This window comes from Nanhaiella sioensis (genome assembly GCF_046557775.1).
GTDB lineage: Bacteria > Bacillota > Bacilli > Bacillales > SM2101 > Nanhaiella > Nanhaiella sioensis.
Window position 1 is genome coordinate 57,672 of record NZ_JBKAEG010000002.1, and the last position, 57,671, is coordinate 115,342.

Sequence of the window (57,671 nt, forward strand, 5' to 3'; positions counted from 1 at the left end):
AATTAGAACAGGCAGAGATTCTAGTGGTAATCTTTACAAGAATAGCTTGCAATTAGATGCTATGGACGACTCGGCTAGCCCTAAAATTTTTATGAGTAACGACGATGACATTAATTTTATGAAAGACGTGTTAACGGTAGTTGTAGTTACCACTTTAGGTATGCTAGGCGGAGAGATATTCGAGTATGCTATTCAAGAGTCCGTAGAAGACTCTGCAATTGAGACAGTAGAAGCAGAAATACAAAAAGTAAAAACCGAAAAAACTGTTGTCCTTGACTCAAGTATAACAGTTAATGAGATATTGCCTGAAGGCTCAAAAGATATTGCGAGTAAACAATACGAATATACAAGATTGATAGTAAAAAATACTCTTGGAAAAGAAAAAAACTTGATAACTTATGGTATAAATAGTGAAGGTAGATTAATTACAAATAATTCTGAAGAAATATGGTTACTTGATAAAAACACCGGCAGTATTATTAATCAGAGCACTATATTGACTAACCAATCTGGATTAGAGATTTATTCATTAGTAGGTGAGCAAACTGCTCTTGAAGAATTACCCCGTATTTTTTCAAGTGAAGAAATAAGTATTGAAGGCTTTAACAATGATTTACGTGTTCAATATAAAGATAGCTATATCCCTGTGAAATATATCAACTCAAATGGTGACGTGTATGGAGCTACTGACTATCCTACCTATAAGGAAATTAAATCTATAGGAAATATAGATAAATATGGTAATTTTATAGGTAGAGATGATTTTCTCAATTACAGCTTAAATTCCTTTTCTGATGATGGTTTGCGTGAACAAGTAACAGTTTTAAGAATTTCAACAAATAAAATAGAAGCTGGTGAAAGACCACCTATTTTGGGTGTTATAAAAGAAAAGACAGGAATCATAACAAAAGTAATTTCAACAGATGATGAAGGGATTTATGAATTAGACCCAAAAGCTTTTTCTAGAGAAAAATTATCATCTCTGCCTACGATAAAAAGACCTGATCAAGAAATTTCCCTAAAACATAAATTTTACAACGAAAGTTCAAAGGTCTATGGAATTGCTTCCGATGGCTCTGTAATAGATACGTTAGGTAGAATTGCAGGTATGCTTGATGAAGATTTAAATTTTGTAACTAGTCCATTTCGTGATTTCGAATCAAGTAGTTTCAAAATGACAGAAAGTTATAAAAAAGAATTAGAGTCCATTTTCTATAAAAATACACATATTTCTGTAGAAGAATTACTAGAAAATGCGGAGATAGAAGCTAAGACGGTCAAACCTTTAGCCAAGATACAACAACCAGAAAATCTTACACAGTCCTCGACACAAAAATTCAAGGCTGCTAAATTAAGGATATACGGAAAATCGATTAGTGTTGCTATAGGCGGATTGATAGGGAAAGATATCGTAATGCCATATATTCAAGATGTTCTTGCTAACGGTGAATACAGTAAAGTTCCTTCTTTAGATGAATTTGGTCAAAACTGTTTAAGCTCAGTAACATGGCCAAACTCTGGAGGGTTTGAATTACAAACTGCTTCATTACATTCTTGTCTTCTTTTAGGTGGAGACCTCCTTCCAAACGATGAGGGTGACACGCTCTAATTTGGAAAGAGAAGTTTGAAAATAGTCCCGGTTTGTCATTTCAAGTTCTAGGACTAAAACTAATTTCCAATCTGGGCAGTAAAAACAATGTTGACTGAGTAATTAATGTTGCTAGTACACCCTTAAGCAAAAGTATTTTTTAATTTCCTATTCATAGATAAATGTAAATTAAAAAGCCGCTAGTTTTAAGGAGGGCTTAGATTAATTTTAAAAAATGTACTCTCTACCCACAGAGGGAGGGTAGAGAGTTGATAGATGATATAGTAAGGAGGTTACACCGTTTTAAGTTATGTAAAAACAGCTTTTTTTCCATTTTAAAAAGAATAATTTATTTTGTTCAATAAAGAAATGGGCTGGAAAAAAGTTGTGCTTTTGATTTTGTCTCTATCAGAATAGAGATTTTTGGCTATTTTAATAAAATCGTGTATTAAAAATCTTTTTCAGGGGATTATAAATTTAAGGGTTATATTAATACTAAAATGAGAGATGATTTATATGAGGGATCACAATCCCTTGATCCACCGCGTCCTAAAGTGATCCTTCATTTAAGTCATGATTCTTCCTCAAACCCTGTTCTTGATTGAACAGGGTACACAATTAATAATATTTATCATGTAACACCAGGGGTCTTTATTTTGTAACTAAAATTGCTATGTATTGAAAAACAATCTCCTCATGGTTGGGTTTTAGACCCTTGGTGTAAGAAATTGATATAAAACGCTTTATATGAGGGATCGTACCCCTCCAATCTGTCCAACTACGATCCCTCATTTAAGGCGTTGGTAATTCCTTCTTATCCAAAACCCTGTTCTTGATTGAACAGGGTAATCAAGCTATAACAAATAATTTTTAAATAAGGTACCTTCGTTTGCCATATAATTCTTCATCAGATTATGTTGACGTAAACGCAATGGATTCAACCAACGTACTCCTCGGTCCCTTTTTTTAGAAATTAAATTATACATAACGTTTAAGTGAGGGGGTGTAGCCTCCACCTCATCCGATTACGCCCCCTCATATAGAGCGGTATGATTCCTCTTAGTCTAACCCTGTTCTTGATTGAAAAGGGTTAATTTTGTCAAAATAGAATATAATAAAGCAAAACGTAAGCCAGACATTTTCATTAGCCTATAGATTCTCTTATAATTCAATTTCCCATTAATCTTATTATTCATGTAATACCTCAATTCTTGAAGGCGATAATATAGGTAGCACATTCATAATATAAACTACCAATGAGTTTATTGGGTAACTTATTTATGCAAGGTTTTAATAGCTCCATGAAGTACATTACACTAAACAGGTGCTTTTTTCTAACAAACCAACTTTTGTTATTTTTTCATATATAATATTAAGTTTAAAAATCACTAAGTTTGTCAACCGCATTTTTAAGTTTATCGTCAAGAACATGAGTGTATAATCGGGTTGTTTCAATTGCAGAATGACCTAATTGTTGTTGCACTAATGCCAAATCATTGGTTTCGTCTAATAAGAACGTAGCAAAGGAGTGACGTAGCTTATGTGCAGTCATATCCCTTGTAAATGCTTTAGCAAAGCGTTTAATCATCTTTTGTACTGTACGTTTATCAATCGGTTTTGGTTGCCCTTTGGGTGCAGTTAGAAATACATATTTTATCTCTTTATTTGTATCATTATAACGTTTATCTCTAATTTCTAGATAATTATTCAAATCAGCCAATGCTTGAGAAGAGAAGTAGAAGGAGTTTGGTGTGTCACCTTTTCGTTTCATGTTAATCAGCTTTTGATCCATAGTAATATTCTCAAATTTAAGATTAACAACCTCGGAAACACGCATTCCGCTACCAAGCATAAGGCTAATAATTGCAATATCACGTTCTTTATTCTTTTTATAATGTCCTTTTTGTTGGTAGGAAAGATTAATATCTTCCTCATATTCGTGTGTCACAAATTGCAAAAAGTCTAGCATTTCTTCTTTAGATACAAGAATTTTTCCTTTTAATACTTCAGCTCTAGCAGAAGGGTTAGAGCGTTCTTTCTTAATTTCGACTTTTTCCATTACATTACGTTCAAGGTATGTACCTCCTTTATCATCATCAGAAGTTATTGCAAGATATTTAAATAAAGACTTTAGAGCAGATAATTTACGTAATCTAGTTGCTTTTTCTTGATTTAACCGATGTTCTAAGTGGGATTCAAAACGTTTAATATCTCTAGCTTTTAATGATTCAAGCGCAGAGAGGGGGAGGTTTTTCATTTCGTTACAATCAGTTAATCCTTCACTGATTAACCACTCAAAAAATAAACGTATATCACGTAAATAACCAACTTTACTGCCAGTAGAAACCGAAGTTTCATCAAGGTAATCATTAACATAGAAAGGGAAGAGGGATCTAATTTTTTCTAAAGTTCTTGATAGTTGTTCTTGTTCAGGAGTTTTTTCCATGCTGTAACACAACCTTTCGTCAATTAATTACATTTTATCTAACTATTCACAAAATGAAATTTATGTGAATAGTTACCATAATCAGATTATGCTAAACTAGTGTATGATTCTTGTACCACGATAACGGTTTTTAGTGGTAGTCATAGAAATATATCCACATTAATCACAAGCTTAGTAGAAGTGAGCTTTTCAAATTTCTAAGTACATCCAAAATAAAAGAACTGAGAAATTTCATTTTTTTTTAGCTATTTATGAAAATTTCATTCAAATAATCATTAATACAACAACATTCGTAAAATTAAACTGTTCTGGGATCGAACCATTCACCATTAATATTCAGAAACTTACTAATAAGAACTATGATATATATTTTTGCTAAATTCATCTTGTAAATCAATGTTAAAATGATGGACAAACTTAAGATTTACTACTATTCTAATTGATGGATGATCTTCAGTTTTAAGAGCAAAAGTTCTGCAAATAGAAATTATCTTATCACTATGGGAAGTTGTCTGAAGTGTTGTACAATACACTAAAATGTAATACTACCAAATATATATTATACAAAAATTTATTCAACTTTACAACTTTTCACTAAATTTGTATTTTGTGAAAAGTTGTGAAGTGTTACATTTATCAAATATGATCTCCCCCAGTCCGTTGAAGCAAATCCATTTATATAACATATGTATCAAACAAAAACCTTCACAGGAATGAATAAGATTAAAGGTGTAGGATAAGACAAATAAATAACCCACTACCTAATGTTTCATCAGGAGCGGGTTTCAGTTTTAATGAACTTTGACTTTAGAAGAGTTATTAATTTAAATGGAAATTCTTTATGTTTTTTCTTTACGATCTTGATGTTGAACTCTAGAGACCGACCTTCTTGTAACTCTAACTTCTTTAACTTCTTACTGTATCCACACCAGGCTAAACCGATTTATATTGGCTTCTTTTTAATAATTTTAACTTTATCTAATAGTAAAATATCATCATCATTATCACTAAATGGATAGGCTTGTAGCAAGACTCCTTACCGTTGCCTTAAAGGGAACTTTGTCTGTTTTAGGTACTTTTTTTGCTGGGACTTGTGGTCCTTCTATTTCTTTTCCAAATGTCGATTTTTAAATTTCTTTTAAATAAGCAGGATGAATACAAGAGGTATTTCCCGTCTTGGAGTTTAATAATTAACGTATGGAAAACACCTGTTACACCATACTCTATATATCCAATCACTTTGGCAGATCGTTTAATTCCCTTTTCTTTGCACGAGAGCTCTTTCTTAGAGTCTCTCCGAATAATCCCCATTCTCTTCCCATTTCCTCATATTGCTCGTCACTCTTGAAAGTGTGTATTCTTCTTTCGGGTGGGGTGCAATGCAGTATACTTGCTTCTATTCGAGAGATTTCCTGACATATTTAAAACCTCACTCATTATTTAATCCAATGCCATTATATTGGATATTTGTTTTTTAGTAGATAAAGTTCAAAAATCTGATACAGAATTTTAATTGTTGAATTACGTTTTAACTCTTCTATTACTGATACATTGTACATCATCCATAGAGTGAAGAAAGAAAATAAACTAGTACTTTAAAATGGATTTTGTATAACTAGTGAAATCATCAAGATGTTCTTCAATTATTTTCTGTAATATATCTAAGTTTAGTGATTGATAGTTATGTACTGCAACATTTCTAAACCCAACCATAGCCTTCATTCTAGAAGCCATATCCCCATCAATAATATTGTTTTCTTGTAATAGTTCAAACGCATCACGACTATTCTGAGGTAAACCTAGTCGCTTTTCAGCTACAATATGCATACCTAAATCAATACTTGCCTCACTAGCTCTTTGTATATTTAATATGATAGAATCCTGCAATGTAAAGTCTTTTAAATTATTTGGATTGTCATCATAAACCTCGTTGATGCGCTTAATACAGCGTTCAATGATATTTATCTTGTTTAAAATAACATCATTTTTCATAAATAGACCCCCTCTCTTCTGCTTTATCAAGAATATGCTTTCGATATTCGTTTAGTTTTGCATACATACTTAATGAAGTCATTTCAATATTTCTTCTTAATGTTTCATCTGTGCTGTACAAAATTTTACCGGTTGAAAATATCTGTGCTTTGAATACGGTTGAAGCATAATTTATATCCACTAAATCTACCTCCATTTTTATTAAATCAGTTAATTTTTGAGATAGAATAAACTTGTCATAATTATTGATAGTTTTTTTACTGTAAAAGGCAATATCTAGGTCGCTCTCAGGGTGGTTAGTTTCTTTAACAATAGATCCAAAGGCTATAATGAAAACTGGATCTAACTGTTCAATTAAAAAATCTCTTGCAATATCGAGAATTTTGTTCATATAACTCACTCCAGTAGCAAAGTTTATTTTATGGTATTGAGAAATCACTCAAAGCTATCTTCTACAGAACCAGAGGATAATTCTGTGAACGGTTTTTTACAAATTATTTGTAATACCTGGATCCTTTAGGGGTTTGCTATATTTTAACTTATTATAAGGATCAGGTCTAATTATTTAGGAGTATACCCATCATTTAGCGGGATAAAATTAGTTAATAGTCGAGATACTCGCCTATTACGATCCTAAAATGAACAAATATATAATGAAGTTGTGATGAAAGTACTATGAGGTCAGGTACATTTTTAGTCAAGTTATACCCTTTTAATAATCCTTTTGATTTCTATTTCAAAAAATGAGGAAGGACGTGCCTACTATTGATAAATTCTACTTTTTTATAGATGATTACCTGCATTTACATTTTCTATATTCTTTAAGATTATATGGTGAAACTCTGATTAGCATATAGTTTGGTGGCATAATTTTATATAGAATCTGTAACCTTAAAATTATTATGTATTTCAAAGGTTTCACGTAGCAATTTATCTCCAATGGATAAGGCTTTTTCAATTTACCATTTTACTTTCTAGTAATTTAAGTGAATTTTTTTGCTCATGTGGTAATAAGGGTCAAATTCTGCTTAATACACATTCAAATGATTCAACTCGTGTTTTACTAACTACAGTATTTATTTAACTAATTATAACAGACCTACAATCACAGTAAAATTCTGCATGGAATTTGTATTTCACGTGTAGATGGAAGTTTCATATAAGACTGTTCTCTTTTGTAAGAAGCGTTAGAAGTATATGAGTATACAGTGAGTGAAAAGGTGTATGAGAATAAGCTACCCCAACTAGGAGCGGCTTTCTATTGTTACCTGGGGCCTTGTTCTTACTAATTTATGTTTTCTATATTATTTTTTTAAAAAAACCTTCTGTGCATTAACTGTAATTGATTCAATTATTAAAGCTCTTACCTTTTAAATTTTAGGCAAAGATTCTTAATCGATAGTTTTTTTGTATAGTTATTAGTCAACCACTTCTCCCACCAATATTTTAAAATATCAACTTGATTATTTTACCTTATTGACTTTACGCTAAATCAAAATATTTAATTAAATAATGGGACTTGATCAATATTTTGGACACAAAAAGATTAAGTTTTATGTAGAGTCTTTGAATAGTTCTTCTATTGTTTGAGGATTTTTATAAACGATGCTGCTATGCTTTTTTTTCTTTCTTATACCATGCTTCGATAATTTCAAAGATGATGATATAAGCAGCTTTATAGCCTAGATGCTGAACATGATTTACTTCTTCTTTCTTCAATGTTTCTAGGAGTTATTTCAAAAGCGGTTTGATATGTTTTATGTTTCACTTTGATAGGTGTAAAACTATTTTTGCATAAAGTTTTTCCTGAGATACAAATTGTCGTTATATGTTTACAGTAGTTTTATTGAATTTCTGACAAGCAGAAACAAGCATTTGGTAGACCCTGAATTAGCCAACCAAGTACAATAATAACTATTTTCTTGTTTACCAGTATTATTGGATAAAAGACCAGTTTCAAGGTTGGATATCCCAACGCCTTTTTTGGTGTTTAATATGTTTATTAATAATAAAAAGATTTTTTTGTAAGCATTCACTATTGTTAAACTTTATAAAAATGTTGTGTAAAAAGTGATTTTTGTTAATAAAGCCATTCTTATGAAGTCAGCCATCGGGTTGACCTATTTTGAATAGGTATTATCCTTAAAATGTTGAGATAGATATTACTAAATTCTTGACGGTGGAGTAAGATTTTTGGGTTGAACATTAGTAAAAACTACTAGACTTATTAATCCTTATGGTTACAAAAAAAGCTATTCTTCCCAAGATGTAGTACAACTTCAAGAAAAATAGCTTTAAATTAGATGTCTTTATTACCTGTATCTTTTTAGCTAATAAATCTAGATCTATTAATTACTTTGCATCGATACTAGTAAATATGCCATTATCCAAGCTTTGATTGATTTCAATATTTCTAGTTCTTAATGATTCTGTTACACTACCACTTTTATCGTAAACTTCCATTTGTAACATAATTCCTGTATTGGGATCAATATTTAATTTGAAAGTTTTTGAGTTATATCTCTTTGAATAATTTGAGTTTAGTTTACCTTTAATAACTATAGTATCTTTTCCTGCGATAATTTCTTGACCTTCAATATCCCATTGACTATTGTCTTCTAAGAATCCCATAGCTAAATCTTCTGGGAATAAAGAGGTTTTAGCTAATGCCATATAAGATGGATCTATTCTACGGATATAAGCTTTCTCACCTTCAACGTCAACAATACGCTTATCAATTTTTGCACCTTTTAGCTCTTTTCTTTCCTCTTTGCTTACTTTTTTTACTTTGACTTTAACTTTTTTAGGCTTTTTATCTTTAGTCACGCTATTTTTTTCAAAATCTTCAGATCCACTATTGTAGTTATATAGATACTCTCCATCATACGCTTTTTCAACATAACCATTTTCTAATGAATCATCGGGATTAATTGTTTGTACTTTTTCATAAGACTTTGAGTTGTCCGAAAGGTCAGTTTGATAGGTTACTAATAAATTAAAATTACCTGACGTACTAGAATATTCAAACTCTCCATTGGCTGTTTGGAAATAATCAATAGAATTTAACATTAAAGTTTGAATTTCTTCTTTATTCATAATTGCAATATTTTCATCTGAATTTTTTTGATTCGTTTCATTGGCATATACTGTTTGCTTACTTAATTTACATTACTAAAAGAATAGGCCCCTGTGGCAATAACAGTTGTAGCTATTCCTGCAATTAACAATTTATTTTTCTTCAATTTCAAAACCTCCTAAATTTAGTATACAATTTTAGTTGCGTCTGCTCCAACTTTTCCTGATTCTGCAGTTAAATGGCTATTTATATTAAGCATCGGATGGTTCTCCCAAGAACCTGTTTTTAAATAATTCCATCCACCTGGTGCTGTATGCTGATTTATATAAACATATCCTGACCACTCGCCTATTTGATAAGCAATACTTGGGTTAGTGAAATCTATGTGATTTATATATGCATAAAAAGCAACGTTACTTACTTCTTTTTTATCGAAAATCCAGCTATAATAAGCAGTTGCTACCCCAGTCCATTCACTAGTAGTTGCTGAAGCTATGCATTTGTGTATTGCTCTTTACGATTTATTTTTTTAATCAGAACAAAAAAGGACTGGGTTCAGCCCCCATAGTAACCACAATAATGATTGTGGTAAATTGTAGAAACTATATGTAAATAACCACAGTTAAAGTGGTTAGGGTTTATTATCAACTGTGGAGGATCAAAATTTTAAGGAGTCCCGATAAAAGCTATTTCACATAAAGAAACCATTGCCCTTACGCCACCAGATGTACCCACTAATGCTGTGCCTCTTAATTGTTCAATTGTGAAATTTGGAACGGGAGTTGCATTAGTTTTAAGAATTAAATTTACCGTTGTACCAACTGGATAGATAATTAACAAATTTGATTGTAAGTCTCGAATACAACAATCACATGTTGTAATTTCTTTTATTTCTTGCTTCACTATTGACTTACAACCACAGGGTGACGTTAATTTATAACTTGTCATGTTTCCACCTCCCCATTCAAAAACTTACTTCATGTTATGTTTAACAACATCTTTTCGTATGGGAGGAGTTACTAATTTAAATAATATAGTTTACTGTTGTCAATTTCAAATGGAAACATATTTTCTATTAAGTTTTATAGATGTTCTTATTCTATGATTAGGTATTGTACTTATTGAAACTAAAAATTGAGTCATTCACTAATTTAGCAAATGACACTAAAATTTTCATGCTATTTTTTCTCAGAAAGCCACTGTGCAACAACTTCAGCTTCTTCACCCTGTAGTAATTCACCAGGCATATCACCTTTTTTATTTTTTGCGCCTTTCAAGATAATATCTAATATTTCTTCATAAGACATTTTTGATCCAACTTTACTTATGTCACGCCTTGGCCCATCATTAAGATTTACTCCATGACAACTAGAACATTTGCCAATATACAGCTCCTCAGCATCCAACTGATCAATAGAGGCATCTGAATCCTGAGCTCGGTCTGTTCCACCACATGCTGTTAAAAATAAAGACAAACTTAATAATAGTCCAGTTAACAGTTTTTTCACAATACACACCTCCAAAAATTCATCCAGATTTTGAATACAATAGTAATTTTACCAATATGATAGGTATTATTACTATCTTGATCAAAGTTAATACGATATAATATCACAATTGTTTTCTAGTAAATAGAATCAAAAATAATGTTGACTATAATCCTTTTGTGCATTTCTAACTGTTAGATAATCGTTATATTTTTGTTCTAAACAAGACGTACCATATAATATATCCAGTAAATTCTCAATTACAACATAATCTACATTAGTCTTACCATATATTCCATTTGTTCTTAAGGTCCATTCTGTTCCCAAATATCTTTTGTCTTTATCTGTATTTAGAAATTTATCTTTACTGTCTGCTCCTAATTCTTTATCACGGTGGCTATCTGTATATTTACTGTTAAAAGGAGGATCATAATTCAAAATTAAGTCTATTTCTAAAATATTTTTTGCATGTTTTTCTGACTTGTCTAGTATATATAAACGAATAAATATATATACATATATCATTTAAATTGTTTAGTTACGTCATCTTTTCCATTTAAGTTTTGCTTTACCCCTTTTCCCAAGTTATCTGCTTGTCCAATATATAATACGTTATCACCCTTATCCTCTAATATGTCACCTGCCTGTGAATATTTTCTATTTCCTCCTCCTCACCAGCAAAAATTTTCTTTACTTCCCTATACTTAACACTAAGTATCCTTTCTAGCATAGTTACTCATCCCAAATTTATATTTTTATTTTATTTACTACATAAATTTACCACATTAATTACATTACTATCTCTAGAAATGTTGAAATCTATGTAACATAAGTAAAGTACCTCTTTTTCTTTAGGTAATTACTTTTTTCACAATTTTCAAGTTTATGTGGAACATTGTTGCGCATTATAAAGTCTACTAGATAAAATAAGAATTCCACCACAATCCGACCCTTTGTAGTTTAGCTTTTATTTTTATTTACTATATAACCTCAATGTTAATCATAGACAAAGGGGTAAAACGATGCATTTTTTTATAATAAGTACAACTTTATTTCAAATCTATATCCCTTGATTTATCTGTTTTTAATGATAGTATGAAATCATCCTTAATATTTAGGGGATGATTTTACATCTTCCTAAAGTGTGTAATAAAAAGCGAGCCTTCCTAAGTCCGATTTTGGATCGGCTACACTTAGTTAGACAGAAATTTTAAGGTCAAGTAGAATGAACTTACTATATGAATGATGAGGAGAATCTACATGACAAAAAGATCACGCCGTACGTTTACCGAAGAATTCAAGCAACAAATAGTACAGCTTTATGAAAATGGAAAGCCACGGAAAGAAATTATCCGAGAATACGACTTAACACCTTCCTCTCTTGATAAATGGATTAATCAATTTAAAAATTCCGGGTCATTCAAAGAGAAGGACAACCTAACTCCTGAACAAAAGGAACTGCAAGAATTACGTAAGCGAAACAAGCAATTAGAAATGGAAAATGATATTTTAAAGCAAGCCGCGCTGATACTAGGACAAAAGTAAATGTGATTAAGCAAAACAAACACAAATACTCGATATCAGCAATGTGCCAAGTCCTACAACTCCCAAGAAGCACTTTTTATTATGAAGCAAAACAGCGAACTCATGAGGATGATATCACGTCACATATTGTTCGAATCTTTCATGAGAGTCGACAGAATTACGGGACACGCAAAATTAAACATGAACTTATAAAGCTTGGGAAAGCTGTTTCTAGAAGGCGCATTGGTAGAGTCATGAAAGAACAAGGACTGGTTTCTAAATATACTGTCGCACAGTTTAAACCCCATTCAGAAAAGCCAAATGAGGACCACTATTCCAATGAACTAAACCGTAAATTCACGCGGAACGAAGCGTTATCCGTTGTCGTAAGCGATTTAACATATGTAAGGGTTGATAAAAAATGGCATTACATATGTGTATTTGTTGATCTCTTTAACCGAGAAATTATTGGATATAGTACGGGATCCAATAAGGATGCGTTGCTTGTTTATCGTGCCTTCGCTTCAATAAAGGAAGACCTTCATCATATCCAATTGTTTCATACTGATAGAGGAAACGAATTCAAAAATAAGTTAATTGATGAAGCTTTAAAAACGTTCTCTATTAAACGCTCCTTAAGCATGAAGGGATGCCCCTATGATAATGCCGTTGCAGAAGCTACATTTAAAATTATTAAGACAGAATTTGTCAAAGGGAGGCAGTATGAAAGTTTAGAAGAATTAACACGAGAATTCCATGACTACGTACATTGGTTTAACCATATTCGTATTCATAGCACACTGGGTTATGCAAGTCCTATTGAGTACAAAAATAAACACCTTAAGAAAATTGTCTAGTTAGGTGTTGACAGTCCATTTTTTCCTATTCAGTCTGTTCGTTTATACTTTCAACCACCTCTACTAGACTATTGCTAATAAAGTATATCTTTTCCGAAATATTGTGCTGTGTGCCTATTAATTCAAAATCTAACTTCACAGTAGCTTTATTACCATCATTATTTATAAATTCGACGTCTATATTTTGATTATTCCTAGAGAAAGCCTTGTTATCTTCGACCATTCCTGTTGTCCACTTTAAATTTATAAGCTTACCGTCTCTATTAATATCTGGTACTATAGCAAGTGCTACGTTGTCACTGGAAGGGTCAACGCTGTTATGTAAATAGTGCTTCTGATACCTTCTCTGGAAGAAAAAGCGAAGTAAAATATGTTACATTCTCTTCAACGAGAGTAACAGCTAAAAAATTCATATTATTTTCTATCGATTGAAAAGTACTAATCAGCTCAGGGTTGTACCCATAACCCGATTCATTCCCTTCCTCACCTTGATTCATCGACTTTTTAATATTGTTGTCTAATTCCTGTATTAATTGTTTTCCTGCATTAAAATCTACTTCAGTTTTAGTAAAATAGATTTGATATACGACAATACCTATTACCATAATAGCAATGTACCCTATAAAAAAATAAATAAACTTTTTAATGGTTATCACTCTCTATTCCCATTTCAATAAACCATAACCAATAGGGTCTACCGCGTTTGTTTTGTTATAATACCACTCGCCTTGATGAATCTCGAAGTGTAAATGAACACCGAATGATTTTCCAGTTGTTCCTTTTATACCGATTACCTGCCCTTTAGCAACTTCTTCTCCTTCAAACAACCTCCTGCTACTCGAAACCATATGGGCATATACTGTTGTATAAACTTGGCCATCAATATTATGTTTTATAAACACTGTTTCTCCGTATGATGTAGATTTATATGACCTACTCACTATACCATCAGCTGACGCAACTATTGGGTCTACACTGCTATTTGAGCCTATATTAATTCCACTATGTATTGTACCCCACCTTGCACCAAAACCACTTGTTAATGAGCCTAAAGTTGGTCTCATAAACTTCCCTTTTGTAACTTATGGAATTGCTCCCGTAGTAGTTGCAAACAGTTCAGCGTAGTGGATGACTTCATCTACATTAGAATCATCATGGTTGTAAGGGTATAAAGCTTGTCTAATATTTGAGGAAAACCCACTACTATTCAAGTAATTTCCAGCTGTGTATATAGCATCATATAAATTAAAGTGGTCTGATTTTCCGTTGTCATCCCCATCTGTACCATAGCCACCATATTGTTCAATTTTTGTTGGATTAGTTTTTATATCATTTGGTATATCGCTCTTTCCAACACCTTCACAAGTAGGATGTGACCATCCTGTCCACGTACAAGGCATGAAGTAGAGTAAGAACCCGGCGCCTTTCCATATCTCTATGGCAGGTTTCCAAGAACTCCTCTTCGAACCGTACGTACACCTCTCGACGTATACGGTTCTCCATTTATCAATCTAGCTTCCCGTTATGCAAGTTGAGATGGCATTCCTTACAAAGTTGCCATGGTTTTGCGATTTCGTTCAATCATTCGCTTTTCCCATCTCTTCTTGCCTTTCAGGTCTTTTAGCTTTTTTATGTGGTGTATTTGAAGTGGAAGGTTCGTTTTTCCACACCATTCACATTGTCCTGGCTAAAAGCCTTTCGATTAAACTCGTACGATTATAAATAATGTTTCTTTCTTTAGTGATAGCGTCCATAGTTGCGTCCTTTGTTAAGTGGGTCTGTTTCTTAAACCCATCATTATCAAAGTACGATACCTTCTTTCCATTGGCAGTTTCATATCTAACGCCAAAATGACCATTTGTGCTGAATTTACTGATTATCTTCTTAAAGCTGGATTTGTATTTATTAGCGAAAGTTTTGTACATGCTATATTCCATGATGCATTTGAAACCGTCTAGTTTGTAATCATCGTTTGCTAGTTTATAGTAATTGTACAATCCTCTTATTTCAGTGTTATAGATAGATAATATATCTAAATCGTCATGCTGAAGAAGGTGTGCTCGGTGAGCTGATTTCCATTTTTGAGTATGTGAATCGATTTTTACCGCTTTATATTCAATGAGTTTGTTTCGCCAAACTTCATGAGGGAGTAAGAGTTCACAACACATTGTTCTAGTACGCTGTTTATGTCCGCTTGCTGTAGTTTTAGTGGTAAGATTATCATGACTTATTTTAACATCGTATCCTAGAAACCTTGCTCTATTCTTCGAATGTGTAATTAATGTTTTTTCTTGGGATAGTTCAATTTTTAATGCATTCTCAAGAAATAGAGTGATATGGTGTTTAATATTTTTACAATCTTCTTTACTCCCGATGACTCCAATTAAGAAATCATCTGCGTATCTAACGTACTGAATCCTTTTATAGTTATCATCCATTCGTTCTTTGTATGGAAGCTCCATCATATGTTCTTTGAGATATTTGTTGTGTGTTATTGCTTCTTCTTTTTCTTGAATGCTCATTTCGTTCCATTTCTCTTTATATCTTGCTCTCGCTCTTCTAAGTCTAGCTTCACGAGTTCGGTATTCCCTTACCCTTTTTCGATCTTTACCCTTATCAAAGTTTATTTTGCAAGCCTTGATAAAGTTATCTAGTTCATTCAGGTAGATGTTAGAGAGAATTGGACTTATGATTCCTCCTTGAGGTGTGCCACTATAAGTTCTATGAAATTGCTATTCTTCAAGGTAACCTGCCTTTTAGGAATTTCCAAATTAGGCTGATAAAATGTTCATCATCAATTTTTCTTCTGAGTATCCATACCAGTTTGTGATGGTCAATGTTATCAAAAAATCCCTTGATATCTCCTTCGATAAACCATTTAGCTCCTGTAAATCTATCTTTTACTTGAGCTAATGCAGTATGACAGCTTCTTTCTGGGAGAAATCCATGAGACGCTTCAGAAAAATTATTCTCGTAGATACCTTCCAAGATCATTCGCACAACTTCTTGTATTAATTTATCCTAAAATGATGGTATGCCTAAAGGTCTTTTGTCTCCATTTTTTTAGGAATGTAGACACGTTTAGACGGTTTAGGTTGATAACTAAAATCTTTTAATTTTTCAATAAGTTTTTCAATACGTTCAAGACTCATTCCATCAATGGTTTGTCCATCTACACCTTCTGTCATGTTGCCTTCTTTGGAGTAAATCTTCGCATATGCCATCAGATAAAACTCCATGTTGTAAAGGTTTCTATAGAGCCTTTTAAATTTGTAATCTTTACGAGTTGTCTGATTCGCTAAATTGTCTAACACTACTTTTGGACTTCTCATAGAGCCTCTCGCTCCTTTCCAATTTAAGTTAGACTAGATAAACTGTTCCCCTTCGCCTTGTGACAAGCTTTCCTTATCTCGGACTACTACGGGAACTCCGTTACTATTGGATATTCAGACACATATGTCATAGCTTTAAAGATAAGCATTCCAACGTAGGTAATCACCATTTAGTACGTGTAAGAACTAGCACATTGTTATATCGGATGCGACGTTCGTCCTTTGTTCCCTTATTGGGATTGGTCAGCCTAGAACCACTTCACTACTGACACACAATTAGTCAGAGTGCAAATTATGAAAACGAGCTTCCAATTAACTCATTTCCTTGGCTGTATAGCGTTTTATAGTTACTTTCCGCTATAGGTGGACATTAACCCCCTCGGACTATCGTTAAGGCAGTATAGCTTTCAACCTTATTTACCACTTTTCATCTTGCCATTCAGTCGTATCATAGTAACTTGATAACTTATGGCTTTCCTAACATGCTACACTCCCCGATTTTGGTTTCCCTCACGGATAAGTTATAGTTGATGACAGGCATTGTGGTTTAGGCTGCTTCTTGTAAAAGAAGATTTCTTACACGACCTTATGGTCGCACTTGTAGGTGTCTCTCAGCCCCAACCGGTGATATCATTGGATCTATTGTTGAAAATGTAGTTTCAACAAAATGTATAGCAGTAAGGTAATTCCAATCAACTGTATATTTTTTTTCCTCCTCTTGATAGATTTTAAGGAATTCTGGAGGTACCATCATCCCCATTCCATTTTCTAAAAAAACATTGAAATACAAGCCCATATAACCATCCTTATGAATATCATTTTCAATAAGGACGCTACTAAGAGTTGGAGGTCTTGTTCAGTAAAATCAAATGATTTGATAACATAATCAAATTTTTTTATAATTAGGTACACTATTAATTCTAGCAAATTGCCATTTTTTAACTTTTTTCCTATACATAGTAGTCTTATTGTTTCCACTAGTATTTTCACTAACTTTGGTATACTCTTCATCTAACTCTATTTCTTTATAATAATAAGAATCTATTGTATTCCATTTATGCCACAGTTACCATACCGGCGAAGTTTGCTGTGAAAGTACATCTAGACGTTCATGGCACCTTTTCTCCTTTAATCAGAACAAAAAAGACTGAAGTTCTTCAGCCTTAGTAACCTCAATAAATCTTGAGCATTGGGGGATTGAGCATTGGTCGATTAATATAGATACTTCCCGTTCTCTCAGTATGGTGTCCTGCTGGGTAGATTGTTGCCCTAACCCACCTTGCTGGTTTGTCAAACGTTTGAGTAACGTGAAGAGGAATCCACCTGACAGTTCCGCCCAGGGGGTCCACATTTTTTTCAAAAGCATCATTATTTATACTAAATGTTTTAATAATATCATTATCTCCATTACCACAATTTGAATGACCTTGACTCCGCAAGCGTATAGTGACTATCTGTGATGGTGAATCATCTGCTATTAAAACTGCTAAATCAAAAGAAATCTCGTACTTATACTCTTCACCGCTATCATATTTCCTGTATGGGTGGAGCGCAAATGTTGTGTTGACGTAAGCATTTGGCTTTTGAGCTGTCACTTTAAAAATAGGGTGACTGAACCATTCGGTATCATCATAATTAATTCCTTCAATAGTGGAGTTTTCATTTGAGTGAAAATTACATGGGATATAAAAATCACTAGGTGAAATGTAGTCTAAATTTGCATTAGCCACTAAAACACTACCTGTATCTCCTGTTTTAAAACCTGCTGGATAAATTGTGGCTCTAATCCATTCCGCTGGCTTATCAAAGGTTTGAACCACTGAATAAAGAGCCCAATAGTTTGTTATCGTAAACGTTTGAATGGTATCATTATCTCCATTTCCGCCGTTGAGATTACCTTGGTTACGTAAGCGTAAAGAAACAGTTTGTGATGGTGAATCATCTGCTGTTTTCATAGCTATAAAAAATCGAAATGTACCATTATTAATGTCTTCACGACTAAGACTATAAATATCATCACCATCAAAAGTTTTATTTACGTAACCATTCTCTCCTGTTGCAGTAATTTTAAAAACATCACGCACCTCCCTCCCAAGATTCGTACTCCCAATGTTTTCAATCAACGCTTTGGGAGAACAGTTAAATTTATCTAATCCAATATCTTCATAAATTTTTATGCCAAACTCTCCTTCCGTTATAGTATTAGTATTTATAGTATTAGTGTATATAGTATTAGTATAATCCTACTTAGATATTCCTCCTCTAGCTCTTATGGGGTGGCTTCTTTATTTGAAATATGTAACACTCTACCTATGGACAAATCTTAATTAATTTAATACTCATTGTGTTTCATAAAGTTAACTTATTCCATACCACTTCTTTTCGTATTTTCTCCAAAAAAAAGATAAAATCGTCATAACCTACCTAAGTATGTATTTATTAATAAATCTTTGATTACAATTCAACACAATTTCTAATATATTTCACCAAACTATCGTAATGCTATTTTCTTAGATGAATTTGGTCAACTACAGCATTTTTATAAATTTCAACAAGTTTTTCTGCTATAACCCCTTCCATCCTTAGATATTTCCAAAAGTGTTTGAATGTCACCCAAAAAATAATAATTGGTAAGGTCTCGTTCTTATACAGAAAGTTTTTCTTTCCCATAATCAAGAACTTCCGTGAACATTTTCTCATGCTTTTCTACTGAAAAATCACTCCTATTCAACTAAGTATCACTTGACGTTATAAGTAAAATATGCTCATCCGCTCTTAAACCTTTGGAATGTGGATTTAAGAGAACAGAGATATCTGTCACCAGTCTAAAATCAAGTCTAACAATTAAGATTTTATCTGTACCGTCCTAAAGTCAAATTCACTAGTTGAGATACTACCCTTTCCATTTTGAAATCCATTTGGATAAATTTTAGCTATAACGTTACCTGAACCTGTAGATTCATTAAGGGTCTGAGTAACCGAGTAATATCCCCATTCATTAGGTGTAATGTCAGTGTTTGTGGTAATACCATCATTATCTCCATTCCCACCATTATCAATATTTTCGTTTTGTAGACATATAGAAACAGTTTGTGATGAAGGTCTTAGCCAAACACCAAAGGAATAAGTATTTCCATTAGGATTAGTATTTGAAAGATCTCGGTATATATAATCCTCGTCAGTATAGATAAATTCAGATACTCTAGTTGTATTACCTGTTTAATAATAAATAATCGCCAAATAATTACTTTATTATTTAGATAATTCATTAAAGAAATATTAGTAAGGTTAAATAATAAACATGAAAATTTAGCTTAACTGTGGAACTTCTTAAACGTCATTTTTTCTAGATTTATTTTTAGGCCATACAGATTTTGGTCTAGTTTTGGATATTGATAAGGGGCCTCGAATAATTGTATCCTTCCATCCACTTGGATTTGTCGGTGAAATAGGCCAAAAATAAGGCGATTTTAAGTTGGTTAGTCCTGTAAGATGGATAAATAACCAGGCAAGACCTAATACTATACCTAAGTTACCTAGTACTCCAGCTAATAAGATAAACCCAAACGTATAATTCTCACAGAGTTGCTCATTTATAACTTGGGACAACAAAAGATGAAATAGCAGATATAGAGACAGCTATAATTAATATATTACTTGTAATACCTGCATTTACTGATACTGAACCAATTACAATACTTCCGACAATACCCATCGTTTGACCAATTTTTGTCGGTAACCGAGCACCGGCTTCTCTCAATAATTCAATTGTAAATTCCATAAGTAGTGCTTTCATTATTGGAGAAAACGGGACATGGCTTCGTGATTGAATTAGACTTTTTAGAAGAAGATTAGGTACCATTTCAAAATGATAGGTAGTTATTGAAACGTATAGTGAAGTAAAAGTTAGTGTTACTATTAATACCATGAAACGAAGGATTCTTGATGCTGACCCAACTAGCCAACGTTAGTTATAGTCAATATGATAATAGGTGGGTAGAGTGGTATTTTGAGTTACTTCTACCTCATTAGCATAATTGTTATTTTGACCTTTTCTCAACCATTTTTTAAGTATCTTAAACATCATACACCCTCATTTTGTTCAAATCATTGAGTACCTTCGACCTAAATACCATGGACTCTTACGCTAAACCCTATGAAGGGTATAAGAAACAAATTAATTTTATTAGTACAATAATCCATTATGGTCAAAATCAAATTTCCTATTCGATGATTGTAATTATAATATTTTTGTATTACATATCTGTTTTTCTGACTTACAATATGATTAGGCTAATCTATGGTTTAAGACACATTATTTAAAAGTGTACAATGTTGTAGTATTAACGTTGTATCATACGAAATTATCGTTTCTTTTGTATCTATGTTGGGTAAAATGAATAACAAAAAACCTCACTCCTATATGGTGAGGTTTTTTGATTGAAATGACTTTATATACTCATCATGTGTTGAATATAAAATATGTATTGTCTATCCATTTTGTGTAGATTTTTTATATCATTTTCAAATTCATTATAATGCGCCACCCCAGCACTTTCAACAAAAAATCTTGTCAGGACAGCGGTTGCAATAAAAACAATAAAAAGTACATTAAGATATAAGGTATGTCTTGTTTCGCCATTTCAACTATAACTTGATCAAATGTTTATTTTTCTTTCTTGATAAATTAGGCCTTTGATAGCTCTTTGTTATTATCAATTGTTTATAAGAAGTGGTAGTTGAAAAAGTAATATCCTTTAATGAAATATATAAATTTTGAAATATACAACTGCGCTCAAACTCTACAATTTGAGCGCTATTGTAGGTTATACACAATTTATTACTTAGTCACATATTTTTCTTTTATTCTTCCCAGGTAAGTTCTGCACCATACGCATAAACTGTTGTTTCACCTTTAGGATTTGAGTCTTTTCCATTTGGATAAATTGTAGTTCTGATGAAACTACTTTCAGCATCAAAAAACTGCGAAACTTCATATTTTGCCCAATCAGAAGTTACTAGAACATCTACATCCTCCAATTCATCCTTTTCAGCGTTCCTAATACGTAATGTTACGAGCTGCTCTTCATCAGCTCTAAGCCAGACACTGAAAGTATATTCCTTTCCTTGTGGATTAATATTTACATCATTTCTTAAGTAGCTTAGTCCAGAATTACCAGGTACAGATAGTTTAAGAACTCTTTCTCCATTTACCGATAATACATCATCTTTATCAACGGTTAACCCTATAGATTCCCAGTTTGTAAAATCAAATGTGTTCTCAACAACCCCTACATTATAGTATCTATTTGTTGAATATTCATATGAACTATCTCCCGAACCCCAGATATTGAAACCTCTAGATGTTATTATTTTCGTTCCATCATAATTAGTAGCTATATTACTAATTATTGATGAGTTAGGAAATTGTGGATCATCATGTGTAATACCCTCTGTGTCTGCAGCACTCCAATAAATCTTGCCATCTCTAATATGTCCTTTGTTGACAAACACATCATATTTGCCATATGAAACCATATCCTCATCTGTTTCAACGTGAGTTTCGAAGACATCTCCTTTGTCAGTTATAGAAATTTTGGGCATGTCCCCATTAAATGCATACACAGTTCCTCTTGATCTACCGTTATCTCTTGTTTCTGACCAAGTTATAACTCCATTTTGTTGTAATTCCCCAACCGCATAATACATCTTGTCAGGGTTGTTGTTTACCCCTCTATGTGCTACGACTATTGTGCCATTAGAATTAATGTCTACAGTAGGGTTTTGTCCGGTAGCATACTCTGTTCCAATTGCTCTTCCGTCACCATCTTCATTATTCCATTCAATGCGATCTTGATTAATGTACCCTGTATTGTATACAAGTACGCCGTCTTTCTCATGAACTGCAATAACGGTTCCATCATCATTAATAGCAATTGATGGATTCAAACCATTTGCATAAACTACTTCATTAGAAATATTATATAGAGTACTGAAAGGTTCACCGTAAATATTATGTTTTATTTCTTTAATGACATAAGTTAAGTCTGATTCATCTTCTGATTCCTGAGCAACTGAAATTACACGTGAACTATTATCAAGTGCGATATCGGCATTGTGTCCTCCAAAGTATGACCAATTACTTTCCCAGTTAATTTCACTGCCATTTATTTGTCCAACTCTATAATCAACTGTACCTCTCATATCATTATCCATATAAACATGATCATCTCTGTAAATGAATTCAACTACATCACCGTTATCATTCATTTCTATAGAACTATTTTTCATCCAATTACTATAAGCCTCACTAATATCACCAATATACTCAGTTTCTTCCTGCCAGTTAATGTTATCATTCACTACAGTCCCATCACTTCTAGTAAGAGAAGGACTATAAGCATATAGAGGATCTTTACTATCGCCACTGATAGCGTTCTCTTTCGAAATCATAACTTCAATAGTATCACTATCGTTTTCAAATGTTCCTGTTACTTCATATTTTTCTAGACTAGTTCCTACGTTAATATCTTGGGAGAAGGTTTCCTCATCACTCATTACCCATAGTGTTACAGTTTGTTCACGGTCAGATTGTAAGTAGACAGAAAAAGTATATGTTCCCCCTTCAGGGTTTTCAATAAATTCCTTAGTAACATTACCTAATTCCCCGTCTATCTTTGTTAAATACTGATTGTCCAAAACTACTTTGTCTTGATTGTTTTCAAAATCGCTTAAATTAAGTGGCATCATATACGTAGGTTGATTTTGCAGCACTTCTACATTAGAGGACACAACCTTTGTCTCTCCATTACTATCTGCAAATACGACGTTCACCGTCACTGTGCTATCCATATCTACATCTGATAATGGACTTTCTAATTCATAGACCCCTGTATTTAAGTTATACACCATGTCATACTCTTTACCGTTTATAACAGCGCTTATATTATTGATCACTTTCCCATTCGCGGCAATGAATGCTTGGATATTGTTGTCTAGATAGTACGCAAAGGATATGACCGGCTCATCATTAGGATCAATCTTCCTTAAATCAATCTGCATGCCAGGTCTTAATGGAATATCCGAAAGGTTTCGAATCTCATCAACATATTGCTGAATTGTTTCATTCGTATCTGCATCGCCAATTAACGTCCAGTTTTCGTCTAAATGATGTCCATCGATGATAAGGTTTCCACTACCATCAAGCTCTGCATTAAAAGCAGATATTAAAGCATCGCCAAGCGTTACCTCCGGTTGGTAAGTCTGTCCCCTATTTGCAAAAACTTTTCTTTCCTCATACTCCTTTGTATTCGGATTTTGCACGCGAATCGTCGCGGATGTATTTTCAATTTGTGACAAATAATGGTTCCAATCCTCTGATTCCCCGTCTACTGAGATAGTGCCTTGAGAAATTTGCAAATCATTAATAATAATAGGGTATCCTAAGTTTAGTTTTTGCAATTGGTCAATCGTTAAAGAGATCTTTGAACCATCTGCCTTTGAGTTCATTACAACCGATCCAGTATACGGAAACTGATCATCAGCCTTTAACAATTTAGCTGCTATTTGAGGGTCAAATGTTTCAATATCTTCCCCCCCTAATTGAACTCCGATGGTAGGAACGAAATCATAAATAGGGGCAGTACCTCTGTTTGTATAATGAACCTTTAGGTCAAGAAAAGCAGCTTCATCAGGTGTTGTAGTCGTGGCTGTACTCCAGTTTGTTGCCTCAGTTGCATCTCCAGCTTCCCATGAAACGGTACCTGATTGTCTCGTATCACTATAATCATAACCTGAAGAAAACGTAATATGTGATTCTGCACCACTGTTGAATGGGTTCAAAGACGCTTTTACTGCCATTCCGTATTCCACACTTGAGTTAAAGCCATTCGTGATCGTCGTTAAATCATAAGTCTGCGTATTAAAGCTTTGTGTGTTTGATATTGAACTACCATCTGTTAACGTGATCGTTTCATTAGGCGTATAGTCAAAGCCATCCAATGTTACTTCAATATCCGGATATGCCGGAACGAGAGGATGGTCTCCAGGTGACAGAACAGCCCGATCCATATTTACTTTCGTAGCTTCCATATAATCGGTATACGGATCTTGGTCTGTACTTTTTTGGCTTGGGTCCGTATTATACATCGTCCATTGATCGAGGTATTCATCATCCCATTCAACTAGTCCCACTCCAAAAATATATGTGAAACCTTCCATTTCCCAATCGTCAGGAATACAATCTGCATCGCCATCGTATCCTTCTGTACAAGGTGTAGGAGCAGAAGAGACAGTACTTTTCGTTTTTGGTTGCTGATCTACTGATTCTTCCCCTTGTACTGGTGGGAATAATCGTTCTTTTGGAATCGTCTCTTCTTCCTGCTGAGAACTACTCCATTTGATATCAAGCTCAGAAAGTGCAGCTTCCGCATTACTATATAATATTGCGATAGAGTACTGTTGATTGGCCTTTAGAAGAATTGACTGTGGTTCCAATTCTTGCCCATTAATAAGTAACTCTCCATTCACCCATAGTTTAATATGATCATTATCTGAGGTAGTAAAAGTATATTCTTCAGAGTACTCAGGTTGAACAAAGCCATCCCATTTAATAGAATGTACATTTTCTATCTTTTCTTGCAGTGAAGATGGGGCATAAATTGAATTTATATTAAAACTTGCATCTGAATCTTCTGAACGAATTAATAGATAGTTAGTGAATTCATCATCAGAATAATAAGTTCCTTTTAAGCCATTTGTGATGATAATAGGCTCCTCTTTTTCTTTTTGTACCTTAAGTTGTGTAATTTGAGATTCAATATCTGTTGCATAAGTCGTTATTTGTGCAAACGAAGCCAATTGTATCGTAAGTGCCAATATTGTAAGAATTGAAATAAAACGATTTTTTGCTTTATGCTGATTCATTGATAAGCTCCTTTCAATGCATGTATTGAATTGTAACTCTGCTTACTTATAAAAATGTAAAAATTAATTCAGCCTATAATTTCCTTCCAACTTATTAACCTAGAAAATAGTTGATAAGTTGGAAGATTCGTAAATTCGCCCTACTCTGTCCAGCTCAATTCGGCACCGTACGCGTAAATTGTTCCTGTCGGATTGGACACATTCCCGCCTGGATATATTGTCGTCCTTATGAAATCACTACTGACATTGAAATACTGAGAAACCTCATACTGTTGCCAATCAGTAGTTACATGGATATCTACATCCTCCAATTCATCCTTTTCTGCGTTTCTTATACGTAATGTTACAAGTTGCTCTTCATCAGCTCGAAGCCAGACACTAAATGTATACTCTTTTCCTTGTGGATTTGTATTTATGTCATTTCTTAAGTATGCTCTTCCTACGTTGTTAGGTACAGTTAGCTCAAGAACTCTTTCCCCATTTATTGTTAATACCTCATCAGGTTCAATTGTTAAGCCTACTAATTCCCAATTATCAAAATTAAATCGTCTATCTAAGCTCCCATCTATCGTAAGAGTAGGACTATATGCATATAGAGGATCTTTACTTAAGAAAGAGAAAGCGTTCCCTTTATAGATCGTAACTTTAGTAGTAGCACTACCGTTTTCAAATTTCCCTGTTACTTCGTATTTCTCTAAACTAGGTCCTACCTTAACGTCTTCCCAGTAGTTATCTTCTTCATTACTTATCCATAGTCTTACAGTTTGTTCACGGTCTGATTGTAAGTAGACAGAAAAAGTATATGTTCCTTTAGAGTTTCCATTAAACTCCTTATAAATATTACCTAATTCCCCGTCTATCTTTGTTAAATACTGATTGTCAATGTCCACTCTTCCCTGGTAGTTTTCAAAATCTCTTAAATCAAGTGGCATCGTATATGTTGGTTGATTTTGGAGCATTTCTACATCAGAAGACACAACCTTTGCCTCACCATTATTATTATCTGCAAATACGACGTTCACAGTAATCGTGCTTTCCACCTCTATATCCGATAAAGGTTCTTCTAATTCATAGACCCCTGTATCTAAGTTATAGACCATGGCATACTCGTCACCGTTTATAACAGCGCTTATATTATTGATCACTTTCCCATTTGCGGCAATGAATGCTTGGATATTGTTGTCTAGATAGTACGCAAAGGATATAACCGGTTCATCATTAGGATCAATCTTTCTTAAGTCAATCTGCATGCCAGGCCTTAGTGGAATATCAGCTAAGTTTTTAATTTCATCAACGTATTGCTGAATCGTTTCATTCGTATCTGTATCACCAATTAACGTCCAGTTTTCGTCTAAATGATGTCCATCAATGATAGGGTTTCCACTTCCATCAAGCTCAGCATTAAAAGCATATATTAAAGCATCGCCAAGCGTTACTTCAGGTTGGTATGAAAACCCCTCATTTGCAAAAACTTTTCTTTCTTCATACTCCTTTGTATTCGGGTTTTGCACGCGAATCGTCGCAGATGCATTTTCGATTTGGGATAAATACTGATTCCAGTCCTTGGTTTCCCCGTCTACTTGAATAGTACCTTCAGAAATTTGCAAATCATTAATAATGATCGGGTATCCTAAGTTTAGTTTTTGTAATTGGTCAATCGTTAAAGCGATCTTTGAGCCATCTGACTTTGAACTCATTACAACCGATCCAGTACTTGGAAACTTGTCACTAGCCCTTAACAATGAAGCTGCTATTTGAGGGTCAAATGTTTCAATATCTTCTCCTCCTAATTGAACTCCAATTGTCGGAACGAAGTTATAGATAGGAGCTGTACCTCTGTTCGTATAATGAACCTTTAGGTCAAGAAAAGCAGCTTCATCAGGTGTTGTAGTCGTGGCTGTACTCCAATTTGTTGCCTCAGTTGCATCTCCACCTTCCCATGAAACAGTACCTGATTGTCTCGTATCACTATAATCATAACCTGCAGAAACCGTAATATGTGATTCAGCACCACTGTTGAAAGGATTCAAAGAAGCCTCTATTTTTGTTCCATACTCAACACTAGAGTTAAAACCATTCGTGATCGTCGTTAAATCATAGGTCTGGGTCTTCCAACTTTGTGTGTTTGATATTGAACTACCATCTGTTAACGTGATTGTTTCATTAGGCGTATAGTCAAAGCCATCCAATGTTACTTCCATATCCGGATATGCCGGAACGAGAGGGTGGTCTCCAGGTGACTGAACAGCCAGGTCCATATTTACTTTTGTAGCTTCCATATAATCACTATACGGATCTTGATCTGTGCTTGTTTGAGCGGGATCCGTCGTATACTTTAGTAGATTATCACTGAGGTATTCGTCATCCCATTCAACTAACCCCACTCCTTGAATATACGTAAAACCTTCCATTTCCCAATCGTCAGGAATACAATCTGCATCACCATCGTATCCTTCTGTACAAGGTGTAGGACCAGAAGAGACAATACTTTTCGTTTTTGGTTGCTCCTCTATCTTTTCTTCCCCTTGAACTGGTGGAAATAATCGTTCTTTTGGAATCGTCTCTTCTTCCTGATGAGAACTACTCCATTTGATATTAAGCTCAGAGAGTACAACTTCCGCATTACTATATAATACTGCGATAGAGTACTGTTGATTGGCCTTTAGAAGAATTGACTGTGGTTCTAATTCTTGCCCATTAATAAGTAACTCTCCATTCACCCATAGTTTAATATGATCATTATCTGTGGTAGTAAAAGTATATTCTTCAGAGTACTCAGGTTGAACAAAGCCATCCCATTTAATAGAATGTACATTTTCTATCTTTTCCTGGAGTGAAGCTGGGGCATCAATTGAATTTATATTAAAACTTGCATCTGAATCTTCTGAACGAATTAATAGATAATTAGTGAATTCATCGTCAGAGTAATAAGTTTCTTTTAAGCCATTTGTGATGATAATAGGCTCCTCTTTTTCTTTTTGTGCATTAAGTTGTATGATTTGAGATTCAATATCTGTTGCATAAGTCTTTGTTTGTGAAAAGGAACCGAATTGTATTGTAAGTGCCAATATTGTAAGTATAGAAATAAAACGATTTTTTCGTTTAGAATGTCTCATGAAAATGCTCCTTTCGTAGCATGTTTGATTGTATTGTTTTGTTGTAACTGCTATTAACTTAATCCCATTCTCATATAACAATCCTTCACCAAAACTAGTTGATTAAAGAATAAGAAGTTATGAAAAAAAATGTTCCTTTTGTTTGCAGCTTCATAATAGAAATATATTCAAAATGATAAATTATTATAGATGTTTATACTATTCACACTTCTATTATGTAATACATTGTGATTAGCAATAGCTACTTCGATACTACTAAAACAAATATATTAATTTCCTCTGCAACCCTCCTTCTATTCTTGAAATAGTGGAAAAGATTATAATAGAATACCTTTTATTAGCGTTAGTACTAACTAACATTATTGTAAGCAATTTTACTAGATTAAGCAATATGAAGAAATATATTGAATTGATGACCCACCTTGAGTAAGACTACTTCAATTTACCGAAATCACCCATTCCCTCTTCGCTAGCTAAAGCGCCTGTTGTCCAAACAAACCTAATGTTATTACTCCAACACAAGATAGGATCCCTAGCTTTTTATCATTTGTGACCCCTCCTTATGGTTTCTAGAATTTATCTCTTACACGATTAATATATAACACATTTATGTGTCAGCTATATGTCAAGATGCAAAACTTACTATACAGTGAAAATTCAGATTGAACAGACATAGAAATTTCAGATTTAAGTGTTAATCGTAGCAGTAGGATCAATGATTATTTTAAGGCCTAGGCTCGCAAATAACCCCCAGACCATAACAATACGTACACTGCTTCTATACTTGGGAGAAAACAGGTCAGCTGCTTATACTTTCAATAATGGATAATGGAACAAGCGGTACAGTAGTAGCTGAAAGTACTTGCCGATGTATTAACGTCACCAAATTTTCAAAAAGGTGAGTAGAATCTATGTAGAAACCATAGCAAACATCAAAAACCCCTACTCATTGAGTAAGGGATTTTCTTATTATGCATTTTGCAAGGTCACTATTATTTCTACACTACGTCAGCGTCTTTTTTTCTATTGTTGTAAACAAATAACCGGTTACCCTAGTGTTCATTATATTAACCCTTTAATGTAACTAACTCTTGTACGGACACCACTCGTTCAGGAGCAAAAGCGAGAGTGATAAAGAGAGAACACTTATTCATTGTCATTCTTTTTAGACACGAGCTTAGCGAAGATAGATCTAGGAACTTCTATTCAAAAATTTATCTCGTTATATAGTTTTGGTTTCAGTTTATCTATATTCGATTCATTTAGTGGAAAACTTTCAAATACAGTCCACTCTACTAGAGGGTATTCCTCCATTAAGTCAATCAGTAGATTATGATTGATATACTGTAGCTTGTATTGATATTTGTAATTCTTGTGCAAGAACCAAAGCACTATTCCATTCTTTTTGAATTTTATCTAACTGTGCATTCCCAAAGATCGAAAGATATTCTGTATTGTTCAAAATACTATCAATGTCGTCTACAATACTGGTTATATTGTTATTTAGCAATGCGAAATCGTCTGTTAAATAACTAATCCCATCATAACCATACTCCATAGCAGAAATATAATAATCTAACGTCGTTGCAACATTATCTTCGTCATATGCCTCTGCTACAATTTTATCTTGTTTAAAATTGTTTAGATCTTCCTCAAGTTTTTCTCTATAATCCTTAGTAATATAGATACTTTCTTCTGTGGAACTTCTAACATTCTCCAAATCTATTTTTAATAATTCCAATCCTTGAATAGCTGTCTCGATGTCTTTATTAGAAATAACATCTCGGATTTTTTCAGTATATACATTAAATTTATCGCTAAAACTAATAGTATCTTGAAGATTTCGATTGATTTCTGGATATAATTCACTAGGAAATAGTTTAGCAGTTTCACTTGCTCTTTCCATATGAACTGTTAGGTCAGAGATATGCGAACTATTTAATGGTGCAATTTTCCCGATAATATCAACATAGTTATAGATATTGCGAGCAGATAGCTCTATTGAAGCTACTGAAACATTAGCGCTTTCTGCTGTTTCAGGAGATGCAGCTGCTACATTTGCTGTAAATGCCTGTGAAGATAAGATTGTTGCTAGAGCTGTAGCTGTAATTGCCATTTTTGAAATCTTCATGAACCGTCTCTCCTTTAAAGTGATTAATTTAATTTCATTACTAAATTGATGATACTACTTATATGTGATGAATCTGCGAAAAAGTTATGTGATTTTATGTAAAATTAGTAGAAAAGATCATTTTCTGTAGATAGATATATGATAATGGGTTTCTACACATAATAATACTGCACTTCTGGTATAGATCCTCATTTTAAGCAATTTGATTGTGAGCAATCTTGTAGCACAGATATATGGGAGCTTTTTCATTTAAAACAGTGTTGCAATATCTCTCTCAGAGGAATTTATCTTCTCTATTATGTACTATGTATAGATAAATGCCAAAAAACCTTTACACGTAAGTGTAAAAGCAATTAAGTTGAGAATCCCATCCGACTATACAATATAATTTTTCCCCTTTAATAGTGTGGACAGGACAAGAAAATCTCTAATTTTTTTTACTAAAAGAACATACTTAATATAAAAAATGGTGATTTGTTTTTGAGGTATCAAGGAAATATGAAATGTATGCCAGTAAAGGGGTTGTCTTTGTAGGGTAAAAAAATATACAGATGAACACCAAGGAATGAATCATACTATTTATTACTAAAAAAATATAAATAAACAATTAGACAAAGGCTTATTGAAGAAATGGAGCCATTATCTCAATAACTCACAATACACAATAAACTTTAACAGAGCCCTTTTTAATACTGATACAAACCAATATGGGTTATAGAAATTGTTACACTGGCAAGCCGACATAAAAATCCCCCCACTCTTTGAGTAGGGAAGGCATTGCTATGTTTTATTTACCATTATAAAAAAGTAGTTACATTGAAGGTTTCCAACCTATAGTAGCAATGTCATAATGCACCACTGATTAACGAATTACTAGTAATTATATCAGTAGAAGTTTTGTCATTTTACGATTGAAATCGCTGAAGAAATGCCTAAGGTTTTAATCCTTTTGAGAGAATTTGTACAAATGTATCAATTGATTCCTTCTCTGTTGTCGAAGTTAATTTGTCTCCAAAGCGTGATGATAACGAAGCCGTTCCACTTAAAAACGAAAGTATGTCAAAAGCAACTGCTTCTGTGTCTAGTTGACGCATCTTCTTTTTTTCTTTCATTAATTTAAAATAATCTGCTAATACCTTTATTATATCTAATGGCATTTCTTTATCTATTTTATGTTCGAATTCTTTTTCATTTAGCACAATCGTCATTATTTGTCGATTTTTAAGAATACTTTCTTGAATCAATGTGATAATTTTCTTTATATCATGTTCAAGCTCATAAACTGCTTCTGTCTTAATAAATTGCTTAATTTGGGGGAGATAAGAATTTAGCGTTTTAATACTCTCAATTAAGATATTTTCTTTTGTTTGAAAATGTCGAATAACAGTCATTTCTGATACTCCTGCCTCATTAGAGATTTGCAAAAGAGTAGTCGTTTTATATCCTTGTTCAGCAATTAGTTTTATTGCTACATCTATTATTTTCTGTCTTGTATATTCTTTATTACGTATCTTTTGATCACTCATTTTACTTGTCCTCTCCATGATTCAAATCATCACTCCTTATTGTTTCACAATTAAGATGTTTTATTGCATTTGGTTAATCATCAATTCACTTAGCCAATTACAACAGGCATTATTATAGTTAATGGTTGATCAGATGTTATACAGATATATTTCCAATCTGTTTTAAAATCAACTCTTACTTCTTTTCATTCTGTATTGCTATGATTTAGAATCTTTATCTCTACTTAATGAGGTTCATCAGCTTGCAACTATACACTCTCTATTGATTTCCATTCTATAAATAATAACTACTCAATGTTAAACCGCACCTTTAACCTCTGTTTGTTACTACCTGGAATAATTTCTGAGTTAAAAACTATGAGAATGTTGTTTTCTGATAGATGTTGTTATGGAATTCAAATACCATTTTATAATTGCAATTACACTATAATTATCTGCTGAATAATAAACAGTAGGTTCTCCAACTGTTCCATCTAATTTTATCTTATCATCTTTGTTCAACTATAACCATTAAAAGTGGATCTTACTCTTAAAAATTTAAATGACGTGATGGATGAAAATGATACTCCCCTACTAGGTGATATACATTATAAGTACCTTTATCTTCTCTTAAATGAAAATGTATATATTTTCATGTTGATAAATCTAGCAAAATTGTTTACTTTATTGTTAGTTAGTACTACCTATATATAGTGATATATTAATTGTTTTTTCTACTATCCCCTAAAGTTATGAAGAGAGGTTTATTATTTATAAAAAGATAAATTTTAAAAAAAGATATTGTAACAACTGATGTTTCAGTAGCTTATTGACTGGATTACACCTACGATAGTTCCTCTATCTGTATATGCTATGGTTTTTAATGAAGTTGATATAGACGTGATTTTAAATGATGTTGAAGTAGCACAAGTTCTACTATAGTAATCGAAATCTGTCATAACAAACGCGCTTATATCATACTCATATCATAAAGGAGAATTATAATGAATATAAAACAAGCTATTAGCTCACTAACTCTAGCAGCATTAGTAGTGTCTCCATTTTCATTTAATAATCTAGTTGAAGCTGCGACGAATGATCAGCATCTGAAAATAGTTAATAATAGCACCAGAAATGGAAATTTGTCTTCAGCAAAGGCGTATACACAAGTTTTAGAATATGGAGATAAAGTGGGTATTAACTACAGATTCTTTTACCCTTATAATGGATCAATAATTTTCGGACAGGGTGATCATGAGGGAGACTGGGAAGGTGTTCAGTTAATTATAGACAAAAAGACTGACAAAATTATCGATGCAAAATATAGTCAACATGAAGGTTCCGAATGGAATCTTTCTAAAGCATCTATTGCGCCGTATACACCAATTGGTGATGGTCAACAATACGCTGATGGACAGAACTATTCAGTTGATGTGAACAACAATGGACAAGTGGTAGAAGTCCATGAGTCAGAGTCAGGTGGAGAACTATATGTAAAGACAGGTAGCATTAATGCTAATGGTAAGATTAAATGGAATGGAGCACATAAATATGACAACGGAGGAAAGAATCCTTCAGTCGCGTTATTAGACGACGGTACCGTGATTGCAACTCATCAAAGTGAGTCTTCAACTTCACCTAATCTTTATTCATATGTAGGAAAGATTGATGGTACAACGGTAGTATGGAACGCAGGAAATAATAGTGGAACAAAATATGATAGCGGAAAGAATTCTTATATTGATGCGACGAATGATGGTGTTGTTGTTGAGACGCATGAAAACCGGAGCGGTGGTGAATTATATATACGAACTGGTCAGATTGTAAATGGTGCAATTGACTGGAACTCATCTCGTAAATACGATAATGGTAAGCGTTCTAGTATAGCCGTAAATGACAGCGGGACTGTCGTTGAAACACATGAAAACAAAAGCGGTGGTACATTATACAAATATACTGGCCGTATTACTAATAACGGGACAAAAGTCACATGGGATCAAGGTGATTTCAGTGGGGAAAGATACGACAGTGGAGCAAATTCATCTGTCACTCTTGCAAATGATGGAACTATCATTGAAGCACATGAAAATCAGTCGAAAGGGAAGCTCTATATTAGTAAAAACTTCGACTCTCCGAACAAAATTTCCGAACAATCTTATGCAGTAAAACCTAACGTATCAATTGGAACAGATACAAAGGATTTTGTATTATTAAAAACTGATATTAATACTGAAGATGGACAAGATATGCACAGTAGTGCTTGGACTGTGGGAGATATTGAAAGACCTATTATGTATTCAGCTATAAATTCACATGCAAACTATAATTACGCAGGTGATATTACGAGGGATGATGCTACAGGTGCTGCTCTTTTACCTGAGGCTACTGATCTTGGACCAGTTTGGGATATTAGTAGAAACTTTGAACTCGTAAGTTTTGATAAAAATAATAGTTTGTATCATTGGGCTCAAAAGTTTGACGGGAAATGGGGAAATAGTTCAAACAGCCCAACATATAGTATTGGTAAAGGTTGGTTCAAAAATAATGATAACGTAAATGCGCCTTCAACTGGTGATGTTACTGACTTAACAACTGAGGATTATGCAGCTGCAGCCAATTATGCAGAAAAATATGCTCCAAGTGTATTCTTGCATGGAGATGATAACTATAGACCGTCTTCAATTGATTGGTATTTAAATCAAGTCGAATTAAAGGAAGGTTCTACTAAGCTTTTAAATGCTGGAGAAGTAAATAGATGGTCGTTACTTGGGGAAGATGTCAATGTTTCGTTAAGTGTTGAGTCTTTTAATCATTCAAACAATACGACAAGTCAAAAAACAGGCGAAACATACGATGGGAAATCTGTCGTTGAAGTATCAGCAAATGGTTTAAATTCAACAGACTTTGTTAATCAGACTATTTATATTAATCCAAATGGAAAGACGTATTCCTTGGGTGTTTGGCTGAAGACTTCAGATGGGGCACCATCCCAGACTGTTTCTTTGCGAATGAGAAGCCAAGGTAATAATGATGGTGGGAATGGAGATAATGATATCTATTCTACTTTTGATATTACGAATGAATGGGATTATTATACGTTAACATATTCCTTTGATAAACCTGCAGACTGGCTTAGAACAACAATTTATCCAGCTGGGTTTAAAAGTGGAACAGGTACTATTTTAACTGCTGGAGCAGATATTAAGCAGGTGATTGAATAAATTTATCTCCTATAAAGATTTTAATCTCACATAAAAGACTCTGGAAACTTTAAAGTGTACCCTTTGTAAAGGACATTTAAAAAAAAGCCTAGGCTACATTAAGAAGGTGATCTTTGTATTGAACAGGGGTCATCTTCTTTAAATTCCATTGATATCTGTATTTATTGTAATAAATCATATATTGCTTAATTTCAAGTTTTAGTTCGTTTAGTGTCGTACATGGTTTAATATAAGCCTCATCCTTAAAATGTCCAAAGAAGGATTCTTGAGGAGCATTATCCCAACAGTTTCCTCTTCTAGACATAGATTGATGTAATCCAAGTTTCTTTACTAACTTTTGAAAATCAGGGTGTGTATAGTGGGTACCTTGATCAGAATGTATCAATGCACCTTCTACCTTTCTAAAGCTTAGATTCTTCTTTAGCTTTAATAGGGTATCCGTAGCTAAATTCATGGTTATACGATCTGATACGTGATAGGCTAAGATTTCATTGGTCGATCCATCTTTAATAGTGGATAAATAGGCTTTCTGACCCCTTCCGTAAAATAAATATGTGATGTCGGTTAGGAGTACTTTTCCAGGGACATCTTGCTTAAATTGTCGGTCCAACAGATTGGATACAATCCTATGTTCTTGTGTTGATTTCATCATTCGTCGTATACGCTTCAAATTATAGACAACACCAAATTGACCCGCCAAAGTCATTTTGATTTGACGTGCCCCTTTTTTCCTTCCTTTGAAATAGAAGGCCTTTAAAATAATCTCTTTTACTATCTCATCTTTTTCGTCTTTTAGTTCTCTTTGTTTCTGGGGCTTCTCTGAAAAGTACTTATAATAACCACTTCTAGAAACGCCGGCTACTTTACAAAGGTAGGTCACCATATTTTCTAATTGATATTTCTCAATAACAGAGCGAATAAGAGTAAATTTTTGGTTTGGAGGAAGTGTTACTTTCTTATCCCCCTTTCTGCAAAACGAATCTTTTTTAAAAGTTCATTTTCCGCCTTCAGCAGGTTAAGTTGAGACTGTAAGCGAGCATTTTCCTCTTCTAGGGAAAGCTCCATTTTTCTCGGACGGCCTGAATTTTCAGCTCTAGCGTCACGTAAACCTGTTACACCATTCTCCTTGTAAGCTAATTGCCACCTCTTACTTGCAGATTTAATTCTATCCGTCCCTAAAATCTCTACATCAAACCCATATTCTTCGAATATCTCTCTTGGAAACTTGCCTTTTTCTTTTTCTGTAATAAAAATATGTTTGAATTCCTCTGTATAAGTTATTCCTTTTGAGCTTACTGATTTAACATAAATGTTAGAAGATAAAAGTTTGATCTCTTTCTCCGAAAAAATCTTTTTACTCATAGTTTTCTCCAATCCGAAGTATTTCTCTAGTTGTGTTTCTCCATTATACAAAAATGTACCCTATAGGGAGTTTTTTTAAAAGTGTCTACTCTATAGGGTACATTTTATAAAAGAGTCGGGCTTTTCTTTATTTCATTATGCCAGTGTAATACATTATATGTTCTGTTGTTGGTGCATTTAGAGAAAAATATTTGTTCCACTCAATATCACTTGTGTTTACTAAAAAATTTGACATCTGCATGTGCCAGCTAATTCATTTTTTGTTATTCTATAGAGCAAATTCATTAAGTGAAATGGTATCTTCAAATTCTTTGAATTCAGCAAAAATATCATCTATATATTTTATGCCTTTTAGACTTAGAGTTTCATTTATCATTTTGATATTGGTTATCTGTATTTCTTTTGAGTAGTCAGTTATTTGTTTTAGAATATGATCTGTGATGTTGTAGATAAATACATTCCCACCTACTGCTACTGTACCATCACCAAAACCAATTATAACTGCAATATTGTCATCATCTATCCATAAAGCATATTTAGGTATATTTTGATCTATGTCAGGCTCAATGATATTCGCTATAGTCCCATTTTCCAAATCATATAAATGAAGGCTTCCTAGGCGCTCCCACTCTAAAGGAGAGATATACACTGCTTTCTTTCCATTTGGTGATATGATTGGTATTGATGGAGAATCATCTGTTATTACTGTTTTCTTTCCGTCTGGATCTATTTGAAGTATTTCGTTACGAGTTTCATCGTATTCAAGTTGATACATTATTCAACAGCTCCTTCTATATCCCCGTTAATAAGGATGTTTTTAGTTTCTGGAAACTCAAATAGCATTTCTTCAATATGAACTAAAGGTATAATAATAATTTTGAATGGATAATTTCTATTTAAAGATTCGATGAAGTCAAGTTGCGATGATGTTAAATCTACTGGGATAACCATTACCCAAAAATCTGGTGAGTGGAGTTCGTTTACGGTAATAATTTCATTTACTATTGTACTATTATTAGGCATTGTAGCCCATTTCTTGCATTGAAAGACCCATTTTCTTTCATATCCTAAATTAAATGGAAGTGTTTCGTATGTTTTAGCGACAACATCCCTTCCTTGATCAGAGCCTCCCCGTCCAAACCATTGTATATTCTTAAATTCCATTCTTCGCAGTATAGAATAAACAAACTTTTCAAAATGTCTATGATCAACTTGCTTCCAGTTTATCAATACTATTCACCTCTAATCAATTTTATTAAACCCTATTTGAAGTCTAAAGAATCAACAATTGTGCAAGGATTAGAAGTCCGAGATACTATGTGCTTTCCTTTAAGATCACTTTCCATTTCCTCTAATTCAAAAGCAACTCTGTCTGGTTCAATAGCATCTTTTGTGTACCCCAATATTTTATAAACCTCTAGAACCTCACCTTTATGTACAGCAATTGCCTGATCTTGATTATACAATCTGTTAGGATTTATACGCCATGCTCTTCTAACTCTTTCTTTTAGTGCTTCTCTGCTTGATGGAACTTCTTTAATTTTAATTAATACCATTAATACCCCTCTTCTCTTTTACTTTACTTTTAATATACTTAGTATATACTATCATATACTTTAATCATACTTTTGTAAAGGGATGGCTTTATGTTGTTTGACTTTTGTTGACTAATGCTTCTCAGACAAAATTATCTTTTCACCTATGTTACTATATGATGATAAATGCAAAATAAAAAACCCCTACTCATAAGAGTAACGGCAATAAGTTGGAAATTCCCATCCAACTATACATTATGAATTTTCGATACTGAATGTGTGGACAGGACACCAGAAAATTTTATTTTTCTTCCACCAAACGAACATACTTTCGTATATAATAAGTACTGAGGTGATACGTTTGAAAGATAGAGGGATAATGAAATGGATACCTGCATTTATACAGCCGGAACAAATGAAGATTACTCTACCCTTATAACTTAAACCAATTATTTAAATATTGAATACTTAGGCAATACCACCTTGATCTATTAAGAAAAACGAAAATTATCTTTATTTCAGATTTGTTCCATTCGTATTACGAGATCATCCAGTACATTTCTGATTGAACCAATTTTTTATAGCTATTACTCTAGCTTTCACTACATTCTTCCTTGATTTTGAGAAATTACTATTGATATTCTCTAAGATTCCCATTCATTGATGAATAATTTCACATTAGTAGGTTTATAATTTATGATGTCTGACAATTATTCATATCTGACAAATATAAATTAGGAGGAATAGCATATATGCCTTATAATAGTACAGATTATCCAATATTCGACAAAGGGGGTTAAGGTAGTATTTGGATTTTCAGATTGTACAGGCAATAAACTAGAGAAAATACAAGGCAAAGTCAATAAACAGAAATATATTTTAGAAGTTTATGGTGATATTATCGAATCAAATTATCTAAATAGTACTTTAGAGTTGTTTGATAAGAAATTCCCTATGTATAAGAATAAATTATCAACTGTAAAAAATTGATATTATATTCTGGGCTTTAGGTCAGTTGTTAGAAGCAGAGAAAAAAATAAGAAGTGTATATAGCTTATAGCAAAAATAGCACCAACTTACTAGGATAGGTAGGTTGGTGTTTATTTTTTAAGTAAAAACACTATTCAATATCCGTTCTATAATTTCCTTTTGCTCTTGAAAGAGAATTAGATATTTTTTCTTTAATACTTCAAGTTCTTCTGTTCCTTTGTCTGTTAAACAATACCAATAGACTTTTTGTCTTCTCTTTTCATGAGATTTAAAATCAGTTGTACGGGATAGTAGCCCATCTAGTGTCATGTCATGGAGAGCATCCAGGAGTGTAGATGGAGCAGGTACCCAGTTGCCACCAACTTTTTTGAACTCCTTTTTAAAGTGTTCACTTATCATTCCACTCGGTTTTTCCTTCAATAAGTGTAAGATGTAAAATTTTGTGAATTGAGCCGCGCTCATATTCAGTGCAAATTTCTTAGGATTATTCTTATGGGACATTAACTATTCCTCCTTCTGCCCTTTAATAATAAGTTTAACACAAAAAACCTACTTAGTAGCAACTCCAAATTATATATAGATAATAGTCTACAAGAGAATCTACAAATGTTTCTTTAGAATAAAATGTGATCAAAAATAATATTATGCTAATAAAAGAATGGTGATCGATTTAGGGTGCCAACATCATTAAAATCAGTTAAATGTTTATACGTAGATTCCTCGCCATCTTTATCAGCCCGTGCCAACATCGCGCGTTCCCTTTCTATTTTTATTTAGACAGCGAATTTCTGTTTTACTAAATTATTTATTGTTGATAGTAGTTTTTTCTGTAGTATATTAAGTACTAATGAAATAGTTATAAGATCCGCATGAAGAATTACCATATCATCTTTGTACTTTCTATAGTTATCTAGATACTTTATTAATACAGTAAGTGGAGTTAGTATAGTTTTATGGACACAAAAACGTTAAGTACTTAAAATGTACATAGAAAGGTTGTGTCCGGATAGGAAACAAAAATACAGGCAAAAAATATACTCAAGATTTCAAGAAGATGATCGTTGAACTTTACCGTTCTGGTAGCTCAGTCAAAGAACTTAGTAATGAATATGGCGTCTATTTATAATTGGAATAAGAAGTACTCTCCTATTGAAACAGAAGATGGTTCAAGCCTTCCGGCTGATGATATTTCTAAGATGCAAAAGCAGATGCTTCGTCTTCAAGAGGAGAATGAAATATTAAAAAAGGCTATGGCCATATTCGCGAAAAAGTAAATCCAGACGAGCTAACGGGCTTCATCCAAGAGAAAACGACAGAACATCCAGTGTCACTTATGTGTGAGGTATTGAATATACCTCGTAGTACATATTATCAATCATTAAATAAGGTTGAATCCAAACGTGAAAAAGAAAATAGACAAATCACTGAGCGAATGACAGCCATCCATAAAGAGAGTAAAGGACGTTATGGGGCTCCAAAAATTCACCATCTTTTTTTCTTTTCTCCTCCCTCGAGTACCCAATCACCTATGTGTAATATATCTGGAGACCATGTGCTAGTATCTTTTAAACATAGCCCAGCATGGGCTTCTCTTCCACTTTCTGATACACACCAATAACCTGTCGGATCAAAATTTACAAGTGGATTATTATGAACAAAAGTATATCTATTTAGGCTTAATGGATTATCTACCATCCCCTCTTGCTCCAGTAGTAAGATTTTCTTGTACGATACGGTTTAGCTCATCATACTCAAAATCCATTTGACTATCGTTTCTATTGATAAAAGAAATATTTCCAAAACCATCATAGTCAATCGACTCACTCCACGTTTTACTTCCAGACTCGGAATGCTCATGTATATTAATCTCTCCAAATGGATTACGATCTGTCTTAAACCCCATTGTTGGAGCAGCATAATTAAATAAATACGAGGTACCATTCGTTGACATAGCATAGTCATACTGTCCAATCATGCTATTGTCATATGTGACTGTTTTGGTTCGATTTAAGTTATCATATGAATATTCTACCTGTTTCTGATCTGGTTAGGTCAAGCTGGTTAGACGATCAAAATCATCATAGCCAAAAGTATAGGTTTTACCTACTACTTCTTGCGATTTTAGTTGTTTCCGTTAATCATATTTATACGTTAAGACTTGTCCTTCGCTATTAGACTCTTCAGTAATTAAACGTGTTGTTGGATCATATTCGTAGTCTTCTGTATGAACTTCTTGTCCTGTTGAATCTGTAACAGAAACATGGGTAAGTTCATTATATAGACTGTACGAATACGTAAAGGTTTGTCCCTTTTTATCAACAAAGGTTTCATTTAACCCTTTGATGTTGTTCGTATATGCTTCTACTTGATCACTTGCATTTGTACTTGTCAGTAACCAACCCAACTCATTATATGTCTTAGTCTTTTCAGGAGTGTACCCCAATTATGAGTTTCAAAAACTCTCTAAGTTAGTGGATAAACGGTACAGGTTAAAAAACACTCCTGGAAAGTGTATAAGGATTATGGCATAGCATCAAAACGATATATAGTAATGCATCATTCTCTAACAAAAGAGGGTAGTGCTGAAGCATTTGCAAACTACCATGTATCAACACATAACTGGCCAGGTATTGGTTATCACTTTGTCATACTGAAAGATGGAACAATAGTCTGGTGTCACAATCCAGGAGTAATGTCTTATCATGTGGGAGATTCTAATAAACATGCAATTGGTATTTGTCTTGTAGGTGACTTATGAAAAAACCACTCAAGAACAGGAACAATCATTACGTGAATTACATGCTGCATTAATTAAGGACATGCCAAATTATAAGCAAACGAAAGGACACAATGAGTTTCCAGGATACTCTTGGAAAGCGTGTCCTGTTTTTGATTATAAAAGGTACTTGAAAACAAGGAGGTAGAATATATGAAATTAAAGGATTGGCACTTCAAAGAGCTAGAGGAAGCCTACCAAAACGCATATGACCGTAATATTTTAACAAGTAAAAAGTGGGTAGTAAAAGCGAAAAGAAAGAAATCACTCTCGATGAAGCAATATTTTTAAATACTGTTATTGTTGATCGAGCATTGAAATAACGCATACAAAAATATACAAAAATACTCCCTTGTCGACACCAAAAGGCGAGGGAGTACATATTTTATATTCAGTGCGTAATGATGTGTAGTTATCTCCCTTCACAAAGCCTTGCTCTTATACAGAGTGAGGTTTATCTATTTTGTCTTCTGACAACATTTTTGATTAAACGAGTATAAAAAGGGATTCTTAGGGAATTATAATTTTAGGGATTGTACTAATACTTTTTTTAATGTTTAACACAAGGGGCCGTTTTAGGTAATTCATGCCTGCCTCCATTGCTGAAAGCTTTTCCGTGTTTAACAAGTGAACGTCCATCTCTTTGTAAAATGCACGGCCCCTTCTGTTAGAAATTATACATAACGTTTTAAGTGAGGGGTCGTAACCTCCGCCTCGTCTAATTACGATCCCTCATTTAAGGCGTCGGTAATTTCTCCTTATCCAGCCCTGTTCGTTATTGAACAGGGTTACATCTCACCTGAGCACGAATAGCTCAATAGTCGCCACTATCGAGCTAAGGTTATATCAATACCCTTAAGGTGTACGTATATTGATATATTTCCCTACAAGTTACGTTTGAACGTACGTAACTTATAATTCGTGATGCCTGCAAGAGATAAGTATCTCTCTTACACACACATTATATATTGGGCATTATCTCATTATTTTATTCATTAGACTGCTTAATCAGTTAAAGCCTTGCTCTTATTAAGAGTGTTGGTTTAAAATAATATGTTTACTTAATAAAAGCCACAATAATCCATAATATAATTGCGATTATAAGGTATGAAATTGTTCTTATTACTCGTTTTTCTGAGACGGATAGTTCGTCCCATTTCCTTTTAAACGCCATCTAATCACCTCAGTATCACTGGTGTTTCCTTAATAGGGAAATTCCAGATAGTCTTTCCTAGCCTCTTGCGCCATATTGTTGAACAACACATTGATAGTTGTGGAAAATTACTATCTTAATAATTACTACCACTTCACAGGAGTTTTAGTTGAATTATTTAGATATTTTAAGATGTATATTCATAAGTTTTGAAATATCTATTGGACTACTATGTCCTTGTGGTAAGAGCATTGGTGTCATCGAAAAGTAGTAGTCGTTATATTTTGGGTTCTGCGCTACTCTAACACACACATAAAATTTGGTTTTTTCACCACTCATTATCATTAATGAAGATCCTTCTATAGGCTCTATCCAAAAAGATAAATCACTAGTTTGAACTATTTTATCAAATGGACTAAATACTTGCTGTGGTAATTGTCCGTTCTCTCCATAAGGAACATAGCCTGCTTCTCCATATAGTGGTACAACTTTAGCTATTGCCCAACTCGTGTATCCTTGAACGCTATAGGGTCCAAATGGTCCTATTTTTACTACATCTCCGCCGTATATTAGATCTCCTAGTGTTTTAAATTCTTCTTTTTGTTTTATTTCGTTACTTGAAGGTAATTCTGTTGCTATTTCCTCACTAACTTCTTTTTCTTCTAAAGAATAGTTTGGGAATAATAATACATTGACATTGCCTTCAAAGACATCAAACTTTAAAATATGATCTTTATATCTGTTATAGAAATAGTGTATACCATCTTTTGTCCCATAATCAGGACCTCCTAAATCTTCATACCATGTTGTTTGTAAAAGAGAGTCGTCCGAGGCAAAATGGATACTAACTACTAAACTTGTTTCTTCATTTATACCAATGAATAAGTTGTCGTAAACATACTCTAATGAATCAAATTCTCCTTGTGATGGTACTGTATAATCAGGTTCACCTAGGCTTTTAATGATATAGTCCAAATGATCATTATATGCAACATTTACAACTTCACCACCATCATTATAAGTATAAACTACGAAGACCCCACGTTCCTCCTTCACCCATTTTATCTTATTATTAAGAGTTTCTTTTGATGTTGACTTTTCAACTTTTTTTGTTAGATTTTTAGTTTCTTCAATTTGATGAATGTCTTCTTCTTTTTCAGTAGTTCCAGTAGATAACTGTGTGTTTTCTATTGTTTCTCGGCTATTCTTCGTTTCAGATAGTAAATAATATACCGTTGGCCATAATAAGAGATTGATTATTAATAGGAACAGCAATATAAATAGCAATTTTTTTGACATAAAGAAATCACATCTTTCCTAAACTTTGAAATAATCCATAATAGCCAGTAAGAAAATAGATATATTTCCATAAATTATTATATTATAATCATTACCATTATTCGATAACAACTTTATTTCATAAAGTAGCCCTTTTTACAAGAAAGGAAGTATTTCTAAGAAATTTGCGCCATATTGTGAAATAACACCTAATTAGTAGTAGGGTAAGCGCCCAGCGCCTTGTCGTATTTCTGCGATAGGTTTCCAAACGCTCCCCTCCGAACCGTACGTACACCTCTCAATGTATACGGCTCTCCACCTATCATCTAAATATTTAGACTTGTTTAATACTACTCTAAGGTTTTGTAATGCCTCACGCATTAACCTCATTTTGTATCAAACTGATAAGCTATCCTCCTTCGCCATGTAATAGGCTTTCCCTATCTCAGACTACTACGAGGACTCCGTTACCTTATCGGATTTTCAAATACCTTGTGTATTATAGCCTTATAGGCATTCCAACTTAGGCAATCCCCATTTAGGTGACTAGAAACAAGCTTGTCATAATGTCGGATGTGACATTCGCCTTTTAACGTATATTACGATCGATAGGTTTAGGTACCGCTATTATTACACTGTGCTTATGTGCAATAATCTAAACCTTATAACGTTTCATTCGCCTTTCGTTATATGTTTGAGTGGCCACTCTCAGACTATCATTCAAGCAATACAGCTTTCATCCTCGTTTATGACATTTCATTTTGCCATTCAGTCGTGACGTAGCGACTCGCCAACTCATGACTTTCCACACCATGCTACACTCCCCGTTAGGTTTCCCTTTCGGATAAGGTGGGTAATGATGGATTTATATGCGTACTTAACCCACGCTTTTGCAAAAAGCGATTTTCATAGCCTCCCTTATGGGCGCACAACACAACTCAAGATGTGTTTACTAACAACTCATTTTGCAAAACTTTATATGCAAGAAATTCGGGAAATAATTAAATTACCCCTCTTCAAAACCTTTATAATTCAACAATGTATAAAAATGTGTATATTTGATAAATTTACATTTTAATAGAACGCTGTCATATCAACGTTAATAAAAACATGTAGGTTCCTATAGTTATCATTATGTCAACTAGAATTGTATATCTTATACATGAGTATTCAAAAAAGCTGACGGTCTTACTTGCCAGCTAAATCTTTATTAAGGTGATGGTACTCTTGCAGCTCCAAAAGTTGTATCAAACATAAGGTTCCCATCTACAGTATTTGAATAAAGAACATCTACAGTATCCCCAGGCTGTAATTGTACTACGGTACTTGTAGTAATAGAATTCTCACCCGTAATAAAAGGTGCTACAAAAACATTAGTTGCCCTACTTAAAACTTGAACACCTAATACAATTGTTAACAAAGCAGAATTGTTAATATTAGAATCTGTTGCTCTAAAATGAACGGTAGCATTTATAACATAAACTCCGGATTGATTAGGGGTAAACGTTGAAGTAAGAGGAGAATATTCATTATTTAAATCAAATACTAAATTAGGGAAAGGAACTTGTACGGTGGTCCCCCCAACAAAAGGCATATCATTGATTAATTCTGCTCTAAATGCTGACTGAGGATCAGAAAGACCGGGTATTCCTTGAGGCCCTTGAAGTCCCTGTTTCCCCGGTGGTCCTTGAGGTCCTTGTGGTGGTGGTGGAACAACTCTACATTTACAATCTTTATCCTTCATTATTATTTTCACCTTCTATAATTGTTTTTACTTTTATATGTATGGTTATTTGTTATAAAAGGTTGGACTAACATATATAACGTGACTAAAATGTGTAGAAGTCTATGTTAATTATGTATTTTCAAATAAGTTCCTATAGTTGCTATTATGTAAAATAGAATTGAATATGTTATTCATTGATATACAAAAATACAAGTTTGTAACCCCAATTCTTAATTCACAATTTTGTCAAAGGAATAAATAGGTAAATACTTAATTCTATAATACTAAATTATAGGAAAATAATATTTTTAATAGAAAATATTACAATTTATACATGCGTTTTTTTTCAAAAACATAAATATTTTTCCATTCAGTAGTAAATTAAGCCTATATACATAACCTTTGTTACTAATGTACGATTACTGCAATAAATAAAATTTACTAACAGAGGAAAACAATGAATAAAAAGGTACTATATTCATTATTCGTATTTTTCTCCTCACAGCTTTAAAACTTTTTCGATATAACATTTTTTACATAAATACTTATAAAAACAAGGGAGAGAATAAAATGTCACTAAGTTTAAAATCTTTTAATAAAGTAACAATAATAGCAATTATCACCAGTATGTTACTAGTTGCTATTAGCGTTCCTACTACTAAGTCAGCTTCTGCTGCGAATCCAGGACATACTTTTTATGACTTGGATAAAGAGACGGTTTATGGAGATCCAACGGATAACTCTAATGAATCAGCTCTTGCACTTGCTTTAATATCTTGGATTCCTGGTATAACTGCCTATAAAACACTTGATTATGCAATGAGAATTATAGGAACTTCTATATCATGGTCAGCATTTGTAGATGATGATAAACCCAAAAATGAGTTTCAATTATATAAATATATTTATAAAGCTGATGAAGTTACAATGAATTATTGGGGATATTTTGATGTAGCTGTAAGAAATGTGGATACTATGGAAGAGTGGATGACTTATGACCACGTTATAGGAAAAACCGCAGCAAAATAATAAATAGAATAAATATGTAATAATGTTATATAATAGCAAGCCGTTTGGCTTGCTTTTTAATAAATATAGGTGGGTATCAAATTATGAAAAATATTAGATTTATTGTTAGTTTATTTCTATCCCTTATTATAATAAGTGGTTGTAGTACGAATGAAGACACTATTTCAAATAATGATAGTATCCCTAAAACTTTTGAGGTAGTAAATAACGATGAAATTATCGCTACTGTAAATGAGGAAGAAATTAAAGGGAAAGAACTTAATAAATTATTTACTTTATTAAAATTTGATGTAAAAGAACCTGAGGAAGTTTCAAATGCAGAAAAAAAATACGTAGCAAACATACTTATAAAAAACAAATATATTCTACAAAAAGCTGAGAAGAAGGACTATCAAATTTCTAGTTCTGAAATTGAAGAAAATTTAATTGAATTAAAAAGTAATTATAATACGGAGGAAGACTTCGTCAATAGCCTAAAGGATCTAAATATGACTGTTCAGGATGTAGAAGAACAAATTAAAGAAAGTCTCTTGTACGAAAAATACGTCAATCAAGAGATTAAAATTGAAGAAGTAGATGAATCTGACCTTAAAGAAGAGTATAGTATAATGGAAAGAATGTCAAAAGAAAGAGAAATTCCAAGCTTTAATGAACTAAGAGATTTTATTAAAGAAGAGTTGGAAGAAAAACTTAGAGATGATGAGATAAATAAAATAATTGATAAATTGATTGAGGAAGAAAAAATAGTTATTTTTCTTTAAAGAATATATTCAATTATATATATATAGGAATTAGAACTTGGAGGATATACATCTATGAATAAAATATTTTATATGGCTATCAATGTAGTCATTATTACAGTTTGTTTGTACATTCTTTTTCAAAACATATTTGTCCGACAGATTGGAATGACTACAAGCTCCATAGCATCTCTTATTATTATAGGTTCTAGTTTGGTTGCAGCAATTAAACTTATAAAGGAGAAAGAGAAAGATGACTAAGTAAACAAAAAAGCTAAGCCTTAGTAATCAAAATAGAGAGTAGAGAAACTGGTGTAGACTCTTCCCTACCTGTTCATGAAGAGTCAATATGAGCAACTTATGATAGATAAATGGAAAATAGTGTAGTTAAATAAATGGTGCAGCTAAAAGGAAATGATAATATCACCCACAACTTTTACAATTTCCAACAATTATGTTATTCTAATCATAGACAAGCAGTAACTGCATACAATAAGAAAGACCGCAAGTGCTCTCAACACTTATGGTCATACAATAAACAATTCCTTAGGGGATCGGCTTGAATAGCCAAAAATAGACCACCAATCGCTCCGGCTAAAGAGTTAAGGGTGGTCTATTTTTTTGTCGTTTTTATTATAAGACAGTATCGAAATAACAAGCCCAGCAAACGCCACGGCAAACATCAATGATTGAAATACTGTCATATGCTTCACCCCCTTTCACTCATGGGGAATGAAGCCGACCACCCTTAGAAATTCGCTATTGTATTCCAATTATACCATAGTTTCCCAAATAATTACTCTTAAGTCAATTTCTTAAATACAACTAGTCCTATTAATGCCAGAATAGCATATGTTGGGATCATCGAGAAAATCATCGAGAATACTGTCGATATCCCTTCAATAATATCTTGAATCATTGTTCCAGCTGAAATCATTAGATTGCCCCCTTTTACCCTTAAGGGTTCGACATTGATTTACAATGTTCCTTTCGATTTTAGGGAAACTAATCGACTCAATAATCATTGTGGTTAATATTAGTTATCAAGAATATCAATATGTATTTTTATGTTGTTCTTACATTTAACTTCATATGCTGCTTCACGCCAATTAATTTCTTCCGTAAAAAACATATCTGTAATTTCTACAATCTCTGATTCCTTAACAGTAAAACTATTTTTACTAAGTTTGTCCTCAATATTAATTAGACCTCCTGCTGAATTTATCACAAGTTCTTGAAAATCAAATACAGATCCAACTCCTTCTTGTTCTATCAATGCTTGTATTGGACTATCCTCGTATTCATCTAATACTGACTTAAATGATTCAACAGACACTTTATCGTATAACAAATCATTCTCCTCCACTACATTTCTTATTTATATTTACATAATTATTTCTACTTTCGTTACCTTACCTTCAACATCGTTTAATTCTTCAAAATGAAAGTTAACTACTTTTACTACATTGTCGTCTTCGTTAAGAATTTCATTTCTTCTTATAAAGTCACCAGCACTAGAAATGTTTATTAGTATTTTCTCTGTTGTCCCCTCTGTCAACTCTTTAAGTATGTCAGCCCCACCTAAATTAAGATTAAACAACTTTCCTTTAATGTCATTAACTTTAATATTATTAAGGTTTGTTTTCATTTATATATTCCTCCCCGCATTGAATAATTTGTGTCGATTACTAAACACAATATCACTTGTGTTTACTTAATAGGTAACTATCCTTAACATAGTCCAGATAGCCTTTACTAGTTTCTTGCGCCATATTGTGGAACTGTTTCCAGTCTCCCTTAACTTTCTTCATTAATTGCCTTCATCCTTTTTTGTAAATCTTCTCTGATATCTGATATTGATGCTTTTTCTAGATTCTTTATATACTCATTATCCATACCTTTAATAAATTCCTGATGGGTAGAGATAAGCTCTTTTAAATTATTTAAATCATCTTGAGTTAAAGTTTTTGTAAGGAACCTGTTGTATATATGGTTTACCTCATTAGAGGAATAAAGCATAAATTCAAGAAATTCAACTGAAAAACCTAAATAAGGTCTTAATGGCTCTTTAGTATATTCTAAAAGGCTAAATGACTTTATTGTTAAAATATTTAGAGGAATAGGATCCATTATTCCCTCTACTGTAGCATCTGAAAGTACATTAATTTGATTAGCAAAGGAAATTTCATTATCGATGAATTGAAGGTATAAGTCCCTTTTAAGTTGATTCTCTTTCTCGATCTTTTCATATATCAGGTACGATTGAGCAATTAGTATTAACAATATCAAACCAATTAAAGTTTTGATAAAAATTTTTTTCATGAAAAGTATCCACCCTTATATAGTTCTTATGATGTTTAGCAAAGGAAATCATATCATGAAATTATAGTCGAATTAACTATGTAAATAATGTAATTTTTATGGAATTTCATCTTTATTAACAAACACAATGTCCATTAAGGTTACTACAATATTAGATTTATGCAATATTGCTCAAAACATAGAGAAAGACGCTGTTCAGTATCATTTCTGAAAAGCGCCATATTGTGGAATAACCACTATTTAATGCTAAACAGTGACTATTTAACTTTTTGATAAATTTAAAAGAGTTTATTTACATCATTGTTAATTGCTGGTTTGGAATAAAGTTTGATCAAAATGGGCTTTTCCCCTATTTTTAATGTGAATTTTTATAAAAAAGTTCGATCATTTTCTACTTCGGTTGTTCCACAAGCGCGCCAATATCGTTGAATAATATTGTCATGGCCTTAGGACTATACGACTCTTTAATCATTGAGCTTCTTTATCTGTTCTCTAAAGTTAGTGATATATTTTCTCCTTTTAGTAACTTCAATTCCACAAACAGTTTTTTTAAGATAGGAATCTAAGAAACCCATATGTATGAGAAAAATGGAAAAATGGAATAATAATACAAACCTTTCAAAGGGGATGTTTTATTGTTGAAAAATAAATTTATTTTTATTGGAGTAATTTTCACATTGACTATATTAGTTGTAGCAATTTATTTTAGTAATCATTACAAATCTGAGACAGTAAAAGCGCAAACCCATATGCTTAATAATTCAAATGCCAAAGATGAGTTACTTGTAGATATATTAATTCTAGATATTTTTAAAGCAGTAAAAAATCAATATAAATTAAGTAAAAGCACTCCAATTGGTTTCGGTTTAGGCAATTTAGAGGTTTTTAAGAGGCAAGAAAACGACAATACACAATATGATGTGTTTATCGATATTGAAATTTATAAAAAATATGAAAATGGACTCAAGAGTTGGTATAAAGATACTTTAGAATATAGCGTTAATTTTGACCAGGGACTTAAATTTGAGTTGAAAAATTATCAACAAAATGGCTGGGATTAATAAACAAATGCTTATGTAAGGTATTCAATTAGGAAACAATTGTTGCATAACAGTTAATTTTACCCCAACCTAAAATAGGAGGGGGTATGAGTGTATAAAGTATTAAAATGTAACATTTCCTTATTGCGGTGATGACAATTTCGTAGGTACAACTCCTTAATTGACACATTTTCTATTATGTTTCATATAACTACTTTAGCCCTCATAACAAGAGTCTTGGTACTTAGACCATGTAACAGCGTTTAAGTGCAAGAAAAGAACTCAGGGACAGAAATAAGAAAAGTATATACTTTACGGCACCCTGTTTTCTGGTAAACATTCTTCTTCAGGCTTCATTTCCACTAGATTCCACTCTTTAAGGCCTACTTTGCGAAATTGTGCAATTTCTATGTCAGTACCATTTGTTAATATAAAAAATATAAAATAATAATCAGCACCATCGTTACCGTGAAAATAGATATGTTTAATATATCCATTTTTTATGGTTGGGAATCTTTTCTGAATCAACTTGCACCATTGCCCATATTTCACATTAACAACTGATTCCGCGTCATGTTGCCATAAGTGGTACGGGGCGCATAGAAAATCCTCAGGATACTGCTTCAAATGTGAAATTCGGTAACCTTCTTCTTCATGAACAAGTTGAATAAATCCGTAAGAATAACCAAAATATTCGGCTCTCTTGCCTTTAAATCCTTCAATTGTTTCAATTTCATAAAAAAATCTTATGCCCCGTTTTAGATCGGGCACCCTACAAAGCTTGATCAAACTCGTATGCCCAATACCAGCAAACAAATCAAGATAGTTTTCATAACTCACTTTTTTTTTATAGTTATTCGATAAAAAATTGTAAGCAAGTGGAAATGGAACTCGTGCATTACCAATAGTTCCACAGCTTCGCCCGCCCATATTTTCGGCTTCACGCAAAATACTAAAATAATTAAGAAGGGTTTCTTCAGGAGTTTTAATCAACTCTGGGGGTACCTGAATTTGATCATGAGTTTTTTTATAAAAGGGCTTGAAGAACTCCGAAGTTTGAAATCTTAAATTTAAAGTTGGTAAACTTGATGGACGAAAATATTTTTGATGATACGCAACTGAGTCGATTTGATTCCGTAATAACATATTCATCACCTCATACTTTCAGCTTATGGGCGAACAAAATATATGTGAAGGACCAGTATCTCTCATCGTTGCAACAATTATATTTAAGAAAATCGACATTCGCTTTATTAAAATTAGTTATCTGGTTTATGAAGATACGATATATAATATCACTTGTGTTTACTTAATAGGTAACTATCCTTAACATAGTCCAGATAGCCTTTATTACCTTCTTGCGCCATATTGCGGAACATCTTTATTGGAAATTGTACAGATCTAGTGAAGAATAATAAAGGTGATTAAGATCATATATGAGTAAAGTACACAAGTGTATTGTCGTCTCGCCACCTCAATTAACGGAGTTTGAAATTGCCAGATATAATATCTACAATTACTTCATGATCGCCAGACCCAATGGTACCAATAATTCGATCATTAGATTTTTCCTCATAGCTGACACCATCTAATTTAACTGCCCCATTACCTGAATTAGCTTTAAAATTTATATAAAGTGAAGACGGGGCATTTACGTATTCAATATTTACATTACCACTTGAAGCATTAGCAGATATATTACCAGAAGATTCCTCATTGTGTAAAGTAATGTTTCCAGATGAACTATGTGCAGTTACATTACCTACTACATTTGTTAAATACATGTTACCAGATGCTACTTCAAAAGATGAAGTAATTGCTTGCTGTTGATCTACTGTTATATTCCCCGATGCTGTTGATGTGTAAACTTTATCGGCTTGCATGTCTTTCATTTTAATATTTCCTGATGCTGCTGACACGTTCAATTGATTTGTGTTTAATTGTTCAGCTTCAATATTTCCTGACGCTGTATTTATTGTTACTGATTCATATACCTTTGTAGGTAAGTAAACTGAAACAGTAGTATCCACGATAGATACGCCAATATTAAAAAACGTGTTAGGATCTTGAAATTCTACCTTTAACAAATCACCTCGTTCTTCTACATTAAGTTTAAATTTATCCTTCAGTTTTTCACTAACTCTACCATTCACCTCAATGATAAAGGAATCATCGTCAGAAGGCTGAACCTCAATATCAGTTGATGGGAAGTCAATGTCTATTTTTTTGATCTCTTCATTCTTTACTTCTTTTTTTTCAAGTAAATCTACAGTATTAAAGGATAACCCACCTGTGGCATTTATTGAAACAACTGAACCGATTATTCCAATAAATAATACAACAAGTAACCCTACCAACAGCTTTTTCATGCTTTATTTCCTCCTGTTATTCGTTTATAAGATCTTGCTTTCAATATTCCAGCCAATCCTCAAAAAAACTAGTGTTATCTAATTTAAAATAATATTGAGTAAATCGAACAAACTCTTCCGTGTTCACGTGTGAGTATGCATATGTTTCAAAGTATGCTTTTAAAAAGTCTGTTGCATTATCCTTCATTCCATTGTCTTTCAACAATTCCCATATTTTCATAGGAGCTACACCATAATATAATCCTAATAATTTTTGCTTTGTATTATCAAACACAGAAACATTCGCAGGTTCAGTAATTAAATTATATTTAATTCGATTCGAGTGCTTTTTTGGGAATGCAAAAGCCTCATTCTCATGAAGCCCGATATGATCATAGTAATAATACGATGTAGCAAAAGTCGTCAGGCCTTCATCCAACCAACCCTCATCATAAGGGTTATTGCTCACAATTCCATAAAACCATTGATGAGCAATTTCATGAACAAGTGAATGAATTGATGAAATGGTAACAACTCCAGGGTATTCCATATTTAAATGATTAACCAAAATAATATCTAATTGATTATGAGGAAAAGAACCAACTTTCTGATCAAAGTATGCTACAGACTCTTTAGCAGTTTCCATTATATTTTCTATTTCATCAGTTCTATCAGGTGAGACAGCTACTCTTATTTCAATACCATCTACACCATCCGTTTGAACGACCATATCATTCCGTAAAATTGTCATATACATTTCTTTTATATTTTCTGCACTAAATTCTCCTGAAGTTGTGTTGGAAGGTAAGTCTTGTTCTGAGGAACTAAATATTGTATATCCTTGTGGAATTTTAAAAGAAACATTGTAGTTAGAATGGGTAGTGTGGTAGGATTCTGGGACTGGGAAATAATCATTTTTATTCCAACCTGATTCATAATTGGCTAACATCGGATACCACTGTGCTAAGTGGTAGTTTCCTCCTTCTTCACTAAAGCGGAACCCTCCTTTAGGAGTATTAAATTCATATGCAATGCGAACTATGGTGGTGTCTTTAGGCTCCAACACCTCCTCTAACTGAACCTTCAAAGTATCGTATTGCAGTTCATATTTAGCATTTATCTCATTTAAAGTTACATTATTTATGAGAGCGTCTGAAGTATATTCTAATTGATAACCATATAGATTTAATAAATCTTCATATCGCTCATTCCCCGCAGTAAATACATTCGGAATAAAATAAAATGTAAGATCGGACCAATTATCCTCAGATAAATTCTCAACCTTTATCTCAGCTTCTGCAAAAAATCTCCCGTCTTCATTCATCTCAAAATCGATATGATAGTTTGCGTAACTACCAGCCGGTACAGGGTTTGGCAAAAATTCTGGTTCCACATTCACTTTCACAATGTTAGAAAGTATATTTGTGACATTTGAGATAATGTCTCCTCTTAAGTATTGTTCATTATTGCTTAAGATAATAATGACAAGTTCTGAATCAAGATCACGATAAATATGGGATACATATCCTGGTGCATTTCCTGTGTGTTCAACATTATTTCCTTTTGTAAACCAGCCGTAACTATATCTAAATCCAGATTCGGAATGAGAAGGATCAATCTCAGTATAAGGACCATACATCTTATCTATTGTTTCTTTTTTTAATAATTTTTCAGAATATAAGGCTCTATCCCATATTGCTAGGTCACTTATAGACGTATACAAACCCCCAGCAGAGTGGTGAAGGGAATAATTGTATCGAATAGGATAAACATCATTTTCAGAATTGACTTTTTCATACCCAATAGCTTTATTCTTTTGAATGTCCCAGTCAATACTATAACCCGAATTCAACATTCCTAAAGGTTCAAAAATATTCTGTTCTAAAAATGTTTCGTATTCATCGCCCGAGATTTGTTCTATGATCAATCCTAATAATATATAATTTGACTCACTATATTCATATTTTTCACCAGGCTCAAAGTTAAGAGGAATGTCATTATATATAGCAATGGTATCTTCTGCAGTTGGCAACGGAGTATTATTAAATTCAGAACTGTTATCAACATTCTCAAAAAAACTATTAAGATTCTCAATAACTATTACATGATCTGAATTTACAATTCCAGATGACATCGATAATAGGTGATGAATCGTAATTCCTTCCCATTGAGTAGCTTCAGGAAAATAATCAGTTACTAAATAGTCAAGTTGAAGCAACCCTCTTTCTTCTAGTAATAAGATCGCTGCTGCTGTAAATTGTTTAGTCAAAGATGCCATAATGAATTTAGTATTTAATGTATTGGGGATATCTTGATCATAGTCAGCCATACCAAAAACATTAGAGTATATTTCTTCACCTTCCATCCCTATATAGACAGCTCCTGAAAAATCAAAGTCTTCTTCAATTTCAGACATAGTATTAGCAATTTTATTATACATCCCTTGATTTAATTCACTATTTTCTCCCGATGATATTGGTGTTAATTCACTACTTTTTTTTGTAGAGTTCTCAGCAGAACATGCACTTATAACAAGTACAAAACTAATGAACATAATAAACAAACTTTTTTTCATGTGAATCCCCCTTGTACTTTTTTGATGATACGTGAAGCGATTAAATTTGATTAGATATAACTAGGCTTCACATAAATTGATTGATTAATCAATCAAAATTATACCATGGATTTTTTTGAAAATAAAGAAATCTTTGTAAAAATTTTATTATTGTTTTTTAGGATGTAAAATATGGGCCTGATTTGAACGTTCCCGTTACTTTTTCAATATAGCTCCATTTTATTAACCACCATATCTATTGTGTCGTATAGAATTTTTTAAATCCCGCCCCTTGTATCGGAAAAGGGATTTGTCTATTTTCTATATAGTATTAGCAAGCTAATTAAGTCAGTCTTGAATTAAGAATCTCCTTACAATTTATAACCAATAATGATTAATCAAAAATACTTGTTATTCCACAATATGGCCCTAAAATGAATAATGGTACATATCTATATTTTAGATATGCACCATAACATCCAAAGTTATTAAAACTTGCTCGCACACTTATTGAACTCTACCACCTGTTAGTGAAAGATAATTTATGCTCTTATTCTATTGGTATATAGATGTCTGTCTTACTCTTCTTTTTAAAATCTTTAGGTGGCTCGGTAACATATAATTCAAATGGAACAGAATCTCTAGGTGTATATTTATCACTTTTCAGTATCCAGTCTGAATAAGCATACTTCCAAGCCTGTTCATACTCACCTAAACTTAGCTCATAATGTAATACAGCATATTTCCCGCCAAACTTCATAGTACCAATTATACCTTCTTCTACTATTGTAGTATTTGAGGGAACAGTCATTGCGACACTAGTTCGCAAATTATTAGGGTCAGTTACGAATGGATTGTCATGGTATATAGTCATTACTTTTGTGAAATTTTCCTTGATTAAATCGTATTTCTTTGCGAATTTGAAGAGTTCATTGAACATGTTACGACTGTTTTTTCTAAACTCTGTGTAAGTACCTTTGAAGCGTATATATATGACTTCCACTTCATAATTCTCCACTGTAATCATTGGCTTTTCCACAAAATCAACTCCTTTGACATTAGTTTAGCGAAGAATACTTATGAATTCTTGTCGTTTCTTGCTTTTCTAAATTCCAATGGAGACATCCCTAGATGCCTTTTAAATGCTTTATTATAGGTACTTAAATCATTGTAGCCATATCGAAAAGCAATATCAGTAATACTTAAATCGGTGCGGACAGCGAGGAATATTCCAGACCGCTCTATCTTTATTCTCGTAACAAACTGTTTGACAGTCTCAGAACTATACTTACTAAATATACGATGGAAGTGATACTTGGACATATTTGCGTTATTTGCTAAATCATCTAGTGAAATTTTTTCGCTTAGATTTTTCTCAATATAGTCTTCAGATTTGTTCATTAATCTAATATATTCATCCATTCTACACACCAACCAAGTTTTTTTAATTATAACTGAATAGATTTAGTGAATACCAGCTAAATATCTCTTCAAATTATCAACTTTTGAGTAGTCAAATTTATATTTTCTTTCTTTTTCTATGGTATTGAATCTATTAATTAATCTGCCGTTACTTTTAGCGCAGAATTTCACAAGCTCTTCTATATTTTAACCTACA

At 32.9% G+C, this 57,671-nt stretch carries 47 protein-coding genes and 2 pseudogenes (1 of these 49 only partly in view); 10 read left to right on the forward strand and 39 right to left on the reverse strand.

From position 1 onward, the window contains the following. Positions 1-1,609, forward strand: partial view of a TULIP family P47-like protein gene (locus tag V1503_RS23635; RefSeq protein WP_410629577.1) — the 3' portion only. 1,067 nt of this gene lie to the left of the window's left edge; the window shows 1,609 of its 2,676 coding nt (coding positions 1,068-2,676); its start codon lies beyond the left edge, outside the window; the stop codon is at positions 1,607-1,609. A gap of 1,357 nt (positions 1,610-2,966) precedes the next feature. Here V1503_RS23635 and xerS read toward each other — a convergent pair. From xerS to V1503_RS23670, 7 genes are all read right to left on the reverse strand, one after another. Continuing rightward, positions 2,967-4,034, reverse strand: a complete 1,068-nt coding sequence (xerS, locus tag V1503_RS23640; protein ID WP_410629579.1) for a tyrosine recombinase XerS — start codon at positions 4,032-4,034, stop codon at positions 2,967-2,969. 1,587 nt (positions 4,035-5,621) lie between these two features. After that, a complete protein-coding gene (gene hepT, locus V1503_RS23645; protein WP_410629581.1) occupies positions 5,622-6,026 on the reverse strand; it encodes a type VII toxin-antitoxin system HepT family RNase toxin in 405 nt (134 codons plus the stop codon). Then, on the reverse strand, positions 6,016-6,417 hold the full coding sequence (gene mntA, locus V1503_RS23650; protein ID WP_410629583.1) for a type VII toxin-antitoxin system MntA family adenylyltransferase antitoxin: 402 nt from the start codon (positions 6,415-6,417) through the stop codon (positions 6,016-6,018). Before mntA ends, hepT begins: the two co-directional genes overlap by 11 nt. Positions 6,418-8,378: 1,961 nt before the next feature. Beyond that, a complete protein-coding gene (locus V1503_RS23655) occupies positions 8,379-9,122 on the reverse strand; it encodes a sigma-E factor regulatory protein RseB domain-containing protein (protein WP_410629585.1) in 744 nt (247 codons plus the stop codon). A 646-nt stretch (positions 9,123-9,768) separates the two neighbouring features. After that, a complete protein-coding gene (locus tag V1503_RS23660; RefSeq protein ID WP_410629587.1) occupies positions 9,769-10,050 on the reverse strand; it encodes a hypothetical protein in 282 nt (93 codons plus the stop codon). A 230-nt stretch (positions 10,051-10,280) separates the two neighbouring features. Next, the gene (locus V1503_RS23665) at positions 10,281-10,610 is read right to left on the reverse strand and encodes a c-type cytochrome (RefSeq protein WP_410629589.1); all 330 of its coding nucleotides are present in this window, start codon (positions 10,608-10,610) and stop codon (positions 10,281-10,283) included. Positions 10,611-10,739: 129 nt separating this feature from the next. Then, a complete protein-coding gene (locus tag V1503_RS23670; protein WP_410629590.1) occupies positions 10,740-11,027 on the reverse strand; it encodes a hypothetical protein in 288 nt (95 codons plus the stop codon). A gap of 822 nt (positions 11,028-11,849) precedes the next feature. Between V1503_RS23670 and V1503_RS23675 the strand changes: the two genes are divergently transcribed. Next, a protein-coding gene (locus V1503_RS23675) for an IS3 family transposase (RefSeq protein ID WP_410624147.1) occupies positions 11,850-12,970 on the forward strand; the annotation gives its coding sequence in 2 pieces (ribosomal slippage) (positions 11,850-12,099 and positions 12,099-12,970; 1,122 coding nt in all). 25 nt (positions 12,971-12,995) lie between these two features. Here V1503_RS23675 and V1503_RS23680 read toward each other — a convergent pair. From V1503_RS23680 to V1503_RS23740, 13 genes and pseudogenes are all read right to left on the reverse strand, one after another. Next, entirely contained in the window at positions 12,996-13,193 is a 198-nt protein-coding gene (locus V1503_RS23680; RefSeq protein WP_410629592.1) for a hypothetical protein, read from the reverse strand. A 94-nt stretch (positions 13,194-13,287) separates the two neighbouring features. Further along, positions 13,288-13,626 (reverse strand): hypothetical protein, encoded by a 339-nt coding sequence (locus tag V1503_RS23685; protein ID WP_410629594.1) that lies wholly within the window; start codon positions 13,624-13,626, stop codon positions 13,288-13,290. Positions 13,627-13,629: 3 nt separating this feature from the next. Beyond that, positions 13,630-14,034, reverse strand: coding sequence for a M23 family metallopeptidase (locus V1503_RS23690; protein WP_410629596.1), 405 nt, complete (start codon positions 14,032-14,034; stop codon positions 13,630-13,632). A gap of 18 nt (positions 14,035-14,052) precedes the next feature. Continuing rightward, entirely contained in the window at positions 14,053-14,370 is a 318-nt protein-coding gene (locus tag V1503_RS23695; protein ID WP_410629598.1) for a lysozyme family protein, read from the reverse strand. 106 nt (positions 14,371-14,476) lie between these two features. Continuing rightward, a pseudogene (locus V1503_RS23700) lies at positions 14,477-16,302 on the reverse strand (reverse transcriptase/maturase family protein). Positions 16,303-16,888: 586 nt separating this feature from the next. After that, the gene (locus V1503_RS23705) at positions 16,889-17,098 is read right to left on the reverse strand and encodes a lysozyme family protein (RefSeq protein WP_410629600.1); all 210 of its coding nucleotides are present in this window, start codon (positions 17,096-17,098) and stop codon (positions 16,889-16,891) included. 376 nt (positions 17,099-17,474) lie between these two features. After that, positions 17,475-18,386 carry a hypothetical protein gene (locus V1503_RS23710; RefSeq protein ID WP_410629601.1) on the reverse strand — a complete coding sequence of 304 codons (912 nt, stop codon included), beginning with the start codon at positions 18,384-18,386 and terminating at the stop codon, positions 17,475-17,477. A 1,246-nt stretch (positions 18,387-19,632) separates the two neighbouring features. Next, entirely contained in the window at positions 19,633-19,914 is a 282-nt protein-coding gene (locus V1503_RS23715; protein ID WP_410629603.1) for a spore germination protein, read from the reverse strand. Continuing rightward, positions 19,892-20,230, reverse strand: a complete 339-nt coding sequence (locus tag V1503_RS23720) for a spore germination protein (protein ID WP_436976276.1) — start codon at positions 20,228-20,230, stop codon at positions 19,892-19,894. The genes V1503_RS23715 and V1503_RS23720 overlap by 23 nt, the downstream gene beginning before the upstream one ends. A 935-nt stretch (positions 20,231-21,165) precedes the next feature. Next, complete coding sequence (locus V1503_RS23725) at positions 21,166-25,227, reverse strand: PA14 domain-containing protein (protein WP_410629604.1); 4,062 nt, start codon at positions 25,225-25,227, stop codon at positions 21,166-21,168. Positions 25,228-25,367: 140 nt separating this feature from the next. After that, entirely contained in the window at positions 25,368-28,343 is a 2,976-nt protein-coding gene (locus V1503_RS23730) for a PA14 domain-containing protein (RefSeq protein ID WP_410629605.1), read from the reverse strand. Positions 28,344-29,673: 1,330 nt separating this feature from the next. Continuing rightward, complete coding sequence (locus V1503_RS23735) at positions 29,674-30,474, reverse strand: HBL/NHE enterotoxin family protein (RefSeq protein ID WP_410629607.1); 801 nt, start codon at positions 30,472-30,474, stop codon at positions 29,674-29,676. 932 nt (positions 30,475-31,406) lie between these two features. Continuing rightward, complete coding sequence (locus V1503_RS23740; protein WP_410629609.1) at positions 31,407-32,000, reverse strand: TetR/AcrR family transcriptional regulator; 594 nt, start codon at positions 31,998-32,000, stop codon at positions 31,407-31,409. Positions 32,001-32,983: 983 nt separating this feature from the next. On the opposite strand from V1503_RS23740, the gene V1503_RS23745 reads away from it, so the two are divergent. Next, positions 32,984-35,200 carry a hypothetical protein gene (locus tag V1503_RS23745; protein ID WP_410629610.1) on the forward strand — a complete coding sequence of 739 codons (2,217 nt, stop codon included), beginning with the start codon at positions 32,984-32,986 and terminating at the stop codon, positions 35,198-35,200. Between the two features lie 88 nt (positions 35,201-35,288). Here the strand turns inward: V1503_RS23745 and V1503_RS23750 are convergent. The 5 genes and pseudogenes from V1503_RS23750 to V1503_RS23770 form a co-directional block, all read right to left on the reverse strand. Next, positions 35,289-36,575: pseudogene (locus tag V1503_RS23750) on the reverse strand (IS3 family transposase). A gap of 255 nt (positions 36,576-36,830) precedes the next feature. After that, on the reverse strand, positions 36,831-37,337 hold the full coding sequence (locus tag V1503_RS23755) for a DUF4652 domain-containing protein (RefSeq protein ID WP_410629612.1): 507 nt from the start codon (positions 37,335-37,337) through the stop codon (positions 36,831-36,833). Next, positions 37,337-37,792 (reverse strand): restriction endonuclease, encoded by a 456-nt coding sequence (locus V1503_RS23760; protein WP_410629614.1) that lies wholly within the window; start codon positions 37,790-37,792, stop codon positions 37,337-37,339. Before V1503_RS23760 ends, V1503_RS23755 begins: the two co-directional genes overlap by 1 nt. A gap of 32 nt (positions 37,793-37,824) precedes the next feature. Beyond that, a complete protein-coding gene (locus V1503_RS23765) occupies positions 37,825-38,118 on the reverse strand; it encodes a hypothetical protein (RefSeq protein WP_410629616.1) in 294 nt (97 codons plus the stop codon). Between the two features lie 1,086 nt (positions 38,119-39,204). Continuing rightward, positions 39,205-39,588 carry a PadR family transcriptional regulator gene (locus tag V1503_RS23770; protein WP_410629618.1) on the reverse strand — a complete coding sequence of 128 codons (384 nt, stop codon included), beginning with the start codon at positions 39,586-39,588 and terminating at the stop codon, positions 39,205-39,207. A 560-nt stretch (positions 39,589-40,148) separates the two neighbouring features. On the opposite strand from V1503_RS23770, the gene V1503_RS23775 reads away from it, so the two are divergent. Next, positions 40,149-40,361, forward strand: a complete 213-nt coding sequence (locus V1503_RS23775; RefSeq protein ID WP_410629619.1) for a hypothetical protein — start codon at positions 40,149-40,151, stop codon at positions 40,359-40,361. A 208-nt stretch (positions 40,362-40,569) separates the two neighbouring features. On the opposite strand, the gene V1503_RS23780 is transcribed toward V1503_RS23775, so the two are convergent. From V1503_RS23780 to V1503_RS23790, 3 genes are all read right to left on the reverse strand, one after another. Continuing rightward, entirely contained in the window at positions 40,570-40,782 is a 213-nt protein-coding gene (locus tag V1503_RS23780) for a hypothetical protein (protein WP_410629621.1), read from the reverse strand. Next, the gene (locus V1503_RS23785; RefSeq protein ID WP_410629623.1) at positions 40,772-41,038 is read right to left on the reverse strand and encodes a hypothetical protein; all 267 of its coding nucleotides are present in this window, start codon (positions 41,036-41,038) and stop codon (positions 40,772-40,774) included. The genes V1503_RS23780 and V1503_RS23785 overlap by 11 nt, the downstream gene beginning before the upstream one ends. Before the next feature lie 183 nt (positions 41,039-41,221). Then, the gene (locus V1503_RS23790; RefSeq protein ID WP_410629625.1) at positions 41,222-41,491 is read right to left on the reverse strand and encodes a hypothetical protein; all 270 of its coding nucleotides are present in this window, start codon (positions 41,489-41,491) and stop codon (positions 41,222-41,224) included. Positions 41,492-41,638: 147 nt separating this feature from the next. Here V1503_RS23790 and V1503_RS23795 point away from each other — a divergent pair, with 147 nt between their 5' ends. Both V1503_RS23795 and V1503_RS23800 read left to right on the forward strand, forming a co-directional pair. Next, a complete protein-coding gene (locus V1503_RS23795; RefSeq protein ID WP_410629626.1) occupies positions 41,639-41,845 on the forward strand; it encodes a peptidoglycan recognition protein family protein in 207 nt (68 codons plus the stop codon). A 171-nt stretch (positions 41,846-42,016) separates the two neighbouring features. Beyond that, positions 42,017-42,154 (forward strand): hypothetical protein, encoded by a 138-nt coding sequence (locus V1503_RS23800; protein ID WP_410629628.1) that lies wholly within the window; start codon positions 42,017-42,019, stop codon positions 42,152-42,154. 1,036 nt (positions 42,155-43,190) lie between these two features. Here V1503_RS23800 and V1503_RS23805 read toward each other — a convergent pair. Beyond that, complete coding sequence (locus tag V1503_RS23805) at positions 43,191-44,315, reverse strand: hypothetical protein (RefSeq protein ID WP_410629630.1); 1,125 nt, start codon at positions 44,313-44,315, stop codon at positions 43,191-43,193. 1,189 nt (positions 44,316-45,504) lie between these two features. Next, complete coding sequence (locus V1503_RS23810) at positions 45,505-46,038, reverse strand: C1q-like domain-containing protein (RefSeq protein ID WP_410629632.1); 534 nt, start codon at positions 46,036-46,038, stop codon at positions 45,505-45,507. Positions 46,039-46,590: 552 nt separating this feature from the next. Here V1503_RS23810 and V1503_RS23815 point away from each other — a divergent pair. From V1503_RS23815 to V1503_RS23825, 3 genes are all read left to right on the forward strand, one after another. Then, a complete protein-coding gene (locus V1503_RS23815) occupies positions 46,591-47,049 on the forward strand; it encodes a hypothetical protein (protein WP_410629634.1) in 459 nt (152 codons plus the stop codon). 83 nt (positions 47,050-47,132) lie between these two features. After that, complete coding sequence (locus tag V1503_RS23820; protein ID WP_410629636.1) at positions 47,133-47,810, forward strand: SurA N-terminal domain-containing protein; 678 nt, start codon at positions 47,133-47,135, stop codon at positions 47,808-47,810. A gap of 54 nt (positions 47,811-47,864) precedes the next feature. Further along, on the forward strand, positions 47,865-48,050 hold the full coding sequence (locus V1503_RS23825; protein WP_410629638.1) for a hypothetical protein: 186 nt from the start codon (positions 47,865-47,867) through the stop codon (positions 48,048-48,050). Positions 48,051-48,591: 541 nt separating this feature from the next. On the opposite strand, the gene V1503_RS23830 is transcribed toward V1503_RS23825, so the two are convergent. The 4 genes from V1503_RS23830 to V1503_RS23845 all read right to left on the reverse strand — a co-directional run bounded on the left by V1503_RS23830 (position 48,592) and on the right by V1503_RS23845 (position 50,111). Continuing rightward, positions 48,592-48,726: a hypothetical protein gene (locus V1503_RS23830; protein WP_410629640.1), complete on the reverse strand. Its 135-nt coding sequence runs from the start codon at positions 48,724-48,726 to the stop codon at positions 48,592-48,594. 99 nt (positions 48,727-48,825) lie between these two features. Then, positions 48,826-49,140, reverse strand: a complete 315-nt coding sequence (locus tag V1503_RS23835; RefSeq protein WP_410629642.1) for a hypothetical protein — start codon at positions 49,138-49,140, stop codon at positions 48,826-48,828. 33 nt (positions 49,141-49,173) lie between these two features. Continuing rightward, positions 49,174-49,437 (reverse strand): hypothetical protein, encoded by a 264-nt coding sequence (locus tag V1503_RS23840; RefSeq protein WP_410629644.1) that lies wholly within the window; start codon positions 49,435-49,437, stop codon positions 49,174-49,176. A 149-nt stretch (positions 49,438-49,586) separates the two neighbouring features. Further along, positions 49,587-50,111, reverse strand: coding sequence for a hypothetical protein (locus V1503_RS23845; protein WP_410629645.1), 525 nt, complete (start codon positions 50,109-50,111; stop codon positions 49,587-49,589). 635 nt (positions 50,112-50,746) lie between these two features. Between V1503_RS23845 and V1503_RS23850 the strand changes: the two genes are divergently transcribed. Further along, positions 50,747-51,172: a hypothetical protein gene (locus tag V1503_RS23850; protein ID WP_410629647.1), complete on the forward strand. Its 426-nt coding sequence runs from the start codon at positions 50,747-50,749 to the stop codon at positions 51,170-51,172. Positions 51,173-51,463: 291 nt separating this feature from the next. Here the strand turns inward: V1503_RS23850 and V1503_RS23855 are convergent, their stop codons facing one another. The 5 genes from V1503_RS23855 to V1503_RS23875 form a co-directional block, all read right to left on the reverse strand. Further along, a complete protein-coding gene (locus V1503_RS23855; protein ID WP_410629648.1) occupies positions 51,464-52,297 on the reverse strand; it encodes a hypothetical protein in 834 nt (277 codons plus the stop codon). Between the two features lie 332 nt (positions 52,298-52,629). Then, on the reverse strand, positions 52,630-53,520 hold the full coding sequence (locus V1503_RS23860) for a DUF4097 family beta strand repeat-containing protein (protein WP_410629649.1): 891 nt from the start codon (positions 53,518-53,520) through the stop codon (positions 52,630-52,632). Positions 53,521-53,560: 40 nt separating this feature from the next. Then, complete coding sequence (locus V1503_RS23865; RefSeq protein WP_410629651.1) at positions 53,561-56,074, reverse strand: serine hydrolase; 2,514 nt, start codon at positions 56,072-56,074, stop codon at positions 53,561-53,563. Between the two features lie 529 nt (positions 56,075-56,603). Further along, on the reverse strand, positions 56,604-57,092 hold the full coding sequence (locus V1503_RS23870) for an AraC family transcriptional regulator (RefSeq protein ID WP_410629653.1): 489 nt from the start codon (positions 57,090-57,092) through the stop codon (positions 56,604-56,606). A 38-nt stretch (positions 57,093-57,130) separates the two neighbouring features. Beyond that, positions 57,131-57,475, reverse strand: a complete 345-nt coding sequence (locus V1503_RS23875; protein WP_410629655.1) for a helix-turn-helix transcriptional regulator — start codon at positions 57,473-57,475, stop codon at positions 57,131-57,133. Between the last annotated feature and the right edge of the window lie 196 nt (positions 57,476-57,671).

Bases quoted from the DNA above. Each gene is read 5' to 3' on its own strand.
- xerS (WP_410629579.1), bottom strand. From the start codon at position 4,034: ATGGAAAAAACTCCTGAACAAGAACAACTATCAAGAACTTTAGAAAAA.
- hepT (WP_410629581.1), bottom strand. From the start codon at position 6,026: ATGAAAAATGATGTTATTTTAAACAAGATAAATATCATTGAACGCTGT.
- mntA (WP_410629583.1), bottom strand. From the start codon at position 6,417: ATGAACAAAATTCTCGATATTGCAAGAGATTTTTTAATTGAACAGTTA.
- V1503_RS23655 (WP_410629585.1), bottom strand. From the start codon at position 9,122: ATGAATAAAGAAGAAATTCAAACTTTAATGTTAAATTCTATTGATTAT.
- V1503_RS23660 (WP_410629587.1), bottom strand. From the start codon at position 10,050: ATGACAAGTTATAAATTAACGTCACCCTGTGGTTGTAAGTCAATAGTG.
- V1503_RS23680 (WP_410629592.1), bottom strand. From the start codon at position 13,193: ATGGTCGAAGATAACAAGGCTTTCTCTAGGAATAATCAAAATATAGAC.
- V1503_RS23690 (WP_410629596.1), bottom strand. From the start codon at position 14,034: ATGAGACCAACTTTAGGCTCATTAACAAGTGGTTTTGGTGCAAGGTGG.
- V1503_RS23695 (WP_410629598.1), bottom strand. From the start codon at position 14,370: ATGCCTTGTACGTGGACAGGATGGTCACATCCTACTTGTGAAGGTGTT.
- V1503_RS23705 (WP_410629600.1), bottom strand. From the start codon at position 17,098: ATGGGCTTGTATTTCAATGTTTTTTTAGAAAATGGAATGGGGATGATG.
- V1503_RS23720 (WP_436976276.1), bottom strand. From the start codon at position 20,230: ATGGTATTAATAGTAACACTAACTTTTACTTCACTATACGTTTCAATA.
- V1503_RS23725 (WP_410629604.1), bottom strand. From the start codon at position 25,227: ATGAATCAGCATAAAGCAAAAAATCGTTTTATTTCAATTCTTACAATA.
- V1503_RS23730 (WP_410629605.1), bottom strand. From the start codon at position 28,343: ATGAGACATTCTAAACGAAAAAATCGTTTTATTTCTATACTTACAATA.
- V1503_RS23735 (WP_410629607.1), bottom strand. From the start codon at position 30,474: ATGAAGATTTCAAAAATGGCAATTACAGCTACAGCTCTAGCAACAATC.
- V1503_RS23740 (WP_410629609.1), bottom strand. From the start codon at position 32,000: ATGAGTGATCAAAAGATACGTAATAAAGAATATACAAGACAGAAAATA.
- V1503_RS23745 (WP_410629610.1), top strand. From the start codon at position 32,984: ATGAATATAAAACAAGCTATTAGCTCACTAACTCTAGCAGCATTAGTA.
- V1503_RS23755 (WP_410629612.1), bottom strand. From the start codon at position 37,337: ATGTATCAACTTGAATACGATGAAACTCGTAACGAAATACTTCAAATA.
- V1503_RS23765 (WP_410629616.1), bottom strand. From the start codon at position 38,118: ATGGTATTAATTAAAATTAAAGAAGTTCCATCAAGCAGAGAAGCACTA.
- V1503_RS23770 (WP_410629618.1), bottom strand. From the start codon at position 39,588: ATGTCCCATAAGAATAATCCTAAGAAATTTGCACTGAATATGAGCGCG.
- V1503_RS23780 (WP_410629621.1), bottom strand. From the start codon at position 40,782: ATGGTAGATAATCCATTAAGCCTAAATAGATATACTTTTGTTCATAAT.
- V1503_RS23785 (WP_410629623.1), bottom strand. From the start codon at position 41,038: ATGTCAACGAATGGTACCTCGTATTTATTTAATTATGCTGCTCCAACA.
- V1503_RS23795 (WP_410629626.1), top strand. From the start codon at position 41,639: ATGCATCATTCTCTAACAAAAGAGGGTAGTGCTGAAGCATTTGCAAAC.
- V1503_RS23800 (WP_410629628.1), top strand. From the start codon at position 42,017: ATGAAATTAAAGGATTGGCACTTCAAAGAGCTAGAGGAAGCCTACCAA.
- V1503_RS23805 (WP_410629630.1), bottom strand. From the start codon at position 44,315: ATGTCAAAAAAATTGCTATTTATATTGCTGTTCCTATTAATAATCAAT.
- V1503_RS23810 (WP_410629632.1), bottom strand. From the start codon at position 46,038: ATGAAGGATAAAGATTGTAAATGTAGAGTTGTTCCACCACCACCACAA.
- V1503_RS23815 (WP_410629634.1), top strand. From the start codon at position 46,591: ATGTCACTAAGTTTAAAATCTTTTAATAAAGTAACAATAATAGCAATT.
- V1503_RS23820 (WP_410629636.1), top strand. From the start codon at position 47,133: ATGAAAAATATTAGATTTATTGTTAGTTTATTTCTATCCCTTATTATA.
- V1503_RS23825 (WP_410629638.1), top strand. From the start codon at position 47,865: ATGAATAAAATATTTTATATGGCTATCAATGTAGTCATTATTACAGTT.
- V1503_RS23830 (WP_410629640.1), bottom strand. From the start codon at position 48,726: ATGATTTCAGCTGGAACAATGATTCAAGATATTATTGAAGGGATATCG.
- V1503_RS23840 (WP_410629644.1), bottom strand. From the start codon at position 49,437: ATGAAAACAAACCTTAATAATATTAAAGTTAATGACATTAAAGGAAAG.
- V1503_RS23845 (WP_410629645.1), bottom strand. From the start codon at position 50,111: ATGAAAAAAATTTTTATCAAAACTTTAATTGGTTTGATATTGTTAATA.
- V1503_RS23855 (WP_410629648.1), bottom strand. From the start codon at position 52,297: ATGTTATTACGGAATCAAATCGACTCAGTTGCGTATCATCAAAAATAT.
- V1503_RS23860 (WP_410629649.1), bottom strand. From the start codon at position 53,520: ATGAAAAAGCTGTTGGTAGGGTTACTTGTTGTATTATTTATTGGAATA.
- V1503_RS23865 (WP_410629651.1), bottom strand. From the start codon at position 56,074: ATGAAAAAAAGTTTGTTTATTATGTTCATTAGTTTTGTACTTGTTATA.
- V1503_RS23875 (WP_410629655.1), bottom strand. From the start codon at position 57,475: ATGGATGAATATATTAGATTAATGAACAAATCTGAAGACTATATTGAG.